The following is a 57,671-nucleotide window of genomic DNA, read 5'->3' as shown; positions in this document are numbered from 1 at the left end:
AGAAAGATTTTCCAAATACTGAACTTGGATCTTATCCCTTTTGCCATAATGGAAAATACGGTGTCACTCTCGTTGCGAAAGGGCACTATTTAGAATCTGTTGAGATGGCCGCTGCAGCCTTCCCTGAAATCTTCAAGAAATACAGCGCCATTCCACAACAAGGAGAGTTTCAAGTGTAAACTCTTTTAGAGAGCTCTTGTCATTTTGAAATAATTCGTCCGGCGCTGAGATAGAATTTCTTCTGGAGAAAGGGCTCTCAGAATCTCCAATTCTTCCCAGATCGCATCACCTGCTGCTTGAATTGCCTTTTTCGGCAGACGTTGCGCCCCACCAACAGGTTCTTTCACAATACGATGAATTAAACCCAAAGATTTCAGATCTTGCGCTGTAAGCTTTAGGCTTTCGGCAGCGACTGAAGCATGTGAAGGATCACGCCAGAGAATAGAAGCGGCAGCCTCAGGAGAAATCACAGAATAAATAGAATGTTCTAGCATCAATGTACGGTCGGAAGCAGCAATTGCAATGGCACCGCCAGAACCTCCCTCACCAATAATTGTTGCAATGGTTGGCACGCCGACTTGCAAAGCAATATCTGTGGAACGTGCAATGGCCTCAGCCTGACCGCGCGCCTCCGCATCAATTCCCGGCCACGCACCGGCAGTATCAACAAAAGTCAAAATAGGCAGTGAAAAACGTGCCGCCAATTTCATTAAACGTTGCGCCTTGCGGTATCCTTCAGGACGCGCCATGCCAAAATTATGTTTCACACGAGTCTGCGTATCATGACCACGCTCAGTCCCGATAACAACAACAGGAACGCCTCTAAACTTAGCGAGTCCACCTACCATGGCATCATCATCGCCAAAAAGCCGATCACCGGAAAGCGGTGTAAAATCGGTTGTTAATTCCTTGATATAATTGATCGCATGAGGACGTTGCGCATGCCGTGCAACTTGAACCTTTTGATGCGCTGTTAGATTGCTATAAATCTGGCTTAGACGTCTTTCGACCTTTTCCTCTAAACTTATTACATCTTCCTGAATATCAGAATCTTCACCCTCAGCGAGTTGTGCTCCACTGGCTCCTTTGAGCTCTCCGACCTTTGCCTCAAGCTGGGCGACTGATTTTTCAAAATCCAAAAATTGGCGCATAGCGTTCCCTGTTGCACGCAAACTAATTAAAAAAGAATTAAGCTCACTCTCATAGAAGATCTCTTCTAAGTGATTCTTCTTTAAGTATTCTGCTCTTGTTCTAAATTGTCAGACAATCTGTCTCTTTTTACAGTGTTTCACTCTAACTGCAACTCTCTTACACTTTTTCTGTCGCTTTTGACATAGGGTGATATGAAACAGCCTCTGATAAACGACGTTCTAGAACATGGGTATAGATTTGCGTTGTTACAATATCCTCATGCCCTAATAATGTTTGCAAAGCCCTCAAATCCGCCCCACGGTCCAGCAGATGCGTGGCAAAAGAATGCCGCAAAACATGCGGAGACAGTCTCTCCGAAGCCACACCGCCCGAAATGGCCGCTTTTGATAAAAGAATATCAAATGCCTGGCGCGTTAGAGGAGCCTTTCCACTTCTTCCAGGAAAAAGATAAATATTATTCCGATTTTGAATTTGATTATATTTAGCAAGAGCAACCGCTGCCCGCCATGCAGATAACGAAATCGGAACCAAGCGATCTTTTCCGCCCTTTCCCCTTACGGACAACATTTCAGAACGACTCTCCTCAGAATCCCGCAAAAAAGGCGCAACAGGAAGCGTTCGTAGTTCAGAAATGCGCAATCCAGAGCTATAGAGCATCTCCAGCATTGCATGGGCTGAAAGCGCTATTTTTTGAGGCAGGAGATTCTTAGCGCCTTCCAAAAGCGCCTCAACCTCAACTTCACTCAAAACTCTTGGCAAAGTTTGCTCTTTTTTAGGCGAAGAAACCCGAAGTGCTGGATTAAAATCACAAAGCCCTTCATCCCCTAGAAAAATATAAAATTGCCGGAGTGCTGCGAGACGTCTTGCAATCGTTGCCGGGCTTTTCTGCTCCTGGCTGGCTTCTCTTACCCATGCACGAACATCCTCTTCCGTTGCATTACAAAGTCCGCCCCCAAGAAAAATAGTAAAAAGATTTAGATCCCGGCGATAGGCTTCCTGCGTTCTCGGCGAAACACCTCTTTCCGCAACAAAAAAATCTAAAAATTCCTCAACCAGTGTTGAATCCGTTTTTGACATATCAGCGCATTTTAATGTGTTTGAGAATTACCAACCAACGGCAATGTCGGCAAAGAAGAATCGCCGGCATTTTCACTGTAAGGCGAAGGTGCCACGGGAGAGCTCTCCCCAAGAGACAGGCTAACTGTTTGATGAACTGTCTCAGATTTTGGGGGTTTTGGCTGCAAGAAATAAAGAGAGCCTAAGCCAATTAAAATAATACCGGCCAAGCCAATTCCGAAAATTTTTGAACCAGATCCTTTATTTCCCCTGTTACTAAATTTTCCACTCATTTCCGAACCCCTCTTTTTTTGAAACATTCTATTTTCCAAAACTCATGCGCTAATTTATCAGATTTCCTACAAAAACGTGATGATTATTTTCAATTCGAAAAAATAATTTCCGCTCCCGAAGCCTCTATAGATATAAATCTATTTTTTTAATAAAATTATGATATAAACTTAAGAAACACTTGAATATTTTGGCTTCTAATGCCCCTTCATCTTTAATCAGAATCTATTAAATCTTATGACATTTACCGCTAACAATATCCGCTCCACCTTTTTGGAATTCTTTAAGCAAAATGGGCATGAAATTGTTCCATCCGGTTCCCTCGTTCCACAAAACGATCCAACGCTTTTATTTACAAATGCGGGAATGGTGCCTTTTAAAGATATTTTTGCGGGGACGCAAAAGCCGGAATTTCCAAGAGCAACCTCTTCTCAAAAAGTTGTTCGAGCCGGCGGTAAGCATAATGATTTAGATAACGTGGGATATACTTCCCGTCACCATACTTTTTTTGAAATGCTCGGAAATTTTAGTTTTGGTGATTATTTTAAAGAAAGAGCTATTCAACAAGCGTGGAAGTTACTTACCGAGCATTTTAAAATTCCCAAAGAAAAACTCTTGGTCACTGTTTACGCAGAAGATGAAGAAGCTGCTCAGCTTTGGAAAAAAATTGCCTCCCTCCCAGATGAAAAAATTATCAGAATCGCTACTGCCGATAATTTTTGGCGCATGGGCGATACTGGTCCTTGCGGCCCTTCTTCTGAAATTTTCTACGATCACGGGCCTGAAATTGCTGGTGGCCCTCCGGGTAGCCCTGAGGAGGATGGCGACCGGTTTACAGAAATTTGGAATCTGGTCTTCATGCAATATTATGAAGAGCCTGGAAAACAGCAAATTCTTCTCCCAAAACCTTCTATTGATACAGGTCTTGGCTTGGAGCGTTTTGCAACGATCTTGCAAAACAAACACGATAATTACGATACTGATATTTTCCGTCCGCTTATTGAAGCCTCTGCGGATCTTCTCGGCCAATCCCCTGATGGCGATTTCAAAACAAGCCATCGTGTGGTTGCTGACCATCTAAGATCTACATCCTTCCTCATTGCAGACGGTGTCCTCCCGGAACGAGAAGGTCGTGGTTATGTACTGCGCCGCATAATGCGCCGCGCAATGCGCCATCTTCATAAAATGGGTGCCAAAGAGCCTATTTTTTATCGCCTTCTGCCTGCGCTGATTACAGAGATGGGGCAAGCTTACCCTGAGCTGGAAAGGCATCGCTCTCTCATCACCGAAACGATGAAAACGGAAGAAGAGAAGTTTCTCTCTCTCCTTCACCGTGGCATGGGACTTTTAGAGGAAGAGCTATCTACCGTTTCAACAAACCGGAAATTATCAGGTGAAACCGCTTTCCGGCTTTATGATACTTATGGTTTTCCCATTGATCTTACCCAAGACATTTTAAGAGAAAAAAATATCGAACTTGATCTTGCCGGCTTTGAAAAAGCAATGGCACATCAAAAAGAAATGGGACGGAAAAATTGGTCTGGTTCTGGTGAAACCGCTAAATCCTCCCATTGGATCAAAGCTTTTGAGAAATATGGAAAAACCGAATTTTTTGGCTATGATTCCACAGAAACAGAGGCATGTGTTCAAGCTATTTTTAAAAATGGTGATGAGCTTTCAGAAGCAAATGCCACCTCTGGTGAAGTGATTATTCTTCTTGATCGTACACCTTTTTATGGCGAAAGCGGTGGCCAAGATGGCGATCACGGTATTTTAGAAAATCTTTCGCAAGATGATTCACCGCTCAAAATTGCTATTTTTGATACCAAAAAACAAGCTAATGGTCTTTTCCTACATCATGCAAAGATCCAAACAGGTCTGCTGAAACCCGGCATGAAAATTTCTGCAAGAATTGATCTTGAACGCCGTCATGCCATCCGTGCGCATCACTCTGCGACACATCTTTTACATGCCGCATTGCGTAAAATCCTTGGTGAGCATGTCTCTCAAAAAGGCAGCCGCAATGCCCCTGAAAGTTTACGGTTTGACATTAGTCATTCCAAACCGCTTACAGAGGATGAAATTCGTTCCGTTGAAAATGCGGTGAATGAGCAAATTCGCTCCAATACACCCATTATTATTGCGGAAATGTCACCAGAAGAAGCCACAGAAAAAGGCGCTATGGCACTTTTTGGCGAGAAATATGGCGATCGTGTCCGTGTCATTTCTATGAATGAAAATAAGGATGGTGCTGCGTTCTCCAGAGAACTTTGCGGTGGAACGCACGTCAAACGGACAGGTGATATCGGTAGCTTTAGAATTATTTCAGAAGGTGCTGTTGGAGAGGGTGTCCGTCGCATCGAGGCGCTTTGTGGAAAGGCTGCTGAAATCTATACAAAGTCGGAATCATCTCTTTTAAAAGAAATTTCTGCCCTTCTTAAAACAACACCACAAGATGTCTCAGAAAAAATCTCTTCTCTCATGAAGGATCGAAAACTTCTTTCTGCGCAAATTGGCCAACTTCAAGGAAAATTAGCACAGACAGAAATGAACAAGCCGGGTGAAATAATTGATACTTACGAGCTAATCGTGCGTAATCTTGGCGAAGTTAATCCTAAAGAACTTAAAGGAATGGCACTTTCCGCTGTTAAAGACCGCCCCAACCTCTTAGCCGCCCTTATCGCCTATGATGGTGAAAAATCCAGTATCGCTATTGCACTTGGTAGAGATTTACACGCTAAATTAAGTGCCATTGATCTGGTCAAAAAAGCCTCTGAACTTATGGGTGGCAAAGGTGGAGGAGGAAAACCAGATGCGGCACAAGCCGGTGGTAAAACCCCTTCTGAAGATGACATAAAAAAAATGTTGAAGGATTCCCTTCGTCGTTTAGCGTAAAATAATCTAAGTATTTTTTTGAGTGGGAAAAATAATGACGAAAAAATCTGACGCTTCTTTAAAAACGCTCCTAGAAGGAGCCGAAAAATTTGGTAAGGAAGTATATCCGCAGGAAGAAGATTTATTTCGTAAACTTGCGAATGCACAAAGTCCTCATACTTTATTTATTACCTGTGGAGACAGCCGTGTTGTCCCTAATCTCATCACACAATCCTCCGCAGGGGATTTATTTATTATCAGAAATGTCGGCAATATCGTGCCGCCATCTTCGGCAAAGGATCCTAGCATAAGAGCTGCATTGCATTATGCTGTCGAAGTGATGAAAGTTAAGAATATTGTCGTTTGCGGCCATTCAAATTGTGGTGCCATGAAAGCTTTGGAACAATTTGACAAAACTGGTGAGTGGCCAGCAGATGATCTTGAAGATTGGCTAAAATATGCACAGCCAGCCTTAGAGAAAGTCAAAAAAACAACTTTTGACCCTTCCGTAGATGTTTGTTGCACACTGACAGAAGCAAATGTGCGGCTTCAAATTAAGAATTTAAAAACATATACTTTTATCCAAGAAGCCAAAAAGAAAAGGCATATTAATATTAGAGGATGGTATTATAATATTGGCACTGGAAAAATCTCTGTTGTCCAGGATGGAGATACAGCGCCGCATGATACTTCAGAGGAATTAAAACGTCTCAGCAAACATAAATAATTATTGAGACTATTTCTTCGTCTCCTCTTATTTTGTTTAAGCCTTTCTATTTTTACTGATTTTGCTTCTGCAGAATCAGTAAAAATAACCACATGGAATCTTAACTGGCTAATTCCTCAAGAAAATATCAAAAAATATCCTCTTCCTGAAAATATTCCAAAACGCACCCCACAAGACTGGGGAAAACTGAAATATTATGCGCAAAAGCTCTCTTCCGATATTCTTCTTTTGGAAGAAGTGGATGGCCTTGCCGCCGCAAGTAAAATTTTCCCAACTTCCGACTATGAGCTGTACGAAACAGAAGATAATATTCCTCAAAGGGAAGTTTTGGCTATCCGAAAAAAACGGGGGATTTCCGTTCAGCAAAATTCTGATCTAAAAAACCTAGCTGACAATCCAGATTCTCCTCACCCCCTGCGCTCAGGACTGGACGCCACCCTTACCTTTAAAAACCAAAAAAAAATCCATCTTTTAGGCGTTCATCTCAAGGCAGGGTGCTGGGAAAGAACGGAAAAAGAAAAACAACATTCCTGCCCTCTGCTCTATAAACAATTTAAAGACCTTAAAAACTGGATTTCATCACGGGAAAAAGAGGGGGAAAACTTTATCCTTTTAGGTGATTTCAATCGCAGGCTTTCTACCTCTGATTTTATCTTTAAAACCTTAAATAAGGGGAATCTTTCCCCTCTCATCCTCACAAGTGCAGGCTTAGCTAGTCCTTGTGAGGGGGGAGAATATTTCATTGACCACTTTATTTTAAATAAAAATGATCAGATTTTTCCAATAAATAACAGCTTAACGGTTCAAACCTTTGACCCGAAAGATGTACATTATACCCTTTCTGACCATTGTGCTGTTTCTCTGAAACTCAACCTTTAAGATTCTATCTGCAAACGCTTAATAGATAAAAATTCCAAATCCGGATATGCCGAAATTGTCCGCTCCATCATAAAAGCAGAGGAGGATAAAAAGACTGGGTCACCGTCAATATCTTCTGCAATCGAGGAGCGTTGCGTAGCAAAAAAAGCCTCTAACTTAGAATGTTCCCCACGTACCCAACGAACTTCTGAAAAATTCGTCCCTTCAAAAGTTACTTCGATCTTATACTCTGCTTCCAGACGAGCCTGCATCACATCTAACTGCAATGTACCAACAACACCAATTAAAGGCTGTGAGCCATCCATCGGTTTAAAAATCTGGCTAACCCCCTCCTCGCCAAGCTCTTTTAATCCCTGACGGAGTTTTTTTGCCTTCATCGCATCTGTTAAACGTACACGACGTAAAATTTCAGGAGCGAAAGAAGGAACGCCCGTAAAATGAAGATTTTCTCCCTCTGTCAGACTATCCCCAATGCGTAAATTCCCTCTATTGGGAATACCAACAACATCACCCGCATAGCCCTCTTCTGCAATTTGACGATCTTTTGCAAAGAAAAATTGAGGGGCATTCAAGGAAAACTGCTTTCCAGAACGAACATGGGTAAGCTTCATTCCCCGTTCCAAGCGACCGGAACAAATGCGTGCAAAAGCCATACGATCACGATGATTAGGGTCCATGTTCGCCTGAATGCGGAAAACCAAAGCCGTAAGATTTTCTTCTTCGGCTTTCACCTCACGCTCAATCGCATTTTGAGATTTTGGAAAAGGTGCTTTTTCCGCAAGTCCCGTGAGCAAATCCACGATACCAATATCTTTAATGGCAGAACCAAAGAAGACAGGAGAAAGAGAACCTTCTAAAAAGGCCTTTTCATCAAAACTGGGTAAAAGTTCACGGGCAACTTCAGCTTCTTCCAAAGCTGTTGCACGTCTTTCATCATCCTCAGGAATATCTTTTGAAAGACGCCATTCATTTGAGGCAATGTCATAAACACCGCAAAAAAGAGAACCTCGTCCGACAGGCCATGTAATCGGACACACGTCTAACGCCAAAGCTGAAGAAATCTCCTCTAAAAGATCAAAACAATCTTCTGATTCTCTATCCATTTTATTGATCAAAGTCAGAATAGGAATATCTCTTAAACGACAGATTTCAAAAAGTTTTCGCGTTCTTGCCTCAATCCCTTTTGCCGCATCAATCACCATGATAGCGCAATCAACAGCGGTTAAAGTACGGTAAGTATCCTCGGAGAAATCTTCATGGCCCGGCGTATCAAGCAAGTTAAAGACGTAATCATACCATGAAAAAGTCATCGCCGAAGTACCGACAGAGATCCCTCTTTGCTGTTCAATCGCCAACCAGTCAGAACGTGTACGGCGGCGCTCTCCTTTTGCACGAACATGACCCGCCATTTGAATAGCGCCTGCAGCATGTAAAATACGTTCTGTTAAAGTTGTTTTACCTGCATCTGGATGGGAAATAATTGCAAAAGTACGGCGCCGTCTCACTTCTTTTTCAATGGGAGAAATTTTTCCTGCTTCTTTCTGCAAGTCTGAAGACATAATTTATTTCCTGAGGATAACAGGGTTTTAAAAACTATATTTAAACGAAAAAGACCTGCCCATAATACGGCAGGCCTTTTCCAAAAAATAATCCGAAAATTAGCGGGAGTAGAACTCGACCACCAAGTTTGGTTCCATCTGTACTGGGTATGGAATATCGGAAAATTCAGGGATACGTGTAAATGTCCCTTTTAATTTTTCAAGATCGGCATCAAAATAATCTGGAACATCACGTTCTGGGCTCTGAATGGACTCAGCAATGATTGCAAGATTACGTGACTTCTCACGAATTTCGATGACATCCCCTTCACGCAAAAGATAGGAAGGAATGTTAACGCGCTTACCGTTCACTTGGACATGGCCGTGGTTAATAAGCTGACGTGCAGCAAAGGGTGTAATTGCCAATTTAAGACGGTAAACGGCAGCATCCAAACGGCGCTCCAACAAACCAACCAAATTTTCAGAAGTATCCCCACGACGGCGAGCAGATTCTTCGTAGTAACGACGGAATTGTTTCTCACCAATGTTACCGTAGTAACCTTTTAATTTCTGTTTTGCCATCAACTGAATGGAATAATCAGATGGCTTCTGACGACGGCGCTGGCCATGCTGACCTGGACCATATTCTCTACGGTTAACAGGAGATTTTGCACGTCCCCAGAGGTTTACACCTAAGCGACGGTTAATCTTATACTTACTTGCTATGCGTTTTGACATAAATGTCCCATATTTAAAATTATTTTGATGCAATGCATCTTTATTGAACCGGTAGTCTTTATCATCTTTTCAAGAATCTAAAATAAATGATAAAGCAGAAAATTCTGAATGATATTTTCAAAAACTTCATTTTCCCAGCGATACAGTAGGCGTTACCTTAGATAAGGGGCTTTTGTCAAGTTTCGATTTTCTTTGCCGAAGAACTCAGACATAATGTCTCGCATATTCCATTTCTTTCCGTATGATTTTCTGCCCTCCTGATTATGGATTTTCAAAAACATGGCACCAGAAGCCTATTTCTCTCCTAAACTTAAAGATGCAATCATTTGCCTTCTCCTTGGCACTTTTGTCATTGGAACAGGTGAATTTACCATTATGGGCTTACTTCCCCATTTTGCGACTTCCCTTAACGTTGACGTCCCTCAGGCAAGTAATGCGATTGGCGCCTATGCTCTAGGAGTCGTTGTGGGAGCTCCTCTTTTTTCCATTATTGCCAATGGAATGAACAAGCGTAATATTTTGCTGCTTCTTATGGCAATCTTTGTCATCGGCAATACGGCAACTGTTCTCTCTCCTACGCTTTTTCTCGTTGAAATTTCACGCTTTATTACGGGTCTGCCACATGGAGCTTTCTTTGGGACGGCAGCCTTAGCTGCAGCTTCTCTTGCGCCACCGGAAAGACGGGGACGAACCATCAGCCTTGTCCTCTCCGGCATTATGATTTCAACAGTTATTGGTGCCCCACTTTGCACTTATGCTTCAGATCAAATGAGCTGGCGCTTTATTTATGGCGGTATCGGTGCTTTGAGCCTTATCTGCTTTCTTTTAATGCTCTTTCTTTTTCCTTCCATTCCAAGTGAAGGAAAGGTCAATCTTAAAGACGGCATTACGGATATCTTTCATCCGCAAGTGCTCCTAACTCTTTTGACCGGTTGCATTGGTTTTGGCGGACTTTTTGGCGTTTATACTTTTTTAACAGACGGTCTTTCTCATACAACAGGCCTTCTCCCGTGGGAGGTAACAGCCTGCCAAATACTTTGGGGTATTGGCATGTTATGCGGCAATAATCTTGGTGGCGCTATCAGTGATCGCAATATTAACTATGCTGTTATTGGGGGGCTTATTCTCAGCCTTCCTCTCCTTTTGGGATATTCCTTTCTTTTGCCGCATGTTTACATGATTGTCCCAATTTGCTTCCTATTGCCTGTGACCATTAATATGCTCATACCTGCACTGCAAGCACGTCTCATGGATTTTGCCGGGAATGCGCAAATTTTAGCCGCCTCTCTTAACCATGCGGCTTTTAACCTTGCCAATGCTATTGGCTCCATCTTTGGTGCTTTTTTGATTAAAGCCCATTATGGTTTAGGCTCTCCCGGCTGGGGGGGCGCCGTTCTTTCTATTGGCGGTCTTCTTTTCTATGGTATAGCGCTCACTTTATTGGCTTTACATAAGAAAAAATCTGCATAGATTAGAACATCTTTAAACGAAAAAGGCAGCTTAAAAGCTGCCTTTTTTTATGAACTAGGCCTCTATGAAAGCATGCTCTCTTTTTCCTTTTCATATAAAAAGCGACGAACAACACGATAAAGCCGCCAACTAAACATGACGGAAGTAGCCGCCAAGGCAGCAGCCAAACCAATCCATAGTCCAACGACACCATAACCGGAATGAAAAGCCAATAGGCTCCCAAATCCCAAGCCAATGACGATATAAGTCATAACGCCGATCACCAAGGGGCCAAGTGTATCGCCGCATCCACGCAATGCACCACCTGTCACCGTTTGGATACCATCCACAATCTGGAAAATACCTGCCCACATCAATAAGGTTGTCGTGAGCTTTAAAGTTTCCGTATCTGGTACTTTTCCCATGAAAAACCATTTAGCCACGACATCCCCGAAAAAGATTAATCCCACCCCTGTAGAAAATGTCCAAATCAAAACGAGCAATAGCCCCGCAAAAATAGATTTTGCCATTTGCTTGGGGAAACCTGCGCCTTTCCAATAGGAAACCCGGATATTTACAGCCTGCCCAAACGCTAAACAAACCATAAAAAGGAGCGAAGACGTATTGAGAGCAACTTGGTGTGCGGCGAGACTTTGTGTTCCCAACTGCCCTGCGCGCAAGGTTGTGATCTGAAAAAGTAAAATTTCACAAGCGGCTGAAAACATAATCGGAATACCAAGACGGCTAACTTCAAAAAATGTTTTCATTTTTAGGGCGCCTAAAATCATTACCTGACGCAACGAAGGCAATAGGACCCCACAAAGGAAGAGTAAAACAGAAACCACAATCGCTGTAATAGAGGAAGCCCATGCAGACCCCATAAGTCCTAAAGCTGGAAATCCCCATTTCCCGTAGATCAAAGCATAATTAAATAAACCATTAATCAATGCCATGAGCGGAAGCACCCAAAGCAGAATTTTTTCAGCCCCCAATGCTGGGAAAGCAACACGACAAACGCCAATCAGTGCTAAATCCGGCAATAAAGACCATAAGAGAATATGGATATACTGGGTACTGCCAAAAACGACCTCAAGAGGCTCTCCCATCCACGCAAAAAGCGTACCTGCATAAAGTAAAATCAAAAAAGCAGGAATAAAAATCAAAAAGGCAAGCAATACGCCTGCCGTTACAATTTCTCTACCGTGATGCGCAGACTCTTTACCATGATCCTTCTCACCACGAGACTGTGCGAGCAAAATCCCCATACCGGCAAGAATACACTGGCATGTCACCATTGTTGACATAAAAAAATTATTTGCCAGTCCACCAACAGCAACAGGTACCACACCCAGCCCGCCCAAAAGAACGGTATCGGTCGTAGACATTGCCATTTCTGAAAGCTGAGATATTGCCAAAGGCAAAGTAATGGCCATCAAAACCATTAAATGCGATTTCATCCCAAACTGTGTGGATGGTTTTTCTAAAAAATTATTTTCTGTCTTCATGCCCACTGCCATAGAAAAATCTAATGACTTCTCTTTCATGATGTAATATTTTCGAACTTGTCTCTCTCTTTAATCTATTTCAAAATTTAACCAAAGCCAAAACCTATCCTCTTATGACAGAACAAAAAGACATAGAGCTTTATGACCGCTCTCACCACGGATTACGTAAATTTTCTCCGATAGATCCCCAAAATGTCCGGGTCTATTTTTGTGGCCCTACAGTCTACGACCAGGTGCATTTAGGCAATTTGCGGGCTATGTTTTGTGCGGATCTTTTGGTGCGCACCTTACGTGCCTATTACCCCAAAGTCACTTTTGTTCGAAATATTACCGATATTGATGATAAAATTATCCGTCGTGCAGCTGAAAATGGCGAAGAAATCTCACATTTAACCGAACGAATGACGGAGCTTTTTCATCAAAATACAAATGCTCTTGCGATTTTACCTCCAGATATTGAGCCAAAGGCAACAGCACATATTTCTGAAATGATCGCTATCATCAAGAAACTTGTTGAAAAAGGCCACGCTTATAAAGCCGATAATCAGATTTTTTTCAATGTCCAAACCTGTGATACCTACGGCGCACTTTCCGGCCGTACTTTGGAAAATGAACTTTCCGGCGCACGGATAGAAATCAGCGAAGCAAAGAAAAATCCGCAAGATTTTGTTCTCTGGAAGCCTTCCTCTGAAAACGAACCCGGCTGGGAGAATCCCTTTGGCCGTGGCCGCCCTGGCTGGCATATTGAATGTTCCGCAATGGCCCATAAATATCTTGGTGAAAGCTTTGATATTCATGGCGGTGGCAGTGATCTCCTCTTTCCGCATCATGAAAATGAACGTGCGCAGTCTCTTTGCTGTTTTGATAATTCAAATTTTGCCCAATATTGGGTGCATTCTGGGATGCTCACCATCAATGGCGAAAAAATGTCTAAATCTTTAGGCAATTTTTTCACGGTTCAAGATGCCCTAGAACGTGCCCCCGGTGAGGCTTTGCGTCTGTTATTCTTGATGACGCATTACCGTTCTCCTCTAGATTTTACATGGGAAAAATTAGCAGAGGCAAAAAAAACATTAGACCGTTTTTATCGTGTGCTCGGACTCTTCCCACAGAAGGCTGAAAATATCAAAGAAACAGATCCTGTTGCCGCAAATTTCTTACGACAAGATCTCAATACATCTCTGATTATTGCTGAACTTCACGCTTTGGCAGATAAAGTCCAAAAACAAGACGAGAACTCAGCTGAGGCCGCACAACAGCTTTATCACACAGGACAATTTGTTGGCCTCTTCCAAGTGACACCGGAAGAATGGTTTCAATCTGGCAATGAAGATGAAAAATCTCAGATTGAGGCGCTTATCGAAAAAAGAAATCAAGCAAAAAAAGCACGTGATTTTCAAACAGCCGATGCTATTCGGGACGATTTAGCCAAGGACGGCATTATCCTAGAAGATACCGCTAAAGGTACTGTCTGGCGCAAAGCATGACCGGACGGGGTGAGAAAGGCGCAAATTTAGCACCACTTTCAGAAAATGATCCTGTCATTATTCTCGTTCGACCACAAATGGCTGAGAATATTGGCACAACGGCACGTGCGATGGCCAATGGTGGACTTTTTCATCTTAGGCTGGTCTCACCACGGGATGGCTGGCCGCAAGTGAAAGCATGGAGTTCTTCTTCTGGCGCCTATCGCATTCTTGAAGCGGCGACAGTCTATGACAGCGTTCAGGCGGCAACGGCAGATTTACACCGTGTCTTTGCAACCTGTCCTCGCCCAAGAGAAGCCACCATTAACCTTATGGGGCCGCAAGCTGCTGGAAAGACATTGCGCCATCTGGCTGGGCAAGGGAAAAAAACAGGGATTTTATTTGGCTGTGAACGTGCAGGATTAGATCGTGATGAACTCACCTGTGCAGATACACTCGTCCGCTATCCGTTAAATCCTGATTTTATGTCCTTAAATTTAGCACAGGCTGTGCTGATTATGGCTTATGAATGGTGGAATGCAGGAAGTGAAAATTTAGCCCCTACCTTACAAGCCCCTCACTCTCCCCCTGCCAAAAAAGGTGAGATTGAGAATTTTCTGACAAGATTAGTGGAACGTCTTGATGATTCCCCATTCTTGAGGAATGAAAATAAACGGGATGGCATGATTCGGAATATTCGCCAGTATTTCCAACGTGGTTCCATTACAGAGCAAGAGTTGCGCACCCTTCACGGCGTTGTTGCAGCACTTGGAGAAGAGAAAGAAAAGCGCAGAAAAGCGTAATTTTACGTCGCCCTGCGCTCTCCGATTTTCAGTGTTCTAACGATTGTAAAAAGATCACTTTTGAAGCGCCGCCTTCAACTAAATCCTTAATGGTTTTATTGAATATTTTGCCATGTTTTGTCGCCATATGTGCCTGAAAAGCCCCCTCATCCTTATAAGTTTCCTCAATATGAAACTGAAGCGGATTTTCAGAGAGCTGATACGGCTCGAAACGTACACAGCCCGGTTCTGCACGGACGTTCACAGCAAGCTCGTTTAAAAGCCTTGCGATTTCCCCTTCCTTGCCCGGGAGGGCCGTTATCACAGCGTATAAGGATTTCTGAACCATAAAAATTACGCCTTATTATTTCTGGTTTGTTAAAAAGACAACTTCAGCTGCGCCATCTTTGACAATTGGTTTAATCGCCTCATTGAATTTTTTACCATATTCCTGAGAAACATGCGCTTGGAATGCTTTATCATTCTTATAGCTTTCCTCAACATGGAAAACTTTAGGATCGCTGGCGAGCGTATAAATTTCATAACGCACACAGCCTTTTTCAGCACGAACATTTTTTGCCATACCGTCTAAAAGTTTTGAAACTTCCGCCTCATGGCCTGGGAGCGCTGTAATAACGGCATAAAGGGATTTAGGGGCATCTTTCCCTTTATTTTCAGCCTTATGGGCTCTTTGTGCAGAGGTCTGTGTAACCTTTGCTTTTGCAGCCATCGCCGGTGCAACTTGGAAAAAGAAAGCAGCAGCCATCAAAGAATAAGCAATTTTACGCATGTTTATTTTATCCTTTTGAAATTTTAACACTATATGGAATCAATAGACTTCCATGCCTTTACATAACAGGGGTGACGAAAAATAATTCCGACTTACCCCCTTTTACGAGAGGCTTAATTGCCTCATTGAATTTTCGGCCATGTTCTGTCGCAATATGCGCCTGAAACGCCGCCTCATCGTAATAAGTTTCATCCACATGAAAAACATTCGGATCATCCACTAAGCGAAAGACCTGAAAGCTCACACATCCTTTTTCAGCCCGAATTTCCTTTGCCAAGGCGGAAAGGAGGCTTGCGACCTCATCGGCATGTCCCGGTAAAGCTGTGATCTCTGCATAAAGCGATTTAGAGGTTGGCACAGTGGTCAACTGTTCTTCTTTTTGCGCAAAAGGCCCGGCCTTTGCCACGATAGGAAAAGTGCCGACCATTGCGCTCACAAGAAAAGCTGAAAAACCTATTTTAACGATTTTACGCATTCGCTAAACACTTCCTTTTGCAGATTTTAAACGAGATAAAACCCTCTCCCGACCGATAAGCGGTAAAAGAAGACGCATTTCAGGCCCTGAATCCTCATCCGTCAAAGCTAGACGTAATGGATGAAACAAAGCTTTCCCTTTGTTCCCTGTCTTTTCTTTGATCGCATTTGTCCAAGCTTTCCATGTCTCTTCTGTCCATGGCGCCTCTGGTAGCAATTCAATCGCAGCATCAAAAAAAGATTCTTCGCCTGCTTGAGATTCAATAACGAGTTCTCCTTGGACAACATTCACCCAATGCGCAATTTCTGTGCCAAGTTCAATATTACCACGAATGGCATTCCAAAAAGCTTCTGAAGTCCCTTCTGGTAAAAGAGCTTTGGCTTCTGCATAAGGCTTCTCGTGCCAAGCTTTTCGGTTTAAGGCAATCAACTGCGACATTTCAAAGCGTGGAGAGGCCTTGGAAATGGTTGAAAGATCAAAATGTGCAATATTTTCCTGATTATTTCTCAAAACAGAATCCTGAGAGCTTCCAAGCGTTGCAAGAAAGGAAATAATCGCCTCCGGCAAGAAGCCATCCCGTCTCAAACCTGCAAGACTGGCATCTACACCACGGCGTTTTGAGAATTTCTTCCCTTCTCCGTCCAGCAAAAGCGGGAAATGCGCAAAAGTAAATTGATTTGGCTTTGCACCCAGCGCCTCCGCTAATTCAATCTGAACGCCTGTATTGCCCACATGGTCTTGTCCACGAATAATATGGGTAACGCCCAACTCCATATCGTCCACGATGGAAGCAAGAGAATAAAGCACTTCGCCATCTTCACGCACAACGATCGGATCGGAAACAGTTCTGAGCGGCACATGACACTGCCCCATAATCAGATCATCCCATTTGCAGACACGATCAGAAAGTTTGAAACGCCAATAGGGTTTTTTGCCGTTTTCTTCCGCTTTTTGACGCTGTTCTGCGGTAAGGGAAAGCATTGCCCGATCATAAACAGGCGGCAACCCTGCTTTGAGTTTTTGCTCCCGCTTATATTTAAGCTCTTCCTCCCCTTCAAAACACGGATAAAGGCGTCCAGACTCTTTTAAGCGTTCTATCGCCTGCTGATAACGATCTTTGCGGTCTGACTGACGTGCCTCTTCATCCCAATCAATACCCAGCCACTTTAAATCATGACGAATTGATTCTTCATATTCCGCTTTATTACGTTCAGCATCCGTGTCATCCACACGCAACAAAAGCGTTGCTTTATGATGACGTGCAAAAAGATAGTTTGCCACAGCAAGGCGAGCATTTCCCACATGTAAACGACCCGTAGGAGAAGGTGCAAAACGTAATTTCATAGTCCAACCATTATTTCATTATTATCTTCAAAATCATCTTCATCATGGTGATGATCACACCCATGATCGCACGCATGTTCATGCCCACAGGCACAATGTTGCGCATCTTCAGGCTGTGCTTCCGCACGGGGATCAAGTTCCCGCCAGTTGCATTCTTGACGTTGCGCCTTGACCTTTACCATTTGGGCGACTTCTTCTTCGGAATTCCAAACGATTTCATCACCTTTTTTTACTTCGACATCCTCTCCGAAAAGCTTCCAGCTTTCCAAAACATCATTGCCAAAAGCGCCTGGTACACGGCAACGCTCAATGCTATCGTATAAATAGGCTCTCGCAAAAGAGAATGCTTGTTTATCACTCTCGAATCCCCCGACAATTTCAGGATCATTTCCTGAACCTGATAAATCTTTTAGATAAACAAGTAGCGAAGATTTCTCAGTTTTTTGTTCTGAAGCCGAGGCCATTATCCCATTCCCTTTGCATTTTTCATCATCATTTTTAAATATTCTTCCTCTCTATTTACCTTAAAAGGAATTCTCTTCCAATTTTTACTTTTTTAACACCATCATATTTAACAATATCCGCTGTTGCATAAGTCTCAGACCATGTTGCCGGCAAGAAAGAACCTGTGCCAATCGCATCAAGAGGCGCTTTTGCATCCCGCATAACAATACATTTATCTGCATTAAATCCTGAGGAACCTAAAATTTTAACTTTTTGAAGATTAACCGCATCCAAGGCCTCTCTCATTTTCCAAATTGCTGCTGCCGAAACCCCTGTACCGACAAGATATTGCAATTCTCTTTCTGAGCGATAGCGGCGAATAACATCCGGTGTATGACGCTGAATGACAGCATAGGAAGATTGTGGGTCTAAACCTTCCAAGAAACGTCCGCCATGCGTATCTAAACGAACCCAACAACGTCCCTGCGCAACCAATTCTGGAAAATATTCCGCTACCTCAATAGCATCACTGATTTCTCTGCCAAAATAATCCACCAAAATAACCAAATTTTCATCTGGATAGGTTTTATGGAACATTTTTGCAGCTTCTAATGTTGATCCTGCATATCCAATCAGAGCATGCGGCATTGTACCGACCCCTTTTTTACATCCAAAAAAAGGTGCTGTGATATTATTAGCGCTGCCAATGAAGCCTTTGGCACCTGTTTTTTTTGCGGCCAATCCACCGACAGAGGCGGCATAAGCCATAATTTCCTGCATTTCATTACCGGCGCAATGGCGGGCATCCATCGCAAGAAAAGGCGTTTTTGGAAGTTCACTTGCAAGCTGGAAAGCATTATGTGCGGCAACACAGGCTGCGCCAATTTTTTGCAACAGCAATGTTTCCAAGGGTGCGAGAAAATGCATTGACCCTGTTAAATAAAAAATCGGATCACCGCCCCCTACCCATTCTCCCTCTGGAACCAAATCTTCTATTTCATAAGAAAATCCCTGCACTTCAGAGACATTTTGGAGCCATGTTAAGGCAAGACGGCAGGCCGAAAGACTAGGACGGCGCAAAAAGAAAGCGTAAGTGACTTGGGAATCCCCGTAACTGGCAACAATTTCAGAGGTTCGATTGAAATAACTATCCGTCCAAGCTGAAATTTCTTTCCTTGAAAGAGATTTATTTACAGATGGCGAATGCTGAATCGCCTTTTCACGAATCTTGTATTCACTCTCAGAAAGAGCTGCAATTGTGGGCATTTCTGTCACGGCTAAAGGGTCGCCTTTTTATTCAAAAAGTGAAAAATATTACCTAAAAAATAATTTTTATGTGAGCTATCTCTTCAAACATCTTCTTTTTTCGTTCATTTAAAGATGATTAAATATGTATTTTTCTAGAAGCTCAACTATATTCTTTTTTTATTTCATCGTCTCTTAAAGAAAATATTTCATGTTTCTTTCTCATCTTTTTCGTCCGCATCTTTTTTCCTTACTCGGCATGACCTTGTTCGGCAGTGCAAGTTTTTCTCTTCATCTTTTAGATCAGCCGGCGAAAGCGCAGGCTGTTGAATTTGGAAAGCCCTTTACCGATACAGATACTGAGCCTGCTGATACGCTTAAAAAAGGGAAAGACGGCGAACATGTCCATGCCTATGGTCACCATCCACCGCCAAGAGGGTATATTGCCGCACCTCTCCAAGAGGATTTTAAATATGGTCCAGATCCAGAGCACCATGTGGAACATGATACGCTAACAGGGACAAACTTGGATCATTTTGGGACGGATTATCAAAATAGCAGTCCCGTTGGACAAGGCAGTCTCGGCGATTCAACAGGAAATGGCTGGGTTGCACCAAGAACCAATGGCTGGGATAACGGCTAAAATTAGTCTGCCTCATTTCTTTTTTGAGGGCCATTCGCTAATAATGACAGCCATCACAATAAAGGCACCACCGACAAAGGCGGAAAATGGCAACCTATCTCCTGCCATTCGCCCAAAAATGGCGCCCCAGACAGGCTCCCCGGCATAGATCACAGCCGCACGGGAGGCGGCAATTGTTTTTTGCGCCCATGTCATGCCTAATTGAATGCCGACACTTGCAATCCCTAAAAAAAGAACAGGAAACAGCCATCCCCACGAAAAAGAAGGAAATGCCTCGCCCATAACAGGCATAGCGAGCAATCCCCCAAGGCCACAAGTAATCAACTGGATAATGGCAAAATTTACCATATGAACGCCATTGACAAATTTGCTAATCAAAACAATTTCAACCGCAATCGCAACGGCAGATAAAAGTGTTAAAATATCTCCCTTTCCCAAGGCAAAATGTAGACCTGAAGGCATTGAAAGAATAAGTAGCCCGGTGAAAGCCAGCGCTACCCCTAGCAAGGGGAAAATCCCAATATTTTTTCGAAAAACGAGCCATTGGAAGAGAGGAACAAGCGGCACATAAAGTGCTGTTAAAAAGGCAGATTGGCTCATCGTTATGGTTTCCAAGCCAACCGTCTGTAGCGCCTGCCCGAAAAAAGCCATCGCCCCTGTAATGGCACCAGCAATAAAATCCTTTTTCGTAATAGAAAAAAAAGAGCGAAAAAAGATACAGGAAGTTAAAATACCGCCCAGAAGGAAACGTGCAGCAACAAAAAACATTGCCCCGCAATGCAGCAATCCCATTTGCATAAAAAAATAAGAGCCGCCCCAAATCATTGTGATGAAAATAAGGGTAATTTCCTGCAAGGATAAAGCGCGTGCTTTTATCATAAAAAATCGCTTTCCTTTGGCATTTTTAATTCTTTTTTCTTTAATTATCTTTTTACAGAAACCAAACGCGGAGAAGAGGTCAAAGTGACAAATTCTTCCGCTGTTGTCGGGTGTAAAGCGATAACAGAATCAAGTTGATTTTTCGTCATTCTATTTGCCACACAAACGGACATAATTTGAATGATTTCAGCGGCATCTTTCCCCATCATTGCCGCCCCTAAAAGCACGTCATTTTCTGCACTGACAATGATTTTAATGAAAATCTTTTCTCTTTCCTTTAAATCTCCCTGCGCTAAAGAAGCAGACATCGGCGTAAACTGGCTGGTGAAAACTTTTATATCTTCTTGCGCCGCAGCTTCCTCCTCAGAAAGTCCAACAACAGAAATTTGACTGGAAAAGAAAACAGCTTTCGGAACAATATTGAAATTCCAAAAACGATTACTCTTTTCAGAAGATGGATAAAGTTTTTCTGCCAAAGCCTGCCCTTGCGCCAAAGCAAAAGGCGTTAAATTAACCTTATCTAAAACATCCCCAATTGCATAAATCCCCTCCTGCGTTGTTGCGCATTCTTCTTTACCTGCAAGTAAATGGCGACCATCCTTGGAAAGTTTCACCCCTGTATTTTCAAGACCTAATTTTGTGAAATTAGGCTTTCTGCCTGTTGCGAATAAAACAGCTTCTGTTTCAAGCACCAAACCATTATCACAGGTTAAAGAAAGCGTCCCTTCTTTAGCGTTTTGGATTTTTTTGGGACTGCACCCTGCATGAACATCAATCCCAAAAAGCGGAATGCGTTTTGCAAGTAATTCCCGTATTTCCTCATCAAAGCCACGTAATGGCAAATCTTGCCGGTAAACGAGATTTACCTTTGCGCCATAACCTGCGGCGATCCCAGCAAACTCCAAGCCGATATAACCACCGCCAATAATGGTGATATTCTTGGGGAAGGTTTTCAAACAAAACATATCATCCGAAACCATCCCAAGCTCTGCGCCTTCAATTTGTGGACGCATGGCTTCACCGCCAACGGCAATCACAATTTGCGGCGCTGTCACACGGATCGTTTCCGCATTTGGCGATAAGGAAGAGGATTTTATTTCCAAAGTTTGATTGTCAATAAAGCTTGCGTGTCCCTCAATGAGCGTAACGCCGGCTTTTTGCAGATTTTGAGCATAGATCTGATCTAAACGGGAGATTTCTTGGTTTCGCAACGTCTGAAAACGCTGCCAATCGAACCCCTCATTTTTTAAATTCCAGCCATAAGATTTTGCTGTCTCAACGACATGCCCAAAGGCAGCGCCATAGACCATGAGTTTTTTAGGAACACAGCCAATATTAACGCAGGTTCCTCCCCAATGCCTCTCTTCGATAATGGCAACTTTTGCCCCACGCTGTGCGGCAATCCTTGCAAATCGAACGCCACCTGAGCCTCCACCGATAACGAGACAGTCAAACTTTTTCATAAAATCCTCTTCCTTTGGGCGCTTTTAACGCTCCGCAAAGGCCTTTTCAACGACATAAGAACCTTGATGATTATTATTTCCCTCATCAAATCCTTTTTCTACCAACAACTCTTCTGTATCTTTCAGCATATCAGGTGAACCACAGATCATTGCCCGGTCATGAGCAGCATCCAAAGGATCAAGCTTTAAATCTGTCCACAAACGACCATTTTTAATCAGGGTTGTAATCCGCTCTTGCACAGGGAATTCCTCCCTTGTGACCGCAGGATAGTAACGAAGCTTCTGCGCAACTTCTTCACCGAGGAACTCATGCTTTGGCAAAATTTCTTCCACAAATTGGCGATAAGCCAACTCATCTTTTTCACGCACCGTATGTGTTAAAATGACATTTTCATAACGATCATACGCTTCTGGATCCTTAATCAAACTCATAAAAGGTGCTAAACCCGTTCCTGTTGAGAACAGATAGAGGTTTCTGCCCGGACGCAAATTATCTAATAATAAAGTGCCAACAGGTTTACGGCCAATAAGAACGGTATCCCCTTCCTTCACATGGCGCAAACGAGAAGTCAGCGGACCATTAGGAACCGCAATGGATAAAAACTCCATGAAATCCTCATAATTCGCAGAGGCGATGGAGTAAGCACGGAGCAAAGGTTTGCCTTCAATTTCCATACCAATCATCGTAAATTGACCATTTTCAAAACGCAGGCCAGGATCACGTGTGGTGATGAAACTGAAAAGACGATTTGTCCAATGATGAACTTTTAAGACTTTTGCCGGATAGAGATGTGCATATTCTTTGGAGGGATCGGCCAAATGCCACTGGTGCGCATTTTCGCCCTCACTTGAAAGCGGAAGAAGACCTGTCAACGCTTCCTCATGGGAAGGGACAGGTGCAGCTTTTTCTGGAAAAGGTGTAAAATTCATCAAAAACCCCAGCCTATCAGTTAAATAATATCTCAAATATGAAGAACTTACGAGAAAGAGAGAAAATCTTCCACCCTCTTATCTCTTCTAATTTCTATCAATATAATCTTTATTTCGCATTGCCTCTCCAGAAAGAATAGACCACTAATAAGTTATGAATAAAACAACGCCTCTTTTTAATGACAAACTACCCTCAGATTCTATGACAGAAACACGGCTTCACTTTGCAGAATCTGTCTTTAAAAAAGCAGAAGAATATGCGGCGACTTCCCCAAAAAATGAAGAATCCATATTTCCTATAGACGCAGCAGAAAAAAACACACTCCTTCAGCGATTACGGCATCATGCCCAAGAGGAAACGCCCGAAACAGAATATTGCCTTGCGCTCGTTCGTGATTCCCTCAGAATAATACGGCAAAAAAAATGGGCCTCTCAGCTTTTTCAGGAAACGCAAGCCAATGAGCAAGTTTGGGTAACCGCCCAAGACGTTTCCAAAGCGGTCAAAAGAATTCAAACGCTTAATCCAAGCCCAGCAGATCTGCGACATGCCTTACAAGAAATGCAAGCTGAAACTTGGCAGGAAATGTCCTTATCTCCCCTACAGGTTTTACGAGATATTTCCGATGAGCTACAGGAAAGAGAGATTTTCCTTTCTCCTGCGCAAATTGAAACGCTCGCCCTTTCTGTCGGCGATGCTTTAGGAGAAAAAAATAGTAAATTTGCAAAGTCTCTCGCACTCCAAGAAGAAAAACGTCTTCAAAATCAGGAGAAGATTAGAGAACGTGCGGAAAATAGCCGCTTACGAGAACTTGCAAAAATCGAAAAATGGGAAAAAAGCCTCATTCCTTTCGACGATTTACCTAAAATCCTTCATTGCAGCAGGCGAGAAGCCTTACGCTGGATTGCAGAAAAGCGCCTAATACCTGTTCGCAGGGAAGAGCGTAAGGGGATTGAGGTTTATCTTTTCGATCCTAAAGTTATTTCTCGCCTTAAAAAATCTGTTTCTGAATGGCGTGACGAAGGACCGGTCCAGCCGAAAAAGCCGCATGAACTCCCTATTATTCCAAAAGGAAGCCGTGAGGGAAATGCAGCCATTGCCAAGGCGGCGGCTTTAGATCATTTTGCCGCACATTTTAAAACGGCCCGTGCGATGAAACGCCACATTACCATTATTACCGGCCCTACGAATTCCGGAAAATCCTACGCCGCTCTGGAGGCTCTTACCAAGGCAGAAAGTGGTGTCGCTTTGGCCCCATTACGTCTTTTAGCGCATGAATTCCATGATATGCTTCTTTCTCGGGGTGTCAGATCTTCTCTCACAACAGGAGAAGAAAGAATTATTGATCCTAATGCCCGTCATCTCGCCGCAACTGTTGAAATGTGTCCTCTCCATAATCCGGTAGATGTCGCTGTCATTGATGAGGCGCAAATGCTAACAGACCCCGATCGGGGCGCAGCATGGACAGCGGCTATTATGGGAACGCCTGCACGTGAGATTTTTGTTCTCGGTGCGGCAGATTGTATTCCGATGGTGAAACGAATTGCGGAACTTTGCGGTGATGAAGTCTCCGAAGTTAGCCTTAAAAGAAAGTCACCTTTAGAAACAGGGCACGTCTTATCTTTAGACCGTTTACGTAAAGGGGATGCTCTCATTGCCTTTTCCCGCCGTGAAGTCCTTGACCTGCGGGCGGAACTCATGGCGATGGGCAAAAATGTTGCTGTCATCTATGGGGCCTTAAGCCCCGAGGTGCGGTGTGCGGAAGCGGCCCGTTTCAATAAAGGCAAAGCGGATATTTTAATTGCAACCGATGCCATCGGTATGGGACTAAATCTTTCCATTAAACGTGTCGTTTTCAGCGCTCTCCAAAAATTTGATGGACGAGATGTCAGACCGCTCAATAGTCAAGAGATTAAACAAATTGGTGGACGTGCCGGCCGTTATGGCAAGCATGAAAAAGGTCTTGTTTGTGTTTTAGAAGGCGCTGGAAATCCGGAAAGGATACGTGCGGCACTTCTTGCACCACCTGAACCGATCAAAGATCTCAGACCGCAAGTCCAGCCTGATTCCGACATTATCCATATGGTTGCAAGAGAGGTCGGAACAGACAGTCTTTATGGAACGCTCAGCCGTATTCAGCGTGCCGTTTTGCAGCCGAATGATCCCAATTACCGTCTTGCAAACATGGATCAGGCGCTTGAAATTGCCGCTGCGCTTGAGGGGGTCGAAAATCTTGATCTTAATACAAGATGGACATATGCCATGTGCCCTATCCAAATTCAGGATAAAGGCATTGTACGCCTCGTCGAATGGGCCTCTCAACATGCACGCAAAGAGCACATTGTCCCACCAGGCACCGGCCGCCTGCCAAACCCGCTTGAAACCTCCCGTGAAGAACTTGAACATGCAGAAAAACGTCATAAACGCCTCGTTAGCTGGCGCTGGTTGGCAATGCGTTTCCCAGAAATTTATGCGGATATAGAACAGGCTGAAAAAAATGCAAAAAATCTCAATAATTGGATTGAGCAAGTTCTACGCACCCAAAGTCAAATCAAAGAAAAACGTCGAAAGCATTTTTCCCGCAAACCTTCCGACAATAAAAAACATCCTGAAAAACATAAAAAGAATTTCACGAAAGCCTCAGCACCAGATGATAAGAAAAAGAGTCGAAAACCTTTTAAAAAACGTCCAAAGAAATGAAGAGGGTTCTTCTCCCTTTTGACAGAAAAGTGTAGCGTGAAAAAAAATTATCCATCTTTCTCTATGAGGTTTTAAATGTCCAGACCCCATTCTTTTTCTCAAAAAGCTTTCATTTTAGGCGGCTTTCTCTCCTCTGCTCTTCTTTTTTCTGCGCCTCTTAGCAGCATGGCGGAGGATTTGAGCTTAGCTGCGGCACCGCATCCCTCTGATATCCAACCTGAAGTTGCAAAAAAAGTTTCTTCGGATCAAGAACTTAAGAGCAACCTGACCTATGCTGAAACACAGGTGAAAGAGACTGAAAAATCTCTTGCGCAAGTGACCTCAGATCATAAAAAAGGCCAAGCAAGCGCTGACGAAGTTGCGACACGTGTTCAAATGCTTGGTGATAATATTTCTGCCCTAGACGATAAAATCAAAGCAATTGAAGCTGCACCGAAATCCTCTGCACATTCCAAATGGATTAAAGAAGGTAAAGCAACAAAAGCAATCGCCAATAAAATTCTTAAAAATGCTCAAGCAGAAGCAGGTCAGTAAATAGATAAACGGCACTTATAATCAAAGTGCCGACAGCGAAAGAGGCTGTTAAGAAAAAGTTAGACCAAACCATTCCTTTTTCTTTTCACAATAGCCTCACGCTGTATTTTCCATCACGCTTTTTAAATAGCCATAGACCTTCACGCCTCTGAAAAAACAGGAATCTTGGCAGGAATCTCATTATAATGAAATTATTCTTTCAGAATTTTCAAAAAAGAAGAGCTTTTTTTAGCATTTCTTCTATTCTCAGCCTCTCTCTACTTGCAGGCTGCTACACGCCCGTTGAAGATTTAAAACCGACAACTTTTGGACAAGATGAACTTAACGTTGCCTCTACCGGCCGTATTGTAACAATTCTTTCTGTCATGCCTGCCCGGGCTACTGTCGTAAACACAAATAAAGATGCTGACGGCTTAATTGGTATCTTTGAATCACCACAGCTTCATCCGCAATCTTTGGTTTTAGCATTTCAAGATCCCAATAATCCTCAAATTCAAAATACGATTGAAATTGCCAAACCTTGTGAATTCAAAACAGGCACGGCCTATGCTGTTCAAATCAATGGGCAAACAAAAATTCAACCCAATAATTTTGAAGAATGCCAACGCCTTGTCAATATAAAGAAAACCAAAGGGCATAAAGTTGCTAATCAAGCTGCCGTTCAAGATGCTACTGTAGCTCCCCCTACCCCTCAAATGCCAGTAGCTACCACGCAGCAATCTCAAGCAGTGACAAATGATCCCTCTCACTGGCAAAATAATATTACCAAAGCAATGACCCCAGCAGAGCAGGCCTTGCAATTACAAAACCAGCAGAGTTGGCCAAAACCACAAACTTACGCCAATGACTGAATGAAAGGATAAAATCTTTATGAAAAAGCTTTCTACCTTGCTTCTTGGAAGTTGTTTAACCCTTTCATTCTTCCCTTCGATGAGTTTTTCTCGTGAGCAGGTTGGCCATCATGTCCGACATCTTTCTAAAGAATCCCGACAAATTCAAGGGCAAGGCTCCCTTGATGGCATGATGGAACTCCAACGCCATAATGATGCAATCAGAAATTCAATCACACCACCAGAATGGGAAGCTAAACTTGAACGTCAAAATATCGCTTTAGAGAGTGACCGACTTACCCTCAATCAGCAGAAAGCTGCTCTTGATAAGCAAAAAGCAGATATTGCATTCGAAAATCAACAGACCAGAAACTCTAAAACCAGTACAGATTCCGTGGCCCGTTCCTTTAATAAAGGAAATAGTAAAATGGATATATACTCAACAGGCGGCGGTTCAATCCTACCGGTTCTTCCACAAGCTTCAGGCAATTAATATGACGTAAAAAAGGGGCCAATTTTTCAGCCCCTTTTTTCCTGTACCTCATTTAAGAAATGATTGTTGCGCCGCCCATATATGGCTGGAGGGCTTTTGGAATACGAATATGCCCTTCTTCCGTCTGGTAATTTTCCATCACAGCAACCAAAGCACGTCCAAGGGCTAAACCAGAGCCATTAAGCGTATGGACAAATTTCAAACCCTCTTGCGAACGATAGCGGGCGTTCATGCGTCTTGCCTGAAAATCTCTGGTATTGGAACAAGAGGAAATTTCACGCCAAGCCTCTGCCCCGGGGAGCCAAACTTCTAAATCCCAAGTCTTTGCAGCCCCAAACCCCGTATCCCCTTCACACAAAAGAAGACGGCGATATGGTAATTCCAAACGCTCCAGCACCGTTTCCGCTGCACGTGTTAAACGCTCATGCTCGGCTTCGCTCTGTTCCGGTGTGGTAATCGCAACCAGTTCACATTTTAAGAATTGATGTTGACGGATCATACCACGGACATCTTTGCCGGCAGCTCCGGCTTCGGAACGGAAACATTGTGTCAATGCTGTCATTCGCAAAGGCAATTTATCCTCTGCAATCACTTCCCCTGCTTGGGTTGCGGTTAAAGGCACCTCTCCCGTTGGAATCAGCCATCTTCCATCTGTTGTTTGAAAAGATTCCTCCGAAAATTTCGGTAATTTATCCGTGCCATACATGGCGCTTTCATTGACCAAAATTGGCACATTGGTTTCTTCAAATCCAAATTCCTGCGTATGAAGATCAAGCATGAACTGCCCCAACGCACGTTCTAAACGAGCCAATCCGCCTTTCAGCACAACAAATCTTGCACCCGAAATTTTGGCCGCTGTTTGAAAGTCCATCTGACCAAGCTTTTCCCCCAAATCAAAATGCTGTTCCGGTTTAAAGGAAAATTCAGGTTTATTTCCCCATTCATGCACAATTTGATTATCCGCTTCACTTTTCCCGGCGGGAACATCTTCTGAAAGCAGATTGGGAATGCGGGCAAGAATATCCTGTAAAGTCGCCGCCTCTTGCTTGGATTTGTCTTCGCAAATTTCAAGCTCTTTTTTAAGATTGGCGACTTCAGATTCTAAATGCTCACTTGGCGTCTTATTGCGTTTGCACATCCCAATTTCTTTAGAGAGCGCTTTTCTTTTAGACTGAAGCTCTTGTGTCTGGGATGTCAATTTCCGCCATGCCGCATCCAGCGCTAAAATTTTATCTGCGACAAGCGTATGCCCCCGCCTTGCGAGCTGACGATCAAATTCCTGCGGATTTTCACGGATAAAACGAATATCATGCATCTTATATAACCTCTTTTATTTAACTTTTGATTTTTAGCTCAAAATCTCTTCTTTTTCTTCTAGCTCTTCGGTTTCTTTTTTCTTTTTTAAAATCATACGGGAGGTCAAAATAGAGACCTCATAAAGCCCCATCAAAGGAATAGCCAAGCCCACCATCGTTAGCGCATCCGGCGGCGCTAAGACAGCAGCGACACCAAAAGCGGCCACATAAGCGTATCGCCGCCAAGCAACCAATTGCTGAACACTGACCAATCCAACTCTAACCATTAATGTCAAAGCCACAGGCAACTCAAAACAACATCCAAAGGCAAAAATGAGCTTCATCACCAAAGAAAGATATTCAGAAATTTTTGCCTCAAGTCGAATACCAACCCCCGTATCTGCCCCCTGCTGAAAAGAAAGGAAAAAACGCCAAGCGTAAGGGATGACACCGTAATAAGCCAAAGCCCCGCCAAGGATAAATAAAATAGGCGTTGCCACTAAAAAAGGGAAAAAAGCCTGTTTTTCACTTTTATAAAGTCCCGGTGCAATAAACATCCAAAGCTGAATGCTTATAAACGGAAAGGCAAGCAAAAGTGCGCCAAACATCCCAACACGAATATAGGTGAAAAATCCTTCTGTAAGATCTGTAGAAATCAAATGCGGATCAGAAACACCCTGCTCCCGAAGGACTTGCATTAAAGGCTCTGCTAAAAATTTATAAATTTCCGCTGAGAAATAATAACATAACCCAAAAGAAAGAAGAAAAACCACCAAGGAGTAAATCACTCGTCGGCGCAACTCCTTTAAATGATCGAGTAAGGGCATTGTTCCAGCAGGATCTGGCTCACCTTTTGTTTCAGGGTTTTTTAGATGATTATTAAGATCGCTCATGAATATTCTGCTTTTACTCTTCTCTTTCTAAAGATTTTTCAGAAACAACCACAGCACGCATTCCATCATGCAATGCCGCCATTGGTGGAATGATCGCAGGCCGCAACCACTCCTTTCGCTCCTCAGCGAGACGCAAAGCCGTTCGGGGCGGTAAAAGCGATGGGGCCTGCGCAAGAAGATGCTGGTTAGCCTCCTCTTCCCAAATTTCTTTCCGACGTTCAATAACAGGCGGCGTTTGTTCTGAAGAAACCACCTCACTTATCTGGCTCTTACTCTCAAATCTATTCTGCTGAGAGGTCGGCGAAAAACTATCTCTGATCGTTTTATCAGGATCAACAGCGTCCTCAATCCGGCGTTCAAGATCAAGTTTCGGTACTTCCAAATGTTTTGAAAGCTCTTGAATATCAACCTCACGGGCCAACTCATTAAAATGGGCTCGAAATTCCGCTCCCATTTTTTGCGCCATATTAAAAGCCTGAGAAATTGCCTTAATCACTTTAGGTATATCTTGCGGACCAACAAGAACCAAAGTGACAATAGCGATAATGACTAATTCACTCCAGCTAAGACCGAACATGACGATTTCCTAAGATATATCGGTTAAAATAAATCATTTCTTTTAAAAATTCTCTCAACCGATTGGCGTGCAAGGAATAGTTGATTCCGTTACAGCTTGACAAAATCGCTTTGCATCTGCGGCAGAACGGAAACCATCTGTCCGCAAACGAATATAAAGATGTCCATTTTTCAGCGTTTCGGTGATGAGCGGACGATGACCTTGAAAATCATCTGAATCTTTACGCACAAATTCTGCCCATTTCGCCGTTGCATCCGCCTTTGAGCTATAGGCAGCAAACTGTACTTGCCAATGTCCGCCTCCCATAGATTCAGAAGAAGGTAGAGAAGATTCTTTATTTTGTGCCGCAAGATTTGAAATGCGGGAATCTAAATCAAGCGCCCCTGCAATGGCCTGATCTTCTTTCTTCACTTTTTCAGCCTGTGCCTGAGCATGCGCTTGCACGGCTTCTTGTTTTTGATGTTTGGCCTCTTCCTGCTCATGGCGTTTGCGCTCTTGGAGATTTTTTTGCGCTTCTTGTACCTGCGCCTTTGCGGCCTCTTCTGCTTTTGCCTGGCGCTCTTTTTCTAAAGCGAGACGTTTTTCCTCCTCAATACGATGACGTTCTGCGGCCTCATGTTGTTCTTCTAAAAGATGGCGATCTGGCGCTTCTGGCGGCGGCGCAAGACGGACATCTTTTCCTTTTTCATCCTCTATACCACCAAAATCATCACTCATAATTTGCAATCCACCCGGATCGGCTGGACGTTCACGCACAGGGCCAGCAGGGGGCGAAATTACCGGAATAAGATCTTTTTTAGAAGAGCTGACAAAACGCCAAACGGTCAAACCTAAAATCAATAAGGCAATGACAACAAAAATAGCCCCAAGCATCCGCCATACAGCAGAACGATCTGTCAAACCTAATCTTTCCCAAAAATTTGAATTTTCCTCAGTCTCGCCGCTTAGAGGCGCACGGGAATATTCATGCTCTTCCCCCTCATAATCATGATGGGGAAAATTTTCTTGGTCAAAATCATGCTGATCCATTAACGCATTTCCTCACGTGCTTCCACACCAATAACGGATAAAGCAGCTTTAATCGTCTCTGCAACCGTTTTCACCAAAGCTAACCGGGCAAAGGTTGCCGCCTTATCCTCTTGAATAAAACGTAACGCAAGATTATCATTGCCTTTGTTCCACAAAGCGTGGAAATCAGCGGCTAACTGCATGGAATAAGTTGCAATTCTATGCGGCTCACGATGCTGTGCAGCGGCCTCAACAATTTTAGGAAATTCAGCAACACGCCTTAACATGCCGAGTTCTTCTTCTGCCGTAAGGGAAGAAAGATCTACCTGCTCAAGCGGTGTAATATCTGCATCTTCGAATTTCTCTTGCGCCATTCTTAAAACAGAACAGCATCTTGCATGGGCATATTGCACATAAAAGACAGGATTATCACGGCTTTGTGCCACAGCTAAATCAAGGTCAAAATCCATCTGTGCGTCTGCCTTACGGGTCAAGATCGTAAAACGCACAGCATCCTTATCCACCTCGTCCAAAAGATCTCTTACAGTGACAAAAGTCCCTGCTCTTTTAGACATTTTAAAAGGTTCGCCATCTTTTAAAATACGGACAATCTGGCAAAGCAAAATCTCAAAATCGATCTTATCGTCTGAAAAAGCTTTCACACCGGATTTTAGACGGGAAACATATCCACCATGATCTGCGCCCCAAACATTTATCATAATATCAGCACGACCGGCTTTATCCGCATGATAACCAAGATCATTGGCAAAATAAGTATTTGTGCCGTCACTCTTTTTCAGAGCACGATCTACATCATCTCCAAAATCGGTCGAACGGAAAAGTCTTTGTGGACGCTCTTCCCAATCGTCTGGCAGTTTTCCTTTGGGCGGCGGTAGCGTGCCCTCATAGACAAGATTTTTTCCTTCGAGGGAGGCGATGGTTTTATCCACCTTACCCTCATCAAAAATCATCGCCTCACTGGTGAAAATTTCCTGCCGGATACCTAGCGCTTCTAAATCCTGCTTAATATCTTCCATCATCATGGCAACCGCTTTTTTACGGATAAGCGCAATGGTTTCCTCCGAAGGAGAAAGCAATCCATCCTCTGCCAATTTATTGCCAAATTTTTCTTTCAGCTCTTGACCGACAGGTTTGAGATATTCACCCTGATATTGCAAACCGCCCGGCGCAACCTTAGTAAATTCTTCCGCCGGAACAGGCTTGCCAATGGCCTCCAAATAACGCCAGTAAGAAGCCCATGCTAAGGCTTTGACCTGATTGCCGGCGTCATTGATATAATACTCACGACAAACATCATATCCGGCACGTTCCAAAACGCCCGCCAAAGCATCCCCGACAACAGCACCACGGCAATGCCCAACATGCAGAGGCCCTGTAGGATTTGCAGAAACATATTCCACATTGACCTTTTTATTTGCCCCTAATGTAGAGCGCCCCCAATTCTCCCAGCCTTGCGTTAAAATAGCTGGAATAACTTGGCGTAAAATATTTTTTTCGAGTGTAAAATTAATAAAGCCCGGTCCTGCGACTTCAATTTTCGTGAAGGCTTTATGATCCTTCAGCGCCTCAATAATTTTTTCAGCCAAAACTCTTGGGGCTGTTTTAAGCGGACGTGACGCAATCATTGCTGCATTGGTCGAAACATCGCCATGTGCAGCATCACGGGAAAGGGTTAATTCAACACGGGAAACGATTTCCTCCGGCAGATCTAGTTTACTTGCCAAAGCCTCACAAACAATTTTCTTTACCGCATCCAGTAAATCCCCGTCTTTGGTAATATCCAAAGCAGGTGTTTCTTGCGTTTGTTGTGATTTATCCTCTTGTGTCATCCCGTTTTCCTATTTTAGCCTGTCTTACAGCGATCTTTATTTCTATGAGATATTTCTTTTTTAGCGGAAACTTTCATCCTATTCTATGATAACCTACATAAGAAAACGAATGAATATAATTTTTTACGGCGTACCATTTTATGACACATGATTTTTCCCTTTCCTCTGGAGCTAAAAAACGCATTAGCGAAATTCTCTCTGAGCAAAATAAAGATACCGCTGAAAAATCCGGCGTCCGCATTTTGGTTGATTCCGGCGGATGCAACGGATTTCAATATAAATTTTCCGTTGATACAACAAATACGGCGGAAGATATTATTATTGAAGAAGACGGCGCTATCGTCATCATTGATAAAATCAGTCTCGACCTTCTCAAAGGGAGCGAGCTGCAGTATGAGGACGAGCTAATGGGGGCGCATTTTAAGATTAAAAATCCCAATGCAGCCTCTTCTTGCGGTTGTGGCAATAGTTTTTCGCTAGCTGACGAAGAATAAAAAACAAAGAAAATCTCACCTTTTCCCCTGCTTTACTCACTGGCTTTCTATGTCTTCTTTTACCATTGCCTCTTGGAATATTAACTCAATCCGTGCCCGCTCTCATCTTGTGATGGATTGGCTGGAAAGACATCCTGAATGTTTAGCGGTCGTTCTACAAGAAATTAAATGTGAAGAAAGCCAGTTCCCAAAATGTTTCGAAGAGGCGGACTATTACGTCAGTATCAAAGGGCAAAAGGCCTATAATGGGGTGGCTATTATCAGCCGAGAAAAGCTTGAAACCCGCAAAACAGGATTAGAAGGCCAAGAAGAATCTGGCTCTCGCTATCTTGAGGCTATCCTGCCTACCCCTTTAGGCAAGATCATTTTAGGTAATCTCTATCTCCCAAATGGTAACTCTAATGGGGAAATTGGTTTACAACAGAAATTTGATTTCTTTGAGGCCTTAAGATTGCGTGGTAAAGAGCTTTTAGAAAATAAAGAAAATTTTATTTTCCTAGGTGATTTTAACGTCTGTCCCAGCAAAAAAGATTACGCCCCCAATACACTTCCTGAAACAGATGCCCTCTTACATCCTCAAAGCCTCGCCGGATGGCGGAGCCTCAAATGGCTTGGCCTTACGGATGCGTTAAGAGCTTTGCATCCTGATGAAGTCATTTATACGTTCTATGATTATCAAGGCGGCGCATTTCAGCGTGGCAGAGGATTAAGAATTGACCACGCCTTGCTCACGCCGAAACTCGCAGAATTATTAGAAAAAGTTGAAATTGACATCGAAGAACGTGGCAAAGAAAAACCCTCTGACCACTGCCCCATCATCCTCTCTTTCCCAAAAGAAAAAGACGATCAAGGGATCTATGCGCTTTCTTAAAATCCTACGAACCTAAGAAAATACTGTTACTCATCTCTCAAATTCAGGAGCATTTTGAAAATGCCAAAATCTCAAAATGAAATCCATACTTCCCGTTCTTCAGAAAAAGATAACGATGTAAAGATTTTTAATCTCCTAGCGCTTTCAAAACAGTTTCCTAAAAGCGCCTCCTCTATGATGATGGACATGTACCTTAAAAATAGTCCTGAAAGCAGCATTCGACTTTTCAGATTATATAAAGAGGTCAAACCCCATCATCACAATGAATGCGATGAAATCCTCTATATCATTTCAGGAGAAGGCAATATCTGGATTGAAAGTCCAGAAAACAGCCAGTCTTTTTCGCCCGGCATGTTAGTGACGTTCCCTAGAGGGGTTAAACACGCCATACAGCCAGATTTAGGGAAAGAACCGGTTATTTTCTTTTCAATCGACACCCCTCGCAGAGAGAAAAAAGACATCGTCTTTGAAAATCCCAAAGATGGCACCTCTGATGATTTCATGGGGCATCTATAAACAGTGTTTTTCAAAGAAATATGACAATATTATAGAAACCCTTTTTAAGAAACTTTAGAAACAGAATTAAAACGGCCAGATCGTTTAGAACGCTTATAAAAAAGCCTCTCTAAATTTTAGAGAGGCTTTTTTAGTTTTATTTCTTTTCAACAGAGACTGTTGGTTTCGGTGGAAGGGAGAGTTTAAGATTTAGCTCTTTCCAACGTTCTGGCGTGATTTCCGCTGGCGCTTCCATCATCAAATCTTCCCCTTTTTGGTTTAATGGGAAGAGTGTGACTTCTCTTATATTTGGTTCATCGGCCAAGAGCATGACCATACGATCCACTCCTGGAGCAGCACCCCCATGTGGCGGTGCGCCAAATTTAAAGGCATTATAAAGTCCGCCAAAGCGTTTTTCGACTTCTTCTGCCGGATAGCCTGCAATTTCAAAGGCTTTAATCATGAGTTCCGGTTGATGGTTTCTGATTGCACCAGAGGAAAGCTCAACGCCATTACAGACAATATCATACTGCCATGCGTTAATTTCCAAAGGATCTTTATTCAGTAACGCATCCATGCCACCTTGCGGCATCGAGAATGGATTATGAGAGAAATCAATCTGCCCTGTTTCCTCATCCCGTTCATACATTGGGAAATCAACAACCCAGCAGAAACGGTAGGCATTTTTTTCCACAAGATCCAAAGATTCCGCAACTTTCATTCTAGCAACGGCTGCAAAGCGGTTCAACTCTTCCGGTTTTCCGGAAGAAGCCAAGAAGAAGACGGCATCGCCATCTTTTACGCCGGAGATTTCTTTGATTTTTGCCAAACGGTCTTCTTCAAGATTTTTAGCGATTGGGCCTTTGGCCCCTTCTTCGGCAAAAATCACATAGCCAAGACCGCCCATGCCCTCTTCTCTTGCCCATTTATTGAGCTTATCAAAGAATGCACGACCTTTTTCCGCAGCACCCGGTGCCGGAATAGCAACAACACGGCCACCATCAGCCGCTATTTTTGCGAAAAGACCAAAGGAAGAATTTTCAAAAGCTTCCGTCACATTGGAAAGAATAAGCGGATTACGCAAATCTGGTTTATCACAGCCATATTTTGCCATTGATTCCGCATAAGGAATACGGCGGAATGGTGCTGTGTCAACGTTCCAGTCAGCCGGAACAAATTCTTTAAAGACACCAGAAAGGACACGCTCCAGCACTTCGAACACGTCATCCTGTGTTGCAAAGGCCATTTCCATATCCATCTGATAAAACTCACCCGGGCTACGGTCTGCACGGGAGGCTTCGTCACGGAAACATGGGGCAATTTGGAAATATTTTTCAAATCCGCCAACCATTGCCAACTGCTTAAATTGCTGTGGGGCTTGTGGCAACGCATAGAATTTACCCGGATGTAAACGGGCCGGCACTAAGAAATCTCTTGCCCCCTCTGGAGAGGAAGCTGTCAAAATCGGGGTTTGAAGCTCTAAGAAGCCTTCCCCTTCCATGTGACGGCGGAGGCTTGAAATCACTTTGCTTCTTAAAAGGATATTGTTACGCATCTGCGGACGGCGCAAATCTAAAAAGCGGTATTTTAAACGCAAATCCTCAGGATATTTTTCATTGCTGTGAATTTGAAATGGCAGCATCTCAGCAGAAGAAATGATGGTGAGTTTTTCAGCGCTGACTTCAATTTCCCCTGTTGGGATTTTAGCATTCTGCTGGCCTTCGCCACGAAGAATGACTTTTCCCTCAATGGTAATGACGCTTTCAATCCGAAGCTTTTCAAGCTCTGCGGTCAATGGGCTACCAGCGGGCACAACAATTTGCGTGACGCCGTGAGAGTCTCTTAAATCCAGAAATAGGACGCCGCCATGGTCACGTTTACTTTGCAACCAGCCTGAAAGGCGTACGTCTTTTCCAGCATCCGAAGCCCGAAGCTGTTCACAATGATGTGTCCGATAGAAATTCATTTCAAATAATCTCTTTACCTAAATCAAAAATTTTAACGTATGATTAACTCTAAAAATAACTTTAGCGAATGAGAAGCACCATAGCGTCTCATTCGCTTTTGACAAGTTAGACCTTATAGCGGGTTTTCTTTAGAACATCGAATCGTCAAACCCGCCGAAATCGCCGCCATCAAAACCGCCACCGAAATCATCATCGGCAAATCCGCCATTATCTTCCATACCGGAGCCGGCAAAAGGATCTGTTGAGGGGTCGTAGCCACCGCCGGCCTCTGCTGCACCTGCGCCAAAACCGGCACCGCCTTCGCCAAATCCACCAGCACCGGCCTCATGATGTCCTGAGAAGAGTCCTTCAATCGCATGTGCGGCAAGCATACCGCCAGCAACACCTGTCGCTGTCCGCAAAGCAGAGCCTAAAAACCCTGTTCCGGAAGATTGAAAAGCACTCATTGGTGGCTGGCCGTATTGCGGTGGCGGCGGTGCATATTGCTGACCATAGCCTGGTGGCGGACGCATCCCCTGCGCTGTTGGTGGCGGCGGATATCCCTGTGCAGGATTGGATCTTCCACCGCCGAATAGATTTGAAAAGAAACCACCGCCCTGCGATTGCTGTTTTTGTGCAAGTGCGGCTTTTGCTTGTTGAAGCTGGTTTTCTAAATATTGAATACGGGATTGCGCATTCCGCAAAGCGGCCTCCTGCACCACAGCAAGCTGTGTGACACGGTACCTCGCCTCTGGATAACGCTGAAACTCCTGTCCGATATATCGATCTGCCTCTGGATCAATGGGGGGAAGTGCCTGCTGCACGCCGTGTCCGCCACCTACTCTGGCAACAAATTGACCGATGATATTTTGCTCTTCACTATTCATCTTAGATTACCTTTTAGATATCGTCGTGCCAAAATTATATCATTTAAAAGAAACATAAGAAATGTTAAAAACTTTTTCATCTGTTATTCTATTTTAATTTAAATCGCTGAAAGCGTTCTGTTTAAATATGTCCGCTCCAAAATCTGCTTTATCTCATCCACCGAGTTTTCAGGAACTCATCTTACGCCTCCAGAATTTCTGGGCAGAAAAAGGCTGTGTCCTTCTCCAGCCTTACGATATGGAAGTGGGTGCCGGCACCCTCTCTCCCCATACGGCTTTACGCGCTTTGGGCGATACCCCTTGGAAAGCGGCCTATGTTCAGTCCTGCCGCCGTCCTGCGGATGGCCGTTATGGCGAAAATCCAAACCGCTTACAGCATTATTATCAGTTTCAAGTCCTGCTTAAACCAAGCCCTGAAAATAGTCAGGAACTTTTACTCGAAAGCTATCGGGCCATCGGGATTGATACGGACAAGCATGATATTCGTTTTGTCGAAGATGACTGGGAAAATCCAAGTATTGGGGCTTGGGGGCTCGGCTGGGAAGTTTGGTGTGACGGTATGGAAGTCACCCAATTTACCTATTTTCAACAGGTTGGCGGCATTGCTGTGACCAAGCCTTCAACAGAACTGACTTATGGGCTGGAGCGCTTGGCCATGTATGTGCAAGGCGTTGAGAATGTCTATGATCTTGATTTTAACGGCCAAGGCGTAAAATACGGCGATATTTTCAAACGTGCAGAACAGGATTATTCTAAATATAATTTTGAACATGCTAACCCCGAGCTTCTTCAAAAATGGTTTGAAGAAAATGAGGCAGAATCTGCACGTCTTTCCGCCATCGGCCTCGCACAGCCTGCTTATGATTATTGTTTAAAAGCCTCTCACAGCTTTAATCTTTTAGATGCAAGAGGCGTTGTTTCTCAAAATCAGCGTCCGGCCTATATTAATCGTATTCGAAGCCTTGCAAAAGCTGCCTGTGAAACATGGCTAGAAAAGGAGGCTCCAAAAAATGGCTGAGCTTTTTTTAGAACTTATCAGTGAACAAATTCCCTCACGTTTTCAGAAATTCGGTGCAGAACGACTAGGCAAAGAATTGATTTCCCGCCTTTCTCCACTCTCTCCTAAAATCTCGAAATATATTTCTGATCCAAGGCGCATCGGCTGTGTGATTAATATCAAAGACAGCACGCCTGAAGAAAACAATATTCTCAGAGGGCCAAAAATTTCAGCACCTGCCAAAGCGCTAGAGGGTTTTTCCCGTAAATGCGGTGTTTCCCCTGAAAAGCTCGAAAAAGACGAGACGCATTATTTCTTTAAAGAATATGTGCCGGCACGTTCTGCACTAGACATGATTGCTGAAATCCTGCCTACCCTTCTCTGGGAATTCCCGTGGCCTAAAGCGATGCGCTGGGGCGGAACTTCTCGCTTTTCATGGGTACGACCACTCCATAAAATTGTTTGTCTTTTGGACGGCAAGCTTATTCCCTTTTCCCTTGAACGGGATGGTGACAAGGCACACGGCTTAAAATCCGATATTTTAAGTGAAGACGGGCCTTTCGGGTATCAAGAGGAATTTAAAGTTTCTTCGGCAGAACAATGGGAAAAACAGTTACGATCCAAAGGCCTCATCCCCTTCCATGAGGAGCGTTTAGAAAAGGTCAAAGCCTCTCTTGAACAAGTTTCTCAAGAGAACAGCCTCAAAGTCATGACCAATGAGGGGCTTTTAAACGAGGTTACAGGACTTTGCGAAATCCCAACAGCCTATCTTGGCAAAATTGATCCATCCCATATGGAACTTCCGCATGAAGTTCGGGATGATTTAATGGGCGAGCATCAGCGCTATTTCCCGCTTTCCAAAGGGAATGAGATTGCACCTTTCTTTGCCTTTGTGGCCAATCATCCCTTTGAAGATAACCAATTCGTTTCTCACGGAAATGAACGTGTTTTAAGGGCTCGTTTGGAAGATGGCCGTCATTTTTGGGATCAAGATCGTAAAAGAACGCTGGAATCCCGTGTCGATGATTTGAAAAAAATGATTTTCCAAGAAAAATTGGGCGATCTGAGAAAAAAATCTTATGCACTTCGGGACTTATCAGGGAAAATTGCGGAAAAACTAGGGTACGATTCCGAAGTTCAAGAGAAGGCCTCCCGAGCTGGCTTTCTTTTAAAAGCAGACCTTCTTACGGAAATGGTAGGCGAGCTTCCATCCCTCCAGGGGATTATGGGAGGCTATTATGCCGAACATGATAAGGAAGCGCCTGAAATCTGTGAGGCTATTCGTCAGCAATATCTCCCAAAAGGCAATTCTGGCGAAGTGCCCAACACCCCTGTTTCAATTTGCACCGCTTTAGCAGATCGCCTTTACATTCTTGTTGGATTTTTCTCTATTGGACTTATCCCAACAGGATCAGGCGACCCTTACGGCTTGCGGCGTATGGCGCTCGGTATTTTCAGAATTCTACAGCACAATCAGTTGCAAGTTGATTTAGGTGAACTGTTACAGCTTGCTTCAGAAGGAAATTTATCTGACAATTTAGAAGATTTCCTCATTGATCGTTTGCGCATTCAGTTACGTCAGGAAGGGATTGATGCAGGCATTACAGAAGCGGTTCTCAATCTTGAACATGCGCATCTTGCAGAAAAATCTGTCTTTAAAAAATTAGATGGTCAACTCATTACCGAAATTTTCGAAAGAGCCTCTGCCTTACAATCTGCTGAAAGAAAGATTTCAGGATGGGCGGAATTATGCAATGCCTATCGGCGTGCTGGAAATATTTTGCAAGCTGAAATAAAAAAAGGCTGGCAAAATAATGGTGATTTTAAAACAGAAGTCTTAAGAGAAAACTCTGAAAGAAATCTCTTTGAAGCAATTCAAAAATATCAGCCTCTCATTCAAAGTGCCATTGCAGAACGTCATTTTGATAAAGGCATTTCTGAACTTTCAAATCTGCATATACCGATCGACCGCTTCTTTGAAGAGGTCTTAGTGAATGATCCAAATGAAGATATTCGCACTAATCGTTTATTGCTTCTATCTGAGTTTGTAAATCTCTGCAATCAAGTGGCTGACTTTTCAAAAATTGAAAAGAAAAGTTAAGTTTTTCTAAAAGCTGATACAAAAAGAAAGGCCTTTTATTTTTGTATAAAAGGCCTTTCTTTTTAATCCTTAAACTGTTCTGCCATAATTAATTTTAGCAATGGCTTTTCCTGTACGCCACTGCCCCCATCTGCGATTAAAAGACCCAAAGTTTTTATAAAATCCTTTCCATAAAGCTCTTGGCTGAAAAGGACTAAGTAATTTCTTTTTCAAAACGATGACGCCAAGCGCAAAGCAGTACCCCAAACCCTACCATCATCGTAAGCATGGCCGATCCCCCATAAGAAATCAGCGGCAATGGCACGCCGCCAACAGGGATCGCCCCCATCACCATTGCTAAATTAACAGCACAATATAAAAAGAAATCCATTGCAATGCCCAAACAAAGCAAACGGGAAAAGCTATTTTTACAAAAAATGCCCATAATCATCCCTGCCGCTGTTACCAACGCCAGCAAGATAATAATGCTGAGCGCCCCGACATAGCCCCATTCCTCACCAATCATTGTAAAAATAAAGTCAGTCTGTTTTTCCGGTAAAAAATTTAATTGTCCCTGTGTGCCATGCAAATAACCTTTTCCCCAGAAACCGCCAGAGCCAAGGGCGATCTTAGACTGTAAAATATTATAACCAGCCCCTAAACGATCATGCTCAGGATGTAAAAACGTATCAATACGTGCCTTTTGATAATCATGGAGATGATTGTAAAGAAATTCACCCAAAAAAGGTAAAACGGCACCAGCTGTGCCGATGATCCACAACGGAAAGCCTGCACAGAAAAAAATTGAAGCACCAATCACCCCAATAATCACTGCTGTACCTAGATTTGGCTCTTTTAATACCAACAAGACAGGCAGAAGAACCATTAGACTTGGAAAAATCCATTTTAAAGAAGAACGAAGATTTTTAATGGCAGGGTTCGCAAAAAAAGAAGCCAAGCCAATAACCAAAGCAATTTTAGCGAATTCGGAAGGCTGAAACTGAAAGCCTAGTAAATTAATCCAGCGTTCAGCCCCCTTACCAACATGCCCCATCGCCAAAACCATCACCAGCAAAAGAATCGAAACGCAATAAAAGAGCCCTGCCGTGCGATACAAAATTTTTAAGGGTGAAAGTGCGATCAATGTCATCAAGACAAGACCAAAACAAAATCGCAAAGCTTGCGGCTGAGCAAAAGGATGCGATGCCCCACCTGCGGCAGAATAAAGCGCAATATAGCCGGTCATTGCCAAAAGTGTAACAAGGGTGACATACAGCCAGTTAACTTCGAGCAAGCGCTGAAAAAACTGAATCTCAGAACCGACCCGCCAGAGTCTTTTAAAAGGCTTTGGAACGGGAGAAAGAATCACAGAACTCTCCTAATCAGTTACTTAGAATCATTCATAATGATACTGAATCTAGCACAAGATATAAAGTTAAATTATGCCCATTACTTAGAAAATAGGCATTATAACTTTATCTCAGGGTCAAGTTTCAAAATATCTTCCATAATTTTTCCGGCCACCGGTGCGGCTTCTCCAGCGCCGGCATTTCCGTGCTCAACAACGAGGGACAAGGCATAGCGAGGTCTAATAAAAGGCGCATAAGCAATAAATAAGGCATGCGGACGGTATTTCCATGGAAAGTTCATCGAGTTAAAATGTCCAGATTCCCGCATTTCCCGTGAAACGCCACGCACCTGAGATGTTCCTGTTTTTCCTGCCATCTGGACATTTTCAGAATGTAATTTTGCCAAGGGGGCTGTTCCGTGTTTTGCATTAACAACATCCCACATTCCTCTGCGGACAATCCCTAAATAAGCAGGATCAAAAGGCAATGCCTCGAGACAATGTGGACGCATACATTTAAAAGGGTCTTGAATCAAATAAGGTGAAACTTTTGCCCCTACGGCCAAAGAGGCGGCATAACCCGCCAAGCTCAAAGGGGTTGTCTGTACATAGCCCTGCCCAATCCCTGCGTTAATCGTATCGCCGACTTTCCATAAATAACTATGTTTTGCAGCCCATTCCGAATTTGGAACAATCCCAGTTCCTGCATTGGGGAGTTCAATACTCGGTGGAACACAGATCCCCAAAGCCTCAGCTGCCTTATGAATTTCATCCATCCCACAACGACGCGCGGCCTGATAGAAAAAAACGTCACAAGAATATTTTAACGCATCACGAACCGTTAGGGGGCCATGTCCTGCTGGTTTCCAGCAATGGAAGCGTACCCCACCCACATCTAAATAACCTGGACAATCAATCATTTCATCTGGATGAATTGCATGCGATTGTAAGGCTGCCAAAGCGACAGCAGGTTTAAATGTTGAACCGGGTGGATAAAAACCGGAGATCGCTTTGTTATTTAAAGGCGTCGCAGGATCTTCCATCCAAGATTTCCACTGCTCAACCGAAACACCCTCTTCAAAAGCGCCAGGATCAAAAGAGGGATTGCTTACCATTGCCCGTACGGCACCCGTCCGGCAGTCTAAAAGAACCGCACTTGCAACCCTATCGCCAATTCGCTCTTTAACCTTTTCCTGAAAGCGCACATCCAACGTCAGATGAATATCACTGCCTGAAATAGGACTAACGCTGCTGATTTCTCGAATTAAATCCCTTTTCGCATTGACTTCTTCTTCAAAATTTCCCGGCACCCCCCGAAGATCATCCTCTTCATTTTCCTCAATCCCACCACGGCCGATTTTAATCCCCGGCAAAGCATATACCTTATTGCGTCTTAAATCTTTTTCATTCGGGATCGCAACATATCCGACAACATGCGCTGTCAGCTCTCCCAAAGGATAAGAGCGGCTAAACCCCTCATCCAAGGAAAGACCGGGAATAGGCGGCAAAACTTGACTTATACGCTCAACCTCTTTTTCTGTTAAAATATTTCTCAGCGTAAAATTTGCATTTTTTCCGCCTCTTTTCCGCTCACGTTTTACCCGGCGATGATCCCGCTCATCCATCAAAATAATTTTTTCAAATCGTGCAATGGAGGCATCAATATCAATTCCACCGGCATCCGAAAGAATAGCTCTGACCACAGCCTTGTTCTTTGCTAACAAGACGTTTCCCGAAGCATCGTAAATGGCGCCTCTCGGCGGTACTAAAAAACGCCGCAATAAACGATTTCGGCGTGCCTGTTCTGAAAAATCCTCATTATCGGTAACTTGAATTTTATAGAGTTTGGCAGAGAGGATCCCCAAAATAGCCATTTGTCCAAAGAGTAAAAAAGTTGCTCTGCGTCCAAAAATTTTTTCAGCAGAAGCTTCCCTTCTATATTCCGTCAAAATCTCCTTTGAACGCCAGTAACGGCGAAAAAATCCAGAACGAAAACGGCGGCGATGTGACATAGAAAATCTATCCGCAAAAGCAAAAGACACAAATAACGCTTCTCAAAAGAAGCTTTTTTAACGTTTTGTCCTTAGAAAAAAATAAAGAACGCTATTCCATAAAAGATAAAATAGCGGATAAATTCCAATACTTAAAAGACAAAAGAACATCGCAGGATGCGGCGAAAGAAACAAGAAATCTCTCAGCGCAAATAATCCCCACAAAGAAAGTGAAGCACCACAAGAAACAAAGCTAAATAAAAACCATGAAAATAGAAAACCACCTTCACAAAGACGCATTCTTACAACCCGAACGAGTTCTGCTTCCATAATCATCCAAAATACGAGGAAGCCCGGCGGTGTCGGCACAAAAATTTCACATAAAAGACCGCCAACAAAAATATTACCTGCCCACATCATCTGCGGCGCATACATTGTGTAAAACCAAACGGCCTCTAGCAAAATGGCAACCTGTAACTCAGGGCGGCCGGGAATACGAAAAGGAACAGAGAAAAATAAGGCCAATACCCCCAAGCCCAACGCCGGTAACATAAAGCGTAAAAATGCCTTAAACCATGCTCGAAACTCTAGGTCTTTTTTTTCTTCAAATATCATCCTGCTTTTTTCCGCTTATGAGAGGTGTGGATTTTCCCATCCATATAGCCAGGAGCCACCTGTAAAAGCGGCGCATAATCAACAACTCTTAAAATGGATAAATGGCGTAAATCAGCAAAAGGCAACACCACAGGGTGCCCCTGCCCCTCATAATGGACACGCCCAACGGCAATCCCAGAAACCGCCCCATCTTTCAGCAAGGTTTCGACGATCTCCCCCTCAAGCGGCGCAGCACCCTGAGCATAATAAGCAAGCTCTAAACCACCCTCTTCCCCTTTTCCGCCGAGAATAGCATGAGAAGCGCTTTTTTTACCAACAACAGGGACATGGCTGGCTTTATCGTCAATCAGCAATATCCGCAAAGCATGCGGCGAGACTTCTGTCACACGCCCAACAAGACCATGCATATCTAGCGCAACGCTTCCAACGGCTGGCGGTTTCGAAGCCCCTTCCCACCCCATCAAAACCGCATGACGATAAGGGCCATGCTCTTCTCCCATGACACGTCCCGTAACATATCCAAAGGCTGGAATTTCACTCCAATGGAGCAGTGATTTTAAATGTTCATTTTCAACCTGTAGCTGAAGCGCATTGTCCCGCTCTGCATTAAGCGCTTGGTTCTCTAGCCTTAAACGTTTATTTTCACTTGAAAGCGTTAAAGAAGCTGAAATTTTGTGCTGTAAATCATCAATGCAATCTTGAGGAAAAAGCGCCCATTCATAAAAAAATCCCACATGCGACCGTCCCCAAAGCCGCATATGTTCGAATGGAACGGGGAAAATACTCGCCGCAAAAAGAAGAAAAACAGCGCCTAAAACTGTTCCTGTCCGTGTGACGCTCGCTAGAAACTCCCGCCTCTTAACCGATAGCATCTGACAGATCCATTTTTATGGTTCGAAAAATCAATAAACCGTACTTAAAATATGTTGCAAATTATGCATTTCCTCCAAGGCACGTCCTGTCCCTAAAGCAACACAAGAAAGCGTATTTTCCGCAACCAAAACAGGCAAACCCGTTGCATCCCGCAACACTTCATCCAAACGGTGCAATAACGCCCCACCACCCGAAAGAACAATCCCACGCTCAACAATATCTGCGGAAAGTTCTGGTGGCGTATTTTCTAAAACGGCAATAACAGCCTCAACAATGCGTTGAACAGGCTCTTGCAAAGCCTCAGCAATTTGTGCCTGGCTCACAACGATCTCACGTGGCACACCATTAACCAAATCACGTCCTTTGAGAGAACGCAAAGGCCCCGTGCCGTCTTCAGGTGCCATCGCTGCACCCAGCTCGATTTTTACTTTTTCAGCTGAGCTTTCGCCAATTAAAAGATTAAAATATTTACGGATATACGCCACGATGGCCTCATCCATTTTGTCTCCACCGACCCTTGCGGAACGTGCCTCGACAATACCGCCAAGAGAAATAACGGCAACCTCCGTTGTCCCACCACCAACATCGACAACCATACCGCCGGCAGCTTCTGTAATTGAAAGTCCGGCACCAATTGCGGCCGCCATTGGCTCCTCAATTAGAAAGACTTTTCGTGCCCCAGCGCTCTCCGCACTTTCTTGAATCGCCCGTCTTTCTACTGCGGTTGAGCCTGTCGGAACACAAATAACAATTCGAGGGCTAAAAAAGGCGCTTCGATTATGTACTTTTCGGATAAAATATTTAATCATTTCCTCCGCAACTTCGAAATCGGCAATAACCCCATCACGAAGCGGACGAATAGCTTTAATAGACCCTGGTGTTCTACCAACCATCTGTTTGGCTTCGTTACCAACCGCCAACACCTGAGAACGCCCCCTCTGCTCGCTAACAGCGACAACGGAAGGCTCACTTAAGACAACCCCACGCCCTTTGACATAAACCAAAGTATTTGCTGTTCCGAGATCAATTGCCATATCGGCCGAAAGAAGACCCAATAAACGCGATAACATGCCTGACAATTTCCCTCATCTTTTGTAACTGCCCGAAACTTTTTCGGGTTTACACAATTCACCCATTTCGTAACGATTTACGAAGTACCGATGTTTTGTCAAAAGTAGCACAAAAAAGACGGCTCACGCCAGCCTTTAGGAGCGAATTTTGTACAATCAATTTGCCGAGAATGGTCCCCACCAATCGCACGCCGCTTTTGTTCTTCCTCCAAAACGCTTAAACGGAATATCCCTCCGCCTTCTGCCAGACTATATAATGATTAACAGCATTTGCAAGTTGCTCTGCCAAAAGGCGACGATGCAGCCTATTTCTGAGTGCCAGCTCGTCCTGATGATTGGAAAGGAACCCCATTTCAACAAGAACCGATGGGATTTCTCTTGATTTTAAAACAAAAAATCCTGCATGGCGTGTTGGGGTCTCAAGTAACGGTGTTTTACCCTGAAAAGACTTCACAACAGCAGAGGCGATATGCGCCGAGGATTTTCGCGCTCGGTCGCTAACCATACTCGATAAAATATCCATCACATCCGAATCAACACCACGCATATGCGAGCTACCAAATCGGTCGGCACCATTTTCACTGCGCTCAATAGCAAGCGTCAAAGGATCATTCGTTCTTTTTCCTTTTGTATAAACGCTTGCGCCACGAATTTTGGCGGATTTAAAAGAATCTGCATGTAGAGAAATTAAAAGAGAGGCTTTTTTTTCCTGTGCGATTTCCACACGATCATTCAATGAAATGAAATGGTCTTGATGGCGTGTCAAATCTGCACGGCAGTGCCCCTGACGAATCAAAGCAAGACGAAATTCCTGCGCAATGGCCTCCACAACATGCTTTTCATAAATTCCACTAACCCCGATCGCTCCGGGATCTTTTCCGCCATGCCCTGGATCAATCATGACAAGCGGAAGCGGTTTAGGCGTTTTTTTTAAAATGTAAGGGGCTTTTGCCCAAACCTGTTCTGCAAAAGATGCGGAAGCCGCAGTACCGCAAATCAAAGCGCCTGCTTGAATAATTTTCCGACGTGGAATAAAGCTACCGCCCATTAAACCCCCTCTTCATATGTCACAAAATACCTTCCTATCATCCTGTTTTTAAAAAAATTTTACAATTAAATGAATTAATTTTCATCTTCCTTCTTGCCCGAATGTATTTATTAGGCCAAAAAGACTCAGAGACTATTTAAGCAGAGCTGTATCTTTTATTCTCTCTCTAAAGGACAGAGAAAATTGTATCTTTACGCTAAATAGTAAATATCGTGGCAGTAGGTAGAACACATATTACGTGCAGAGACTGATATAAAGTTATCTACTTGCCTCTAACTTTTCTTCGTCTGATTTTTAATCAGATGTCTTGTCCTTTCATTCTGAATGGACCCAGATCTATTTTGTGGTAACTTGCGACTGAACTTTTTACGGCGAACCGAACACGACACGATGCACGCTTTCTCCCTTTTTTCTTATCAAAAAGGGATAGGTTCGACTTTTTCGCCTATTTCAGACGACTTTAATACCCAATTTTTTTCCACATTTCTCAACGGTTTTTCCCAACGCTTTGCGAAAGGGGATATTTCCGTCAGGAGTATATATTTACATGTCAAAGAGCATGCTCATCGATGCAACCCATCCAGAAGAGACACGGGTTGCGGTTATCAACGGCGATCGCCTGGAAGAATATGACGTTGAAATCGCTTCACGGAAGCCTCTAAAGGGGAATATCTATGTTGCACGGATTATTCGTATTGAACCTAGCTTGCAAGCGGCTTTTGTCGATTACGGCGGAAACCGGCATGGCTTCCTGCCTCTAAACGAGATCCACCCGGATTATTTCAGAATTCCCGTTGCAGACCGCCAAAAATTACAAGAGCTTCAAGAGCAGGAAAATGCCTATCTTCTCGCACAGGAAGAAGAGGAATTCAAAGAGGATTCTTCTCTTTGCGCAGAAGTGGAAACCCCTTCTATAGAGCAAGAAGAATCAGCTTCCAATGCAGAAAAAGATGATGATTTTGAAGTTTCTGCCAGAGAAGAAATCAACTCTCCCCGTGGAGAACTGACAAAGTTCCTGCGAAGCTACCGTATTCAGGAAGTATTGCGTCCGCGCCAAGTTGTTCTTGTGCAGGTAACAAAGGAAGAACGTGGGAATAAAGGCGCCGCCTTAAGTACCTTCCTTTCTCTTCCGGGCCGTTATTCTGTTCTCATGCCAAACACATTGCATGGCGGTGGAATTTCCCGCAAAATTTCTTCCAGAGAAGACCGTAAACGTCTTAGAAATCTTATTCAGCAATTTGAACTTCCCTCCTGCATGGGTATGATTATCCGCACAGCAGGAAGTGGCCAGCCGGATGCTGAAATCAGAAGAGATTGCGATTATCTTCGCCAATTATGGGAAAAACTGCGTCTGCTTGCCCTTGAAAGCGAAGCACCAGTTCAAATCCATGAGGAAGGCAATCTTATCAAACGTGCCCTGCGTGATCTTTTAACGCCTGATATTGAAGAAATTATCATTGATGGCAGAGACGCTTTCCGTACGGCACGCAATTATGCGACCAGCCTTCTCTCCAAAAATGCGCCCGAATTACGTATTTGGAATGGCCGCAAAGACAGTCTTTTCTCTCATTTTCACGTAGATGACCATATTCACAGCATGGTTTCGCCAACTGTTCAGTTGGAATCTGGTGGATATGTTGTCATCAATCAGACGGAGGCTTTGGTTGCCATTGATGTGAACTCCGGCAAATCCACCAGCCAGCGCAATATTGAAGAGACCGCAATCCGCACAAATTTAGAGGCGGCTGAAGAAATTGCACGCCAGCTTCGTTTACGGGATTTGGCTGGGCTGATTGTCATTGATTTCATTGACATGACAAAAAACCGTCACAATGCACAGGTTGAACGTAAATTACGTGATGCGTTAAAAGCTGACCGTGCACGATTACAGGTCGGCAGCATTTCAGGCTTTGGCCTTTTAGAAATGTCACGCCAGCGTTTGCGCCCTTCCCTTTCCGAAACGCTTTCCATTCCTTGCCCACACTGTGAAGGCACAGGACGTTTACGGAGCATTGAGAGCTTAACCCTCCGTGCATTGCGTGTACTCGATCGTGAAGCCGCCGCTAAAGTCGGTAAAGACCTCATCATTACATTACCAACAGATGTTGCGCTTTATCTTCTTAATCATAAACGCGATACGCTTAAACAAATTGAACGCCGCCACAATATTAAAATTACGTGCGCTGCGAATTCAGACTTGACGGAAAATGCCCTTCAAATTGAAGGACAAGATATTTCTGAAGCCATTGCACCGCCAAAAGCAGAAGAAACAAATCCGCCAAAAAGAAACGACAGAAACGGACGTACCCAAAAATCACGCTCTCGCCATGATCGCAACGACCGCAGTGATCGCCATGAGCGGCAGGAAAGACAGGATCGTCATAGCCATCACAATGAACGTGACTTTCCCAAAGAGGATGAGCCAGCCATTGCGGAAGAAAAGAATATCTCACCGCAGACCCCGGTAAATCCTTCCGCTGAAACCAGAGGATCGGAAGAGGAAACTTCAAAAAAACCTCAGCGTAAAACACGTGCTAAATCTGTTTCTTCTCAAAGAAAAAGACGGCAGAAGCCTTCCGAGCAAACAGCGCAAGAGCCTGATGAAAAATCTTCTGAAGTGACTATTGAAGCAACGGCAAAACCTGAAGTGCCAGAAATGGATGAAGGAAAAGCTTCTGCTGATATGGAAATGCCAAAAGTCGAAAATACAGAGGCAAAACCAACACGTCGCCGGAGAACTTCTCGTCGAAGCGCAACTTCTAAGAAAGCAAGTGTAACGGAAGAAAAATCCGACAATATACAAGCTTCCGAAGCGCCTGCGTCTAAGAGCGATATTGAAAATATACCGGCTGAGAAGACATCTGCTCCTCTACCGGCGGCCACTGTAAAAAAGGCACCAAAAGAGAAAGCACCTGAAAATCTCAATGCGCCGAAAGCGGTTGATATCGATTCAGTTACAGAAAAAAAAGAATGGAAAAATCCTTGGCAGACAGCCAAATAATCCTATTCTTCTAAAGCAAACGAGGGTTGCCATTTTCCAATGGCAGCCCTTTTTGTTTTAGCACTTTCTTTTTAGGGGTTTCCTCTTTTTTTACATCCAGCACAGCCTCACGTTTCCCGTCAAAAAAAACGAGTTTTACCCTCGAATTTTTAGGAATTTCTGCAGATCTGGATCTAATTTTCCCCTCTGCATCTTCAATCAGCAAAAAACCACGTTCTAGAATGGCCTGAGGTGACAATGCCTCTAACTGTAATTGTTTACTCTCTAATAATTTCTGTTTATTCGAAAATAAGCGACGTGTTGGTATCTCTGGAGAAGGCAGAGTGTTAAACTTTCCTACCGCCATTTGCACAACATGCTCTATCATTGGCTTGAGGTTTCTACCCTCTTGTTCCACTTGCTGACGTAAGCTTTTTAAATAAGTTGGCAGTGCCTCACTCAAACGTTGTGAGCGATCCTCTAACCGCATTTTTACGCCATCTAAAAGATGCTGCAAATTTGGCAAACGACCAGATCTATTTTGCAGTGCTAAATGGCGATTCTGCAAATAACGTCCAAAACCTTGGCGGAGGCGAACATGCCGATGCGCAATGTCGGAAAGCATTTCACTCCGTAAAGGGACAGCCATTTCAGCGGCGGCCGTTGGGGTCGGTGCACGGCGATCAGAGACAAAATCAATCAAAGTGGTATCTGTCTCATGCCCAACGGCTGAAATAACAGGAATGGGACACTGGAAAACAGCTCTCAGCACGGATTCCTCATTAAAAGCCATCAAATCCTCTAAAGAGCCGCCCCCTCGCCCGACAATCAAAATATCGGGCGGATTGGATAAGGCACTCATGCCTTTAATTGCTTCTGTAATTTGTGCCGCTGCGCCTGTGCCTTGAACAGCTACGGGCCATAAAAGAATCTCTCTGGGAAAACGGCGTTCTAAGGTCGTTCGAATATCTTGGAGAACAGCCCCCGCACTTGAGGTAATGACCCCAATTTTCAAAGGGAGATAAGGCAAAGGCTTTTTATATTCTTGGTTAAAAAGCCCCTCTTGCAGTAATTTTTGACGAAGCTTTTCAATGCGGGCAAGCATTGCACCCTCTCCCGCATATTCAAATCTTTCGACAATAAACTGATAAGAAGAACGCTCTCCATAAGCCGATACCCGACCTGTCGCCACAATTTCCAAACCATTTTCAGGAGAAAGTCCTAGTCTGGGAACCTGACTACGCCATACAATTCCTGAAATTTTTCCCCCCTCATCCTTTAAGGAAAAATAGATATGCCCTGAAGGATAAAATTTCAGTTCTGTAATTTCACCTTTTACACGGATACGTGAAAACTTCCCTTCGAGCGTGTCTTTAATCTCTTTAGAAAGTGCAGAGACGGAATATTCAGGTAACGCATTCATCGAACTTATCTTTCTTCTCGTCTTTAATGTGCCGCAGCCCAATTTTGAGCGATCCCTGTTTCAACTTCTAATTTAATGGGAAGATTAACCACATTTTCCATTTCCTCTTTAGCGAGAGCTGCTACCTTTTCCGCATCCTCGTCGGAAGCTTCAAAGAGAAGCTCATCATGCACTTGCAAAATCATTTTACCGTCTAAACCGCTTTTTGAAAGCCTGTCTTCCACCGCAATCATCGCACGGCGCATGATATCTGCGGCTCCCCCTTGAAGCGGCGCATTAATTGCCTGTCTTTCTGCACCTGCCCTGCGCGCTCCTTTTGCCTGAATTTCAGGAATATGGCATTTACGTCCAAAAGGCGTAAGAACATATGCATGTTCTTTGGCAAAATCCTTTGTGCTTTCCATATAATCTAAAATACCGGGATAGCGTGTAAAATAGGCCTCAATATATTTCTTGGCTTCAAGATTTGAAATTTGTAACTGACAGGCCAATCCAAAAGCTGAAATACCGTAAATAATTCCAAAATTAATTGCCTTGGCTTGACGCCTTACAAGAGGATCCATTCCTTCTAAAGGAAGATTAAAAACTTCCGAAGCCGTCCTTGCATGAATATCCTGCCCTAAGCGGAAAGCTTCCAAAAGCGGTTCAACTTTGGCAACAATAGCCATTAAGCGTAATTCAATTTGTGAATAATCGGCTGAAATCAATTTGCGCCCTTTGGGGGCAATAAAGGCACTTCTAATTCTTGCGCCTTCAGCACTACGAATAGGAATATTCTGTAAGTTTGGCGCTATGGAAGAAAAACGTCCTGTTGACGTTAAGGCTATTTGATAATTGGTATGCACCCGCCCCGTCTCAGGGTTAATCTCTTTGGGCAATGAATCCGCATAAGTGTTTTTTAGTTTATCAAGCTGACGCCATTCTAAAATATGCGTGCAAATTTCATAATTTTTTTCACTCAGCTCTTCGAGAATAGACGCATCTGTTGACCATGCACCTGTTTTTGTCTTTTTCGGTGCCGGCAACCCCATCTCATCAAAAAGAACCTCCCCAAGCTGTTTCGGCGAACCAAGCGTAAAAGATCGCCCTGCGGCCTTGAAAATTTTTTGGGAAAGAACTTCCATTCTTTCCATCAGCTCTTGAGAGATTTTTGCGAGTTCCATTTTATCAACAAGGATGCCTCTATCCTCAACTCTCTCCAAGACGCTGGAAAGCGGAAGATCCATCTCTTCATAAAAAGAAAGGGCTTTTTTAATTCTTAAAGAAGGTTTCAACTGATGCCATAGGCGCAAAATTGCATCTGCACGCATCCCACAATAATCCAATGCCTCTTCCGGCTTAATTTCTAAGAGGGAACGTTTTTGACGCTGGCGATCTGCCTTATCACCATATTCAGAAAGTTCTTTTTGGAAATTTCTTTCCACCATTTTCTCTAATTTATGCGAAAACTCTCCCATTGATTGCGCATAAGAAATCAGCTGTACATCTGAACTTGGCGTAACATCGACAAAACCAGCTTTTCTGAGCAAACGATTTTGCTCTTTACGATCGTAAAAGACTTTTAAAATGGAAAGATCCGCAAAGAGAGGATTCAAAAGACAAATGATCTTCTCTTTTGACAAAGCTGGCGCTTCTACTAACAAATCCCCACCTTCTTGAGCTTCCGATGGGAAAAGAATTAAAGCAGCCTCCCCCTCTTCTGGAGACAAAGCAATCCCGCCAATCCCGACAACAAATCGATCTTGGAAAAGAGGCTGTACCCAAATGCCAACTTTCCCAGAAGTTTTAATCTTTTCAATCCACTCTATGAGCTGACTTTCTGCTTTAATCAGCTGATATTTGTTCCATTCCACAGCCTCTACCACATCTTGCAAGGCTGATTTTTGCATTTCAAATGAAGGTGAATGCTCTGTTTTCAGTGGCGCTTTTTTTCCCGTTCCTAATTTCGAAATTAAAGAATTAAACCCAAGTTTTTCAAGCCAAGTCTGTAATTTCTCACTTTTGACATCGGGATGTTTCAAACCGGAAATAGGTAAAGGTAGCGGCGCATCTTCATCCAATGTAACGAGCTTTAAGGAAATCCGTGCCTGCTCTGCAAATTCAATGAGATTATCCCGACGTTTCGACTTTTTCATCTCCGGCGCCGCTGCAAGAATCTCTTCTAAGCCACCATATTCATGTATAAGCTGTGCCGCATTTTTGGGGCCAATCCCCGGGACACCTGGAACATTATCGGTACTGTCACCAATCAAAGATTGCGCTGCCGTAACAAGATGCGGTGGTACGCCGAATTTTTTTTCCACCTCAGGAATACCAACAGGTCTTTGCTTCATCGGGTCTTCAAGCTCAACGCCAGGGCGGATGAGTTGCATTAAATCCTTATCAGACGAAATTAATTTGCAATGCTGCCCTCTCGTCACTGCTTCTTTAGCATAGCTCGCCATTAAATCATCGGCTTCCCAGCCTTCCAATTCGATCGGTGGCAGACCAAAGGCCTCCGAAGCCTCACGAATGAGCGCAAATTGAGGGATCAAATCTTCAGGTGCTGGCGGACGATGCGCTTTATATTCTGGATAAATATCGGATCTAAACGTTTTTCGACTGGAATCAAAAACAACACCGACAACCCAATCTGGATGTTTATTGAGAGTTCTTAAGAGTAAATTACAGAAGCCATAAACCGCATTCACAGGGGTTCCATCAGGTGCATTTAAAGGTGGAAAGGCAAAAAAGGCACGAAAAATAAAGCCAGAAGCATCTATGAGTAAGAGCTTTTTAATATCACTTTCCTGCTCTCCGACCTTATCGAAATCATCTAAGCTGCTTAAATTCATCTCGTCTACCATTGCCCTTAATATCCCCTATTCTTTTTCTAAAACTCAGCCTTTAAGACAAATAAAATGACAGCGCATCTTTCTTCTTTCCCTAGCTTTACCAAAGGAAGGCGAGCTTTGTCTTACCTTATTCAAAAGAAAACGCCCCCGGAGAGAGAAAAATGCTAAAATGACTGGTAAAAAGCGTCAAAATCTTTTAGGTAGTAAAAAAAGAAGGCACGCCACCGACATTTTAAAAATGTGTTGGCATTATGGACTCGTAGCTCAGCTGGATAGAGTGTCGCCCTCCGAAGGCGAAGGTCGCGCGTTCGAATCGCGCCGAGTCCACCATGATCTCTCAAAAATTCAAAGTTTTAAGCATGATCAAAAATAATAATGCACTGCCGTTTCTTGATTCTGCCTTTGAAACCCTGATGCTTTTACGTCAAAAATCCCCCATCATTCACAACATCACCAACCAAGTTGCCTCTCAAAGAACAGCTGATATTCTACTTGCCTTAGGGTGTTCCCCGCTTATGGCAGATGAAGATGTTGAAATGAGAGAGATTACAAACATCTCTCAAGCGCTTTCAATCAATATCGGAACCCTTCACACCCGTCAGCTTAAATCCATGCTGAGAGCTGTTGAAAATATGAAACATCACAAGAAACCTTGGGTTCTTGATCCTGTGGGGGTTGGCGCTAGCCTGTTTCGTCGGCAAGCCTGCCGAGATCTCATCATCTTCAAGCCCAATATCATTCGTGGCAATGCGAGTGAGATATTAGCGCTGGCTGGTGAAACAGCTCAAAATGCGGCCATTGATAGTCAAAATAAAGTTGAAGAAGCGCATGATGCTGCTCGTTCCCTCGCTTTAGAGCATAAGAATATCGTCGTTGTTAGCGGCGCAAAAGACTATATCACAAATGGCACTGATTTTTCTCAAAATCAAAATGGCCATCCTTTAATGACAAAAATTACAGCAACAGGATGTGCGCTAAGTTCTGTTCTTGCCGGTTTTTTAACGGAACTGCCTGCTTTTGAAGCCGCAAAAGTAGCCTTTTTAATTTACAATATTTCCGGTGAAATCGCTGCCAAGCTCGCACGTGGCCCTGGTAGTTTCCAAAATTTATTCTTAGACACACTTTTTAATCTTTCAAAAGAACAAATTTACAAAACCTACCTTCTCCCTTCTTAAGAAATTCTTATGACATCCCACACACAACATCTCGAAGGTCTACACGTCATAACGGATAGACACGCTTCTCTTTCTGTTATTGAACAGGCAAAACAAGCGGCCCAAAATGGCGCTTCTGTTATACAGCTCAGAGATAAAATAGCTTCTGATGCGCAAATGATTTTATGGGGAAAAGAAATTTTAAACGCCATCGCTCCCTATCCTTGCCGGCTTATTATCAATGACCGTATTGATGTGGCCATCCAAGTTCAGGCACATGGTCTGCATGTTGGGCAAAAGGATGGAAATATCGAACATATTCGCCAAAAAATTGGCTGCAAGATGATTCTTGGACTTTCTATTACAGCACCTAGGCAGCTAAAATCTATTCCAAAATGTCAGATCGACTATATTGGGGTTGGCCCTTTACGGGCAACCACATCAAAAAAAGACCATGATCTCCCGCTTGGTTTTGAGGGAATCAAAGAAATTATTTCTTTAACCAAATTTCCTGTCATTACCATTGGCGGCATCGTCTTAGAAGATTTATCTCCTTTAAAAAAAGCAGGATCAAAAGGTATTGCTGTTATTAGTGCAATCAGCCAGAATAAAAATCCTTCCGAAGCTATCGCATTATTTTCTCGGACATGGAAAAATTTAGCTTAATACAAACATATCATATCAAATTTTAAGGAATGAACATGGTTGCCAATATTTTAAGCATTGCAGGGTCTGATCCTTCCGGCGGTGCAGGTATTCAGGCAGACCTAAAGGCTATTTCCGCCTCTCATGCTTATGGAATGGCGGTCATTACCTGTTTAACAGCACAGAATACAAAAGGCGTTCAAGAAAGTTTTCCTGTTCCTGCTGATTTCGTTGCAAAACAAATTCAGTCGTTGATAGAAGATATTCATATTGATGCAATCAAAATTGGAATGTTAGGTACCGCAGATATTATAGAGGCGGTTTATAAACAAATTAAAGACCTTACACTCCCAATCATTCTTGATCCTGTCATGATCTCTAAAAGTGGTCATCGCCTCTTACAAGAAAAAGCTCTCAATGTTCTAAAGAAAAAATTACTTCCCCTAGCAACGATCTTAACGCCCAATCTTCCAGAAGCAGCCGATTTATTAGGACAAAAAGAAGCCACCTCTTTAGAAGAAGCGGAAGCCCAAGGAAAATCTTTATTAAAATTCGGCCCCAATGCCATTTTAATGAAAGGGGGGCATTTTGAAGCGCAAGACAGCACAGATTTACTCATTACGCCATCGCAAACACTCGCTATCCCAGGTAAACGTTGGAAAACCAAAAATACGCATGGCACAGGATGCTCTCTCTCCGCTGCTATCGCTAGCCTTTTAGGGCAGGGAAAACCGCTAAGTGAAGCCGTTATCCAAGCAAAAGATTGGCTAAACCATGCGATACAGCATGCCGACTTATTGAAAATTGGTCAGGGTTGCGGTCCTGTTCACCATTTTTATGCGCTTTGGGAAAAAGATGCACGACGAATAGACGATGGCGCATAATTTCTCTTCTTCTAAATTTCTAATGTAAAAATATACCTAGCATTCCAAAAGATTTTTTCTTACTCTTCGCTTTTGCTTACTTAGAAATTTAATTTTCAATATAATAATCAAATAAATTTACTTGGATTTTTCATGCATACTTCACTATGGGATTTCTTTATCGCATCCACGCTCGTAATGGCCTCTCC

The 57,671-nt window shown here is 43.5% G+C and carries 52 protein-coding genes and 1 tRNA gene (2 of these 53 only partly in view); 23 read left to right on the top strand and 30 right to left on the bottom strand.

Going from position 1 to position 57,671, the window contains the following annotated elements; all coding sequences use genetic code 11:
• Positions 1-179: the end of a competence/damage-inducible protein A gene (locus FAI41_08610; protein QCE33632.1), read on the top strand. Its footprint begins 586 nt before the window's first position; only the last 179 of its 765 coding nucleotides appear in the window; the start codon falls outside the window, past its left edge; its stop codon occupies positions 177-179.
• A gap of 6 nt (positions 180-185) precedes the next feature.
• Here FAI41_08610 and FAI41_08605 read toward each other — a convergent pair whose 3' ends face one another.
• The 3 genes from FAI41_08605 to FAI41_08595 form a co-directional block, all read right to left on the bottom strand.
• On the bottom strand, positions 186-1,151 hold the full coding sequence (locus FAI41_08605; protein QCE33631.1) for an acetyl-CoA carboxylase carboxyltransferase subunit alpha: 966 nt from the start codon (positions 1,149-1,151) through the stop codon (positions 186-188).
• Between the two features lie 157 nt (positions 1,152-1,308).
• On the bottom strand, positions 1,309-2,229 hold the full coding sequence (locus FAI41_08600; protein ID QCE33630.1) for a tyrosine recombinase: 921 nt from the start codon (positions 2,227-2,229) through the stop codon (positions 1,309-1,311).
• 11 nt (positions 2,230-2,240) lie between these two features.
• A complete protein-coding gene (locus FAI41_08595; protein ID QCE33629.1) occupies positions 2,241-2,501 on the bottom strand; it encodes a hypothetical protein in 261 nt (86 codons plus the stop codon).
• 235 nt (positions 2,502-2,736) lie between these two features.
• Between FAI41_08595 and alaS the strand changes: the two genes are divergently transcribed.
• The 3 genes from alaS to FAI41_08580 are packed head-to-tail and all read left to right on the top strand — an operon-like array spanning position 2,737 to position 6,979.
• The gene (gene alaS / locus FAI41_08590) at positions 2,737-5,394 is read left to right on the top strand and encodes an alanine--tRNA ligase (protein QCE33628.1); all 2,658 of its coding nucleotides are present in this window, start codon (positions 2,737-2,739) and stop codon (positions 5,392-5,394) included.
• Positions 5,395-5,428: 34 nt separating this feature from the next.
• Positions 5,429-6,100, top strand: coding sequence for a carbonic anhydrase (locus tag FAI41_08585; GenBank protein QCE33627.1), 672 nt, complete (start codon positions 5,429-5,431; stop codon positions 6,098-6,100).
• Positions 6,101-6,103: 3 nt separating this feature from the next.
• The gene (locus FAI41_08580) at positions 6,104-6,979 is read left to right on the top strand and encodes an endonuclease/exonuclease/phosphatase family protein (protein ID QCE33626.1); all 876 of its coding nucleotides are present in this window, start codon (positions 6,104-6,106) and stop codon (positions 6,977-6,979) included.
• On the opposite strand, the gene FAI41_08575 is transcribed toward FAI41_08580, so the two are convergent.
• Together FAI41_08575 and rpsD are read right to left on the bottom strand one after the other, a co-directional pair.
• Positions 6,976-8,538 carry a peptide chain release factor 3 gene (locus FAI41_08575; GenBank protein QCE33625.1) on the bottom strand — a complete coding sequence of 521 codons (1,563 nt, stop codon included), beginning with the start codon at positions 8,536-8,538 and terminating at the stop codon, positions 6,976-6,978. The two genes, FAI41_08580 and FAI41_08575, sit on opposite strands and share 4 nt — an antisense overlap.
• 99 nt (positions 8,539-8,637) lie before the next feature.
• Positions 8,638-9,255, bottom strand: coding sequence for a 30S ribosomal protein S4 (rpsD, locus tag FAI41_08570; protein ID QCE33624.1), 618 nt, complete (start codon positions 9,253-9,255; stop codon positions 8,638-8,640).
• A gap of 279 nt (positions 9,256-9,534) precedes the next feature.
• Between rpsD and FAI41_08565 the strand changes: the two genes are divergently transcribed.
• Positions 9,535-10,725: an MFS transporter gene (locus FAI41_08565; protein QCE33623.1), complete on the top strand. Its 1,191-nt coding sequence runs from the start codon at positions 9,535-9,537 to the stop codon at positions 10,723-10,725.
• A gap of 62 nt (positions 10,726-10,787) precedes the next feature.
• Here the strand turns inward: FAI41_08565 and FAI41_08560 are convergent, their stop codons facing one another.
• A complete protein-coding gene (locus FAI41_08560; protein ID QCE33838.1) occupies positions 10,788-12,161 on the bottom strand; it encodes an MATE family efflux transporter in 1,374 nt (457 codons plus the stop codon).
• Between the two features lie 161 nt (positions 12,162-12,322).
• Between FAI41_08560 and FAI41_08555 the strand changes: the two genes are divergently transcribed.
• Together FAI41_08555 and FAI41_08550 are read left to right on the top strand one after the other, a co-directional pair.
• Positions 12,323-13,696, top strand: a complete 1,374-nt coding sequence (locus FAI41_08555; GenBank protein QCE33622.1) for a cysteine--tRNA ligase — start codon at positions 12,323-12,325, stop codon at positions 13,694-13,696.
• Positions 13,693-14,478 (top strand): RNA methyltransferase, encoded by a 786-nt coding sequence (locus FAI41_08550; protein QCE33621.1) that lies wholly within the window; start codon positions 13,693-13,695, stop codon positions 14,476-14,478. Before FAI41_08555 ends, FAI41_08550 begins: the two co-directional genes overlap by 4 nt.
• Positions 14,479-14,506: 28 nt before the next feature.
• On the opposite strand, the gene FAI41_08545 is transcribed toward FAI41_08550, so the two are convergent.
• The 6 genes from FAI41_08545 to FAI41_08520 form a co-directional block, all read right to left on the bottom strand.
• The gene (locus FAI41_08545) at positions 14,507-14,806 is read right to left on the bottom strand and encodes an antibiotic biosynthesis monooxygenase (GenBank protein ID QCE33620.1); all 300 of its coding nucleotides are present in this window, start codon (positions 14,804-14,806) and stop codon (positions 14,507-14,509) included.
• Positions 14,807-14,821: 15 nt separating this feature from the next.
• Positions 14,822-15,187: an antibiotic biosynthesis monooxygenase gene (locus tag FAI41_08540; GenBank protein QCE33837.1), complete on the bottom strand. Its 366-nt coding sequence runs from the start codon at positions 15,185-15,187 to the stop codon at positions 14,822-14,824.
• A gap of 118 nt (positions 15,188-15,305) precedes the next feature.
• Positions 15,306-15,674 carry an antibiotic biosynthesis monooxygenase gene (locus FAI41_08535; protein ID QCE33836.1) on the bottom strand — a complete coding sequence of 123 codons (369 nt, stop codon included), beginning with the start codon at positions 15,672-15,674 and terminating at the stop codon, positions 15,306-15,308.
• A 51-nt stretch (positions 15,675-15,725) separates the two neighbouring features.
• Positions 15,726-17,066 (bottom strand): glutamate--tRNA ligase, encoded by a 1,341-nt coding sequence (locus tag FAI41_08530; GenBank protein ID QCE33619.1) that lies wholly within the window; start codon positions 17,064-17,066, stop codon positions 15,726-15,728.
• Positions 17,063-17,530: a hypothetical protein gene (locus FAI41_08525; GenBank protein ID QCE33618.1), complete on the bottom strand. Its 468-nt coding sequence runs from the start codon at positions 17,528-17,530 to the stop codon at positions 17,063-17,065. Before FAI41_08525 ends, FAI41_08530 begins: the two co-directional genes overlap by 4 nt.
• Positions 17,531-17,585: 55 nt before the next feature.
• Positions 17,586-18,737: a nicotinate phosphoribosyltransferase gene (locus tag FAI41_08520; protein QCE33835.1), complete on the bottom strand. Its 1,152-nt coding sequence runs from the start codon at positions 18,735-18,737 to the stop codon at positions 17,586-17,588.
• 229 nt (positions 18,738-18,966) lie between these two features.
• Here FAI41_08520 and FAI41_08515 point away from each other — a divergent pair, with 229 nt between their 5' ends.
• Positions 18,967-19,398, top strand: coding sequence for a hypothetical protein (locus FAI41_08515; GenBank protein ID QCE33617.1), 432 nt, complete (start codon positions 18,967-18,969; stop codon positions 19,396-19,398).
• Positions 19,399-19,410: 12 nt separating this feature from the next.
• Here FAI41_08515 and FAI41_08510 read toward each other — a convergent pair whose 3' ends face one another.
• The 3 genes from FAI41_08510 to FAI41_08500 are packed head-to-tail and all read right to left on the bottom strand — an operon-like array spanning position 19,411 to position 22,670.
• A complete protein-coding gene (locus FAI41_08510; protein ID QCE33616.1) occupies positions 19,411-20,277 on the bottom strand; it encodes a DMT family transporter in 867 nt (288 codons plus the stop codon).
• A 44-nt stretch (positions 20,278-20,321) separates the two neighbouring features.
• Complete coding sequence (gene gorA / locus FAI41_08505) at positions 20,322-21,740, bottom strand: glutathione-disulfide reductase (protein ID QCE33615.1); 1,419 nt, start codon at positions 21,738-21,740, stop codon at positions 20,322-20,324.
• Between the two features lie 24 nt (positions 21,741-21,764).
• A complete protein-coding gene (locus tag FAI41_08500; GenBank protein ID QCE33614.1) occupies positions 21,765-22,670 on the bottom strand; it encodes a ferredoxin--NADP reductase in 906 nt (301 codons plus the stop codon).
• A 202-nt stretch (positions 22,671-22,872) separates the two neighbouring features.
• Here FAI41_08500 and FAI41_08495 point away from each other — a divergent pair, with 202 nt between their 5' ends.
• The 4 genes from FAI41_08495 (at position 22,873) to FAI41_08480 (ending at position 27,225) form a co-directional block, all read left to right on the top strand.
• The gene (locus tag FAI41_08495) at positions 22,873-25,368 is read left to right on the top strand and encodes an RNA helicase (protein ID QCE33834.1); all 2,496 of its coding nucleotides are present in this window, start codon (positions 22,873-22,875) and stop codon (positions 25,366-25,368) included.
• A gap of 75 nt (positions 25,369-25,443) precedes the next feature.
• The gene (locus FAI41_08490) at positions 25,444-25,902 is read left to right on the top strand and encodes a hypothetical protein (protein QCE33613.1); all 459 of its coding nucleotides are present in this window, start codon (positions 25,444-25,446) and stop codon (positions 25,900-25,902) included.
• A gap of 185 nt (positions 25,903-26,087) precedes the next feature.
• Complete coding sequence (locus FAI41_08485; protein ID QCE33612.1) at positions 26,088-26,753, top strand: hypothetical protein; 666 nt, start codon at positions 26,088-26,090, stop codon at positions 26,751-26,753.
• A 19-nt stretch (positions 26,754-26,772) separates the two neighbouring features.
• On the top strand, positions 26,773-27,225 hold the full coding sequence (locus FAI41_08480) for a hypothetical protein (GenBank protein QCE33611.1): 453 nt from the start codon (positions 26,773-26,775) through the stop codon (positions 27,223-27,225).
• A 52-nt stretch (positions 27,226-27,277) separates the two neighbouring features.
• Here the strand turns inward: FAI41_08480 and serS are convergent, their stop codons facing one another.
• The 5 genes from serS to FAI41_08455 form a co-directional block, all read right to left on the bottom strand.
• Positions 27,278-28,540, bottom strand: a complete 1,263-nt coding sequence (gene serS / locus FAI41_08475) for a serine--tRNA ligase (GenBank protein ID QCE33610.1) — start codon at positions 28,538-28,540, stop codon at positions 27,278-27,280.
• Between the two features lie 33 nt (positions 28,541-28,573).
• Entirely contained in the window at positions 28,574-29,347 is a 774-nt protein-coding gene (gene tatC, locus FAI41_08470) for a twin-arginine translocase subunit TatC (GenBank protein QCE33833.1), read from the bottom strand.
• Between the two features lie 79 nt (positions 29,348-29,426).
• Positions 29,427-29,990 (bottom strand): hypothetical protein, encoded by a 564-nt coding sequence (locus FAI41_08465; GenBank protein ID QCE33609.1) that lies wholly within the window; start codon positions 29,988-29,990, stop codon positions 29,427-29,429.
• A gap of 54 nt (positions 29,991-30,044) precedes the next feature.
• The gene (locus FAI41_08460) at positions 30,045-31,019 is read right to left on the bottom strand and encodes a hypothetical protein (protein QCE33608.1); all 975 of its coding nucleotides are present in this window, start codon (positions 31,017-31,019) and stop codon (positions 30,045-30,047) included.
• Positions 31,019-32,848, bottom strand: a complete 1,830-nt coding sequence (locus FAI41_08455) for an arginine--tRNA ligase (GenBank protein ID QCE33607.1) — start codon at positions 32,846-32,848, stop codon at positions 31,019-31,021. Before FAI41_08455 ends, FAI41_08460 begins: the two co-directional genes overlap by 1 nt.
• Positions 32,849-32,988: 140 nt before the next feature.
• Between FAI41_08455 and FAI41_08450 the strand changes: the two genes are divergently transcribed.
• The 3 genes from FAI41_08450 to FAI41_08440 are packed head-to-tail and all read left to right on the top strand — an operon-like array spanning position 32,989 to position 34,729.
• Positions 32,989-33,342 (top strand): iron-sulfur cluster assembly accessory protein, encoded by a 354-nt coding sequence (locus FAI41_08450; protein ID QCE33606.1) that lies wholly within the window; start codon positions 32,989-32,991, stop codon positions 33,340-33,342.
• A 49-nt stretch (positions 33,343-33,391) separates the two neighbouring features.
• Entirely contained in the window at positions 33,392-34,213 is an 822-nt protein-coding gene (xth, locus tag FAI41_08445; protein QCE33605.1) for an exodeoxyribonuclease III, read from the top strand.
• Between the two features lie 60 nt (positions 34,214-34,273).
• Complete coding sequence (locus FAI41_08440; protein QCE33604.1) at positions 34,274-34,729, top strand: cupin domain-containing protein; 456 nt, start codon at positions 34,274-34,276, stop codon at positions 34,727-34,729.
• Positions 34,730-34,865: 136 nt separating this feature from the next.
• Here the strand turns inward: FAI41_08440 and aspS are convergent, their stop codons facing one another.
• Both aspS and FAI41_08430 read right to left on the bottom strand, forming a co-directional pair.
• Positions 34,866-36,674, bottom strand: a complete 1,809-nt coding sequence (aspS, locus tag FAI41_08435) for an aspartate--tRNA ligase (protein ID QCE33603.1) — start codon at positions 36,672-36,674, stop codon at positions 34,866-34,868.
• Positions 36,675-36,803: 129 nt separating this feature from the next.
• Complete coding sequence (locus tag FAI41_08430) at positions 36,804-37,541, bottom strand: DUF2076 domain-containing protein (protein QCE33602.1); 738 nt, start codon at positions 37,539-37,541, stop codon at positions 36,804-36,806.
• 127 nt (positions 37,542-37,668) lie between these two features.
• On the opposite strand from FAI41_08430, the gene FAI41_08425 reads away from it, so the two are divergent.
• Together FAI41_08425 and FAI41_08420 are read left to right on the top strand one after the other, a co-directional pair.
• Positions 37,669-38,559 carry a glycine--tRNA ligase subunit alpha gene (locus tag FAI41_08425; GenBank protein QCE33601.1) on the top strand — a complete coding sequence of 297 codons (891 nt, stop codon included), beginning with the start codon at positions 37,669-37,671 and terminating at the stop codon, positions 38,557-38,559.
• A complete protein-coding gene (locus FAI41_08420; GenBank protein ID QCE33600.1) occupies positions 38,552-40,639 on the top strand; it encodes a glycine--tRNA ligase subunit beta in 2,088 nt (695 codons plus the stop codon). The genes FAI41_08425 and FAI41_08420 overlap by 8 nt, the downstream gene beginning before the upstream one ends.
• A gap of 193 nt (positions 40,640-40,832) precedes the next feature.
• On the opposite strand, the gene rodA is transcribed toward FAI41_08420, so the two are convergent.
• The 6 genes from rodA to FAI41_08390 form a co-directional block, all read right to left on the bottom strand.
• On the bottom strand, positions 40,833-41,864 hold the full coding sequence (gene rodA, locus FAI41_08415; GenBank protein QCE33832.1) for a rod shape-determining protein RodA: 1,032 nt from the start codon (positions 41,862-41,864) through the stop codon (positions 40,833-40,835).
• 221 nt (positions 41,865-42,085) lie between these two features.
• Positions 42,086-43,978 (bottom strand): penicillin-binding protein 2, encoded by a 1,893-nt coding sequence (gene mrdA / locus FAI41_08410; GenBank protein ID QCE33599.1) that lies wholly within the window; start codon positions 43,976-43,978, stop codon positions 42,086-42,088.
• Between the two features lie 57 nt (positions 43,979-44,035).
• Positions 44,036-44,572 (bottom strand): hypothetical protein, encoded by a 537-nt coding sequence (locus FAI41_08405; GenBank protein QCE33598.1) that lies wholly within the window; start codon positions 44,570-44,572, stop codon positions 44,036-44,038.
• Entirely contained in the window at positions 44,569-45,444 is an 876-nt protein-coding gene (locus tag FAI41_08400; GenBank protein ID QCE33597.1) for a rod shape-determining protein MreC, read from the bottom strand. Before FAI41_08400 ends, FAI41_08405 begins: the two co-directional genes overlap by 4 nt.
• Before the next feature lie 30 nt (positions 45,445-45,474).
• Positions 45,475-46,515 carry a rod shape-determining protein gene (locus FAI41_08395; GenBank protein QCE33596.1) on the bottom strand — a complete coding sequence of 347 codons (1,041 nt, stop codon included), beginning with the start codon at positions 46,513-46,515 and terminating at the stop codon, positions 45,475-45,477.
• 217 nt (positions 46,516-46,732) lie between these two features.
• Complete coding sequence (locus FAI41_08390) at positions 46,733-47,563, bottom strand: N-acetylmuramoyl-L-alanine amidase (protein ID QCE33595.1); 831 nt, start codon at positions 47,561-47,563, stop codon at positions 46,733-46,735.
• A 559-nt stretch (positions 47,564-48,122) separates the two neighbouring features.
• Here FAI41_08390 and FAI41_08385 point away from each other — a divergent pair.
• Entirely contained in the window at positions 48,123-50,564 is a 2,442-nt protein-coding gene (locus FAI41_08385; GenBank protein QCE33831.1) for an Rne/Rng family ribonuclease, read from the top strand.
• 10 nt (positions 50,565-50,574) lie between these two features.
• Here FAI41_08385 and FAI41_08380 read toward each other — a convergent pair whose 3' ends face one another.
• Together FAI41_08380 and polA are read right to left on the bottom strand one after the other, a co-directional pair.
• On the bottom strand, positions 50,575-51,966 hold the full coding sequence (locus FAI41_08380; protein QCE33594.1) for an exodeoxyribonuclease VII large subunit: 1,392 nt from the start codon (positions 51,964-51,966) through the stop codon (positions 50,575-50,577).
• A 23-nt stretch (positions 51,967-51,989) separates the two neighbouring features.
• Positions 51,990-54,800: a DNA polymerase I gene (gene polA / locus FAI41_08375; GenBank protein ID QCE33593.1), complete on the bottom strand. Its 2,811-nt coding sequence runs from the start codon at positions 54,798-54,800 to the stop codon at positions 51,990-51,992.
• A gap of 253 nt (positions 54,801-55,053) precedes the next feature.
• Here polA and FAI41_08370 point away from each other — a divergent pair.
• From FAI41_08370 to FAI41_08350, 5 genes are all read left to right on the top strand, one after another.
• A tRNA-Arg gene (locus FAI41_08370) sits at positions 55,054-55,130 on the top strand.
• A complete protein-coding gene (gene thiM / locus FAI41_08365) occupies positions 55,130-55,975 on the top strand; it encodes a hydroxyethylthiazole kinase (GenBank protein ID QCE33592.1) in 846 nt (281 codons plus the stop codon). Before FAI41_08370 ends, thiM begins: the two co-directional genes overlap by 1 nt.
• Positions 55,976-55,984: 9 nt before the next feature.
• Positions 55,985-56,620 (top strand): thiamine phosphate synthase, encoded by a 636-nt coding sequence (thiE, locus tag FAI41_08360; protein ID QCE33591.1) that lies wholly within the window; start codon positions 55,985-55,987, stop codon positions 56,618-56,620.
• A gap of 29 nt (positions 56,621-56,649) precedes the next feature.
• Positions 56,650-57,483 (top strand): bifunctional hydroxymethylpyrimidine kinase/phosphomethylpyrimidine kinase, encoded by an 834-nt coding sequence (thiD, locus tag FAI41_08355; protein QCE33590.1) that lies wholly within the window; start codon positions 56,650-56,652, stop codon positions 57,481-57,483.
• 132 nt (positions 57,484-57,615) lie between these two features.
• A protein-coding gene (locus FAI41_08350) for a LysE family translocator (GenBank protein ID QCE33589.1) crosses the window boundary here: on the top strand, positions 57,616-57,671 show its 5' end (the start). 574 nt of this gene lie beyond the right edge of the window; only the first 56 of its 630 coding nucleotides appear in the window; the start codon lies at positions 57,616-57,618; its stop codon lies off the right edge, out of view.

This window comes from Acetobacteraceae bacterium (genome assembly GCA_004843165.1).
Classification (GTDB): domain Bacteria; phylum Pseudomonadota; class Alphaproteobacteria; order Acetobacterales; family Acetobacteraceae.
The sequence above is the reverse complement of the archived record's forward strand: the minus strand, read 5'-3'. Positions and strand labels throughout refer to the sequence as shown.

Bases quoted from the DNA above. Each gene is read 5' to 3' on its own strand.
- FAI41_08605 (QCE33631.1), bottom strand. From the start codon at position 1,151: ATGCGCCAATTTTTGGATTTTGAAAAATCAGTCGCCCAGCTTGAGGCA.
- FAI41_08600 (QCE33630.1), bottom strand. From the start codon at position 2,229: ATGTCAAAAACGGATTCAACACTGGTTGAGGAATTTTTAGATTTTTTT.
- FAI41_08595 (QCE33629.1), bottom strand. From the start codon at position 2,501: ATGAGTGGAAAATTTAGTAACAGGGGAAATAAAGGATCTGGTTCAAAA.
- alaS (QCE33628.1), top strand. From the start codon at position 2,737: ATGACATTTACCGCTAACAATATCCGCTCCACCTTTTTGGAATTCTTT.
- FAI41_08585 (QCE33627.1), top strand. From the start codon at position 5,429: ATGACGAAAAAATCTGACGCTTCTTTAAAAACGCTCCTAGAAGGAGCC.
- FAI41_08575 (QCE33625.1), bottom strand. From the start codon at position 8,538: ATGTCTTCAGACTTGCAGAAAGAAGCAGGAAAAATTTCTCCCATTGAA.
- rpsD (QCE33624.1), bottom strand. From the start codon at position 9,255: ATGTCAAAACGCATAGCAAGTAAGTATAAGATTAACCGTCGCTTAGGT.
- FAI41_08565 (QCE33623.1), top strand. From the start codon at position 9,535: ATGGCACCAGAAGCCTATTTCTCTCCTAAACTTAAAGATGCAATCATT.
- FAI41_08560 (QCE33838.1), bottom strand. From the start codon at position 12,161: ATGAAATCGCATTTAATGGTTTTGATGGCCATTACTTTGCCTTTGGCA.
- FAI41_08555 (QCE33622.1), top strand. From the start codon at position 12,323: ATGACAGAACAAAAAGACATAGAGCTTTATGACCGCTCTCACCACGGA.
- FAI41_08550 (QCE33621.1), top strand. From the start codon at position 13,693: ATGACCGGACGGGGTGAGAAAGGCGCAAATTTAGCACCACTTTCAGAA.
- FAI41_08545 (QCE33620.1), bottom strand. From the start codon at position 14,806: ATGGTTCAGAAATCCTTATACGCTGTGATAACGGCCCTCCCGGGCAAG.
- FAI41_08540 (QCE33837.1), bottom strand. From the start codon at position 15,187: ATGGCTGCAAAAGCAAAGGTTACACAGACCTCTGCACAAAGAGCCCAT.
- FAI41_08535 (QCE33836.1), bottom strand. From the start codon at position 15,674: ATGGTCGGCACTTTTCCTATCGTGGCAAAGGCCGGGCCTTTTGCGCAA.
- FAI41_08530 (QCE33619.1), bottom strand. From the start codon at position 17,066: ATGAAATTACGTTTTGCACCTTCTCCTACGGGTCGTTTACATGTGGGA.
- FAI41_08525 (QCE33618.1), bottom strand. From the start codon at position 17,530: ATGGCCTCGGCTTCAGAACAAAAAACTGAGAAATCTTCGCTACTTGTT.
- FAI41_08515 (QCE33617.1), top strand. From the start codon at position 18,967: ATGTTTCTTTCTCATCTTTTTCGTCCGCATCTTTTTTCCTTACTCGGC.
- FAI41_08510 (QCE33616.1), bottom strand. From the start codon at position 20,277: ATGATAAAAGCACGCGCTTTATCCTTGCAGGAAATTACCCTTATTTTC.
- gorA (QCE33615.1), bottom strand. From the start codon at position 21,740: ATGAAAAAGTTTGACTGTCTCGTTATCGGTGGAGGCTCAGGTGGCGTT.
- FAI41_08500 (QCE33614.1), bottom strand. From the start codon at position 22,670: ATGAATTTTACACCTTTTCCAGAAAAAGCTGCACCTGTCCCTTCCCAT.
- FAI41_08495 (QCE33834.1), top strand. From the start codon at position 22,873: ATGACAGAAACACGGCTTCACTTTGCAGAATCTGTCTTTAAAAAAGCA.
- FAI41_08490 (QCE33613.1), top strand. From the start codon at position 25,444: ATGTCCAGACCCCATTCTTTTTCTCAAAAAGCTTTCATTTTAGGCGGC.
- FAI41_08485 (QCE33612.1), top strand. From the start codon at position 26,088: ATGAAATTATTCTTTCAGAATTTTCAAAAAAGAAGAGCTTTTTTTAGC.
- FAI41_08480 (QCE33611.1), top strand. From the start codon at position 26,773: ATGAAAAAGCTTTCTACCTTGCTTCTTGGAAGTTGTTTAACCCTTTCA.
- serS (QCE33610.1), bottom strand. From the start codon at position 28,540: ATGCATGATATTCGTTTTATCCGTGAAAATCCGCAGGAATTTGATCGT.
- tatC (QCE33833.1), bottom strand. From the start codon at position 29,347: ATGCCCTTACTCGATCATTTAAAGGAGTTGCGCCGACGAGTGATTTAC.
- FAI41_08465 (QCE33609.1), bottom strand. From the start codon at position 29,990: ATGTTCGGTCTTAGCTGGAGTGAATTAGTCATTATCGCTATTGTCACT.
- FAI41_08460 (QCE33608.1), bottom strand. From the start codon at position 31,019: ATGGATCAGCATGATTTTGACCAAGAAAATTTTCCCCATCATGATTAT.
- FAI41_08455 (QCE33607.1), bottom strand. From the start codon at position 32,848: ATGACACAAGAGGATAAATCACAACAAACGCAAGAAACACCTGCTTTG.
- FAI41_08450 (QCE33606.1), top strand. From the start codon at position 32,989: ATGACACATGATTTTTCCCTTTCCTCTGGAGCTAAAAAACGCATTAGC.
- xth (QCE33605.1), top strand. From the start codon at position 33,392: ATGTCTTCTTTTACCATTGCCTCTTGGAATATTAACTCAATCCGTGCC.
- FAI41_08440 (QCE33604.1), top strand. From the start codon at position 34,274: ATGCCAAAATCTCAAAATGAAATCCATACTTCCCGTTCTTCAGAAAAA.
- aspS (QCE33603.1), bottom strand. From the start codon at position 36,674: ATGAATTTCTATCGGACACATCATTGTGAACAGCTTCGGGCTTCGGAT.
- FAI41_08430 (QCE33602.1), bottom strand. From the start codon at position 37,541: ATGAATAGTGAAGAGCAAAATATCATCGGTCAATTTGTTGCCAGAGTA.
- FAI41_08425 (QCE33601.1), top strand. From the start codon at position 37,669: ATGTCCGCTCCAAAATCTGCTTTATCTCATCCACCGAGTTTTCAGGAA.
- FAI41_08420 (QCE33600.1), top strand. From the start codon at position 38,552: ATGGCTGAGCTTTTTTTAGAACTTATCAGTGAACAAATTCCCTCACGT.
- rodA (QCE33832.1), bottom strand. From the start codon at position 41,864: ATGACCGGCTATATTGCGCTTTATTCTGCCGCAGGTGGGGCATCGCAT.
- mrdA (QCE33599.1), bottom strand. From the start codon at position 43,978: ATGTCACATCGCCGCCGTTTTCGTTCTGGATTTTTTCGCCGTTACTGG.
- FAI41_08405 (QCE33598.1), bottom strand. From the start codon at position 44,572: ATGATATTTGAAGAAAAAAAAGACCTAGAGTTTCGAGCATGGTTTAAG.
- FAI41_08400 (QCE33597.1), bottom strand. From the start codon at position 45,444: ATGCTATCGGTTAAGAGGCGGGAGTTTCTAGCGAGCGTCACACGGACA.
- FAI41_08395 (QCE33596.1), bottom strand. From the start codon at position 46,515: ATGTTATCGCGTTTATTGGGTCTTCTTTCGGCCGATATGGCAATTGAT.
- FAI41_08390 (QCE33595.1), bottom strand. From the start codon at position 47,563: ATGGGCGGTAGCTTTATTCCACGTCGGAAAATTATTCAAGCAGGCGCT.
- FAI41_08385 (QCE33831.1), top strand. From the start codon at position 48,123: ATGCTCATCGATGCAACCCATCCAGAAGAGACACGGGTTGCGGTTATC.
- FAI41_08380 (QCE33594.1), bottom strand. From the start codon at position 51,966: ATGAATGCGTTACCTGAATATTCCGTCTCTGCACTTTCTAAAGAGATT.
- polA (QCE33593.1), bottom strand. From the start codon at position 54,800: ATGAATTTAAGCAGCTTAGATGATTTCGATAAGGTCGGAGAGCAGGAA.
- thiM (QCE33592.1), top strand. From the start codon at position 55,130: ATGATCTCTCAAAAATTCAAAGTTTTAAGCATGATCAAAAATAATAAT.
- thiE (QCE33591.1), top strand. From the start codon at position 55,985: ATGACATCCCACACACAACATCTCGAAGGTCTACACGTCATAACGGAT.
- thiD (QCE33590.1), top strand. From the start codon at position 56,650: ATGAACATGGTTGCCAATATTTTAAGCATTGCAGGGTCTGATCCTTCC.